This is a genomic window from Amycolatopsis nivea (assembly GCF_004522235.1).
GTDB classification, from domain to species: domain Bacteria; phylum Actinomycetota; class Actinomycetes; order Mycobacteriales; family Pseudonocardiaceae; genus Amycolatopsis; species Amycolatopsis nivea.
On record NZ_SDLT01000032.1, the window covers coordinates 56,012 to 110,322 of the forward strand.

The 54,311-nt window shown below is 69.1% G+C and carries 64 protein-coding genes (2 of these 64 running past the window's edge); 40 read left to right on the plus strand and 24 right to left on the minus strand.

What is annotated here, in order from left to right:
* Both EIZ44_RS31045 and EIZ44_RS31050 read left to right on the plus strand, forming a co-directional pair.
* On the plus strand, positions 1-14 hold the final stretch of the coding sequence (locus tag EIZ44_RS31045) for a TetR/AcrR family transcriptional regulator (RefSeq protein ID WP_134732766.1). The gene continues 622 nt to the left of window position 1, outside the view; the window shows 14 of its 636 coding nt (coding positions 623-636); its start codon lies beyond the left edge, outside the window; the stop codon is at positions 12-14.
* A gap of 1 nt (position 15) precedes the next feature.
* Positions 16-315: a DUF6204 family protein gene (locus tag EIZ44_RS31050; RefSeq protein ID WP_037818390.1), complete on the plus strand. Its 300-nt coding sequence runs from the start codon at positions 16-18 to the stop codon at positions 313-315.
* Here the strand turns inward: EIZ44_RS31050 and kynU are convergent.
* Positions 287-1,585 (minus strand): kynureninase, encoded by a 1,299-nt coding sequence (gene kynU, locus EIZ44_RS31055; protein WP_134732767.1) that lies wholly within the window; start codon positions 1,583-1,585, stop codon positions 287-289. The genes EIZ44_RS31050 and kynU overlap by 29 nt on opposite strands.
* Positions 1,586-1,761: 176 nt before the next feature.
* Between kynU and EIZ44_RS31060 the strand changes: the two genes are divergently transcribed.
* The 4 genes from EIZ44_RS31060 to EIZ44_RS31075 all read left to right on the plus strand — a co-directional run bounded on the left by EIZ44_RS31060 (position 1,762) and on the right by EIZ44_RS31075 (position 5,578).
* Entirely contained in the window at positions 1,762-3,129 is a 1,368-nt protein-coding gene (locus EIZ44_RS31060; RefSeq protein ID WP_158714557.1) for an APC family permease, read from the plus strand.
* A complete protein-coding gene (locus EIZ44_RS31065; protein ID WP_134732768.1) occupies positions 3,126-3,965 on the plus strand; it encodes an MBL fold metallo-hydrolase in 840 nt (279 codons plus the stop codon). Before EIZ44_RS31060 ends, EIZ44_RS31065 begins: the two co-directional genes overlap by 4 nt.
* Positions 3,966-4,028: 63 nt before the next feature.
* On the plus strand, positions 4,029-4,592 hold the full coding sequence (locus EIZ44_RS31070) for a hypothetical protein (protein WP_134732769.1): 564 nt from the start codon (positions 4,029-4,031) through the stop codon (positions 4,590-4,592).
* The gene (locus EIZ44_RS31075; RefSeq protein ID WP_134732770.1) at positions 4,589-5,578 is read left to right on the plus strand and encodes a hypothetical protein; all 990 of its coding nucleotides are present in this window, start codon (positions 4,589-4,591) and stop codon (positions 5,576-5,578) included. Before EIZ44_RS31070 ends, EIZ44_RS31075 begins: the two co-directional genes overlap by 4 nt.
* Here the strand turns inward: EIZ44_RS31075 and EIZ44_RS31080 are convergent.
* Positions 5,575-6,096 (minus strand): arsinothricin resistance N-acetyltransferase ArsN1 family B, encoded by a 522-nt coding sequence (locus EIZ44_RS31080; protein WP_037818394.1) that lies wholly within the window; start codon positions 6,094-6,096, stop codon positions 5,575-5,577. The two genes, EIZ44_RS31075 and EIZ44_RS31080, sit on opposite strands and share 4 nt — an antisense overlap.
* Positions 6,097-6,138: 42 nt before the next feature.
* Between EIZ44_RS31080 and EIZ44_RS31085 the strand changes: the two genes are divergently transcribed.
* On the plus strand, positions 6,139-6,699 hold the full coding sequence (locus EIZ44_RS31085) for a helix-turn-helix domain-containing protein (RefSeq protein ID WP_134732771.1): 561 nt from the start codon (positions 6,139-6,141) through the stop codon (positions 6,697-6,699).
* Positions 6,700-6,783: 84 nt separating this feature from the next.
* Complete coding sequence (locus tag EIZ44_RS31090) at positions 6,784-8,181, plus strand: MFS transporter (protein ID WP_134732772.1); 1,398 nt, start codon at positions 6,784-6,786, stop codon at positions 8,179-8,181.
* On the opposite strand, the gene EIZ44_RS31095 is transcribed toward EIZ44_RS31090, so the two are convergent.
* Positions 8,072-9,661 carry a DNA polymerase domain-containing protein gene (locus EIZ44_RS31095; RefSeq protein WP_134732773.1) on the minus strand — a complete coding sequence of 530 codons (1,590 nt, stop codon included), beginning with the start codon at positions 9,659-9,661 and terminating at the stop codon, positions 8,072-8,074. The two genes, EIZ44_RS31090 and EIZ44_RS31095, sit on opposite strands and share 110 nt — an antisense overlap.
* A 15-nt stretch (positions 9,662-9,676) precedes the next feature.
* Positions 9,677-10,156 (minus strand): MarR family winged helix-turn-helix transcriptional regulator, encoded by a 480-nt coding sequence (locus EIZ44_RS31100; RefSeq protein ID WP_037818398.1) that lies wholly within the window; start codon positions 10,154-10,156, stop codon positions 9,677-9,679.
* 84 nt (positions 10,157-10,240) lie between these two features.
* Between EIZ44_RS31100 and EIZ44_RS31105 the strand changes: the two genes are divergently transcribed.
* A complete protein-coding gene (locus EIZ44_RS31105) occupies positions 10,241-10,873 on the plus strand; it encodes an FMN-dependent NADH-azoreductase (protein ID WP_134663326.1) in 633 nt (210 codons plus the stop codon).
* A 304-nt stretch (positions 10,874-11,177) separates the two neighbouring features.
* Here EIZ44_RS31105 and EIZ44_RS31110 read toward each other — a convergent pair whose 3' ends face one another.
* Entirely contained in the window at positions 11,178-11,711 is a 534-nt protein-coding gene (locus EIZ44_RS31110; RefSeq protein ID WP_134663325.1) for a GNAT family N-acetyltransferase, read from the minus strand.
* A 113-nt stretch (positions 11,712-11,824) separates the two neighbouring features.
* On the opposite strand from EIZ44_RS31110, the gene EIZ44_RS31115 reads away from it, so the two are divergent.
* Positions 11,825-12,181 (plus strand): ArsC/Spx/MgsR family protein, encoded by a 357-nt coding sequence (locus EIZ44_RS31115; protein ID WP_037818400.1) that lies wholly within the window; start codon positions 11,825-11,827, stop codon positions 12,179-12,181.
* Here the strand turns inward: EIZ44_RS31115 and EIZ44_RS31120 are convergent.
* Complete coding sequence (locus EIZ44_RS31120) at positions 12,174-12,938, minus strand: sulfite exporter TauE/SafE family protein (RefSeq protein WP_134663324.1); 765 nt, start codon at positions 12,936-12,938, stop codon at positions 12,174-12,176. The genes EIZ44_RS31115 and EIZ44_RS31120 overlap by 8 nt on opposite strands.
* A gap of 86 nt (positions 12,939-13,024) precedes the next feature.
* Between EIZ44_RS31120 and EIZ44_RS31125 the strand changes: the two genes are divergently transcribed.
* The 6 genes from EIZ44_RS31125 (at position 13,025) to EIZ44_RS31150 (ending at position 17,895) form a co-directional block, all read left to right on the plus strand.
* Positions 13,025-13,789, plus strand: coding sequence for an AraC family transcriptional regulator (locus tag EIZ44_RS31125; protein ID WP_134663323.1), 765 nt, complete (start codon positions 13,025-13,027; stop codon positions 13,787-13,789).
* Between the two features lie 84 nt (positions 13,790-13,873).
* The gene (locus tag EIZ44_RS31130) at positions 13,874-14,563 is read left to right on the plus strand and encodes an alpha/beta fold hydrolase (protein ID WP_134663322.1); all 690 of its coding nucleotides are present in this window, start codon (positions 13,874-13,876) and stop codon (positions 14,561-14,563) included.
* A gap of 222 nt (positions 14,564-14,785) precedes the next feature.
* Complete coding sequence (locus tag EIZ44_RS45225) at positions 14,786-15,673, plus strand: hypothetical protein (RefSeq protein ID WP_205673372.1); 888 nt, start codon at positions 14,786-14,788, stop codon at positions 15,671-15,673.
* A 143-nt stretch (positions 15,674-15,816) separates the two neighbouring features.
* On the plus strand, positions 15,817-16,224 hold the full coding sequence (locus EIZ44_RS31140) for a hypothetical protein (protein ID WP_134732774.1): 408 nt from the start codon (positions 15,817-15,819) through the stop codon (positions 16,222-16,224).
* A gap of 67 nt (positions 16,225-16,291) precedes the next feature.
* Positions 16,292-17,290 carry a sensor histidine kinase gene (locus EIZ44_RS46000; protein WP_276323761.1) on the plus strand — a complete coding sequence of 333 codons (999 nt, stop codon included), beginning with the start codon at positions 16,292-16,294 and terminating at the stop codon, positions 17,288-17,290.
* The gene (locus EIZ44_RS31150; protein WP_134732776.1) at positions 17,287-17,895 is read left to right on the plus strand and encodes a response regulator transcription factor; all 609 of its coding nucleotides are present in this window, start codon (positions 17,287-17,289) and stop codon (positions 17,893-17,895) included. Before EIZ44_RS46000 ends, EIZ44_RS31150 begins: the two co-directional genes overlap by 4 nt.
* Positions 17,896-19,138: 1,243 nt before the next feature.
* Here the strand turns inward: EIZ44_RS31150 and EIZ44_RS31155 are convergent.
* Complete coding sequence (locus EIZ44_RS31155) at positions 19,139-19,513, minus strand: DUF5997 family protein (protein WP_134663318.1); 375 nt, start codon at positions 19,511-19,513, stop codon at positions 19,139-19,141.
* Positions 19,514-19,557: 44 nt separating this feature from the next.
* On the opposite strand from EIZ44_RS31155, the gene EIZ44_RS31160 reads away from it, so the two are divergent.
* Complete coding sequence (locus tag EIZ44_RS31160; RefSeq protein WP_134663317.1) at positions 19,558-20,286, plus strand: LysR family substrate-binding domain-containing protein; 729 nt, start codon at positions 19,558-19,560, stop codon at positions 20,284-20,286.
* Positions 20,287-20,302: 16 nt separating this feature from the next.
* Entirely contained in the window at positions 20,303-21,097 is a 795-nt protein-coding gene (locus tag EIZ44_RS31165; protein WP_134663316.1) for an SDR family NAD(P)-dependent oxidoreductase, read from the plus strand.
* On the opposite strand, the gene EIZ44_RS31170 is transcribed toward EIZ44_RS31165, so the two are convergent.
* The gene (locus EIZ44_RS31170) at positions 21,091-21,954 is read right to left on the minus strand and encodes a CPBP family intramembrane glutamic endopeptidase (protein ID WP_134663315.1); all 864 of its coding nucleotides are present in this window, start codon (positions 21,952-21,954) and stop codon (positions 21,091-21,093) included. The two genes, EIZ44_RS31165 and EIZ44_RS31170, sit on opposite strands and share 7 nt — an antisense overlap.
* 20 nt (positions 21,955-21,974) lie before the next feature.
* Entirely contained in the window at positions 21,975-22,145 is a 171-nt protein-coding gene (locus tag EIZ44_RS44910; protein WP_158691536.1) for a hypothetical protein, read from the minus strand.
* 139 nt (positions 22,146-22,284) lie between these two features.
* Between EIZ44_RS44910 and EIZ44_RS31175 the strand changes: the two genes are divergently transcribed.
* From EIZ44_RS31175 to EIZ44_RS31190, 4 genes are read left to right on the plus strand one after another with little or no spacing between them, the layout of a single operon-like run.
* Entirely contained in the window at positions 22,285-23,532 is a 1,248-nt protein-coding gene (locus EIZ44_RS31175; RefSeq protein WP_134732777.1) for a sensor histidine kinase, read from the plus strand.
* Positions 23,520-23,771, plus strand: a complete 252-nt coding sequence (locus tag EIZ44_RS31180) for a sensor histidine kinase (protein ID WP_240691465.1) — start codon at positions 23,520-23,522, stop codon at positions 23,769-23,771. The genes EIZ44_RS31175 and EIZ44_RS31180 overlap by 13 nt, the downstream gene beginning before the upstream one ends.
* Positions 23,759-24,010, plus strand: a complete 252-nt coding sequence (locus EIZ44_RS31185; RefSeq protein ID WP_338081097.1) for a sensor histidine kinase — start codon at positions 23,759-23,761, stop codon at positions 24,008-24,010. Before EIZ44_RS31180 ends, EIZ44_RS31185 begins: the two co-directional genes overlap by 13 nt.
* Positions 23,998-24,651 carry a response regulator gene (locus EIZ44_RS31190; protein WP_043839448.1) on the plus strand — a complete coding sequence of 218 codons (654 nt, stop codon included), beginning with the start codon at positions 23,998-24,000 and terminating at the stop codon, positions 24,649-24,651. The genes EIZ44_RS31185 and EIZ44_RS31190 overlap by 13 nt, the downstream gene beginning before the upstream one ends.
* Before the next feature lie 238 nt (positions 24,652-24,889).
* Here EIZ44_RS31190 and EIZ44_RS46005 read toward each other — a convergent pair whose 3' ends face one another.
* Positions 24,890-25,015 carry a hypothetical protein gene (locus EIZ44_RS46005; protein WP_255443149.1) on the minus strand — a complete coding sequence of 42 codons (126 nt, stop codon included), beginning with the start codon at positions 25,013-25,015 and terminating at the stop codon, positions 24,890-24,892.
* Positions 25,012-25,248 (minus strand): hypothetical protein, encoded by a 237-nt coding sequence (locus tag EIZ44_RS31195; RefSeq protein WP_037820561.1) that lies wholly within the window; start codon positions 25,246-25,248, stop codon positions 25,012-25,014. The genes EIZ44_RS46005 and EIZ44_RS31195 overlap by 4 nt, the downstream gene beginning before the upstream one ends.
* A 235-nt stretch (positions 25,249-25,483) precedes the next feature.
* Here EIZ44_RS31195 and EIZ44_RS31200 point away from each other — a divergent pair, with 235 nt between their 5' ends.
* Positions 25,484-26,167: a TetR/AcrR family transcriptional regulator gene (locus tag EIZ44_RS31200; protein ID WP_037820558.1), complete on the plus strand. Its 684-nt coding sequence runs from the start codon at positions 25,484-25,486 to the stop codon at positions 26,165-26,167.
* A 58-nt stretch (positions 26,168-26,225) separates the two neighbouring features.
* Here EIZ44_RS31200 and EIZ44_RS31205 read toward each other — a convergent pair whose 3' ends face one another.
* Positions 26,226-27,056, minus strand: coding sequence for an SAM-dependent methyltransferase (locus EIZ44_RS31205; protein ID WP_037820552.1), 831 nt, complete (start codon positions 27,054-27,056; stop codon positions 26,226-26,228).
* A 147-nt stretch (positions 27,057-27,203) separates the two neighbouring features.
* On the opposite strand from EIZ44_RS31205, the gene EIZ44_RS31210 reads away from it, so the two are divergent.
* A complete protein-coding gene (locus EIZ44_RS31210; RefSeq protein ID WP_037820549.1) occupies positions 27,204-27,632 on the plus strand; it encodes a Fur family transcriptional regulator in 429 nt (142 codons plus the stop codon).
* Between the two features lie 23 nt (positions 27,633-27,655).
* Positions 27,656-29,899, plus strand: coding sequence for a catalase/peroxidase HPI (gene katG / locus EIZ44_RS31215; RefSeq protein WP_043839646.1), 2,244 nt, complete (start codon positions 27,656-27,658; stop codon positions 29,897-29,899).
* 90 nt (positions 29,900-29,989) lie between these two features.
* Here the strand turns inward: katG and EIZ44_RS31220 are convergent, their stop codons facing one another.
* The 3 genes from EIZ44_RS31220 to EIZ44_RS31230 all read right to left on the minus strand — a co-directional run bounded on the left by EIZ44_RS31220 (position 29,990) and on the right by EIZ44_RS31230 (position 32,737).
* Complete coding sequence (locus tag EIZ44_RS31220; RefSeq protein WP_037820547.1) at positions 29,990-30,886, minus strand: C1 family peptidase; 897 nt, start codon at positions 30,884-30,886, stop codon at positions 29,990-29,992.
* Between the two features lie 548 nt (positions 30,887-31,434).
* Positions 31,435-32,115, minus strand: coding sequence for a TetR/AcrR family transcriptional regulator (locus tag EIZ44_RS31225; RefSeq protein ID WP_043839441.1), 681 nt, complete (start codon positions 32,113-32,115; stop codon positions 31,435-31,437).
* 49 nt (positions 32,116-32,164) lie between these two features.
* Positions 32,165-32,737 (minus strand): TlpA family protein disulfide reductase, encoded by a 573-nt coding sequence (locus EIZ44_RS31230; RefSeq protein ID WP_134732778.1) that lies wholly within the window; start codon positions 32,735-32,737, stop codon positions 32,165-32,167.
* Positions 32,738-32,797: 60 nt separating this feature from the next.
* Here EIZ44_RS31230 and EIZ44_RS31235 point away from each other — a divergent pair, with 60 nt between their 5' ends.
* The 3 genes from EIZ44_RS31235 to EIZ44_RS31245 are packed head-to-tail and all read left to right on the plus strand — an operon-like array spanning position 32,798 to position 35,819.
* Positions 32,798-33,964, plus strand: coding sequence for a sensor histidine kinase (locus EIZ44_RS31235; protein ID WP_134732779.1), 1,167 nt, complete (start codon positions 32,798-32,800; stop codon positions 33,962-33,964).
* Positions 33,961-35,415 carry a BTAD domain-containing putative transcriptional regulator gene (locus EIZ44_RS31240; RefSeq protein ID WP_134732780.1) on the plus strand — a complete coding sequence of 485 codons (1,455 nt, stop codon included), beginning with the start codon at positions 33,961-33,963 and terminating at the stop codon, positions 35,413-35,415. Before EIZ44_RS31235 ends, EIZ44_RS31240 begins: the two co-directional genes overlap by 4 nt.
* Positions 35,412-35,819, plus strand: a complete 408-nt coding sequence (locus EIZ44_RS31245) for a VOC family protein (protein WP_134663307.1) — start codon at positions 35,412-35,414, stop codon at positions 35,817-35,819. Before EIZ44_RS31240 ends, EIZ44_RS31245 begins: the two co-directional genes overlap by 4 nt.
* On the opposite strand, the gene EIZ44_RS31250 is transcribed toward EIZ44_RS31245, so the two are convergent.
* From EIZ44_RS31250 to EIZ44_RS31280, 7 genes are all read right to left on the minus strand, one after another.
* Positions 35,797-36,702 (minus strand): hypothetical protein, encoded by a 906-nt coding sequence (locus EIZ44_RS31250; protein WP_134663306.1) that lies wholly within the window; start codon positions 36,700-36,702, stop codon positions 35,797-35,799. The two genes, EIZ44_RS31245 and EIZ44_RS31250, sit on opposite strands and share 23 nt — an antisense overlap.
* Positions 36,699-37,007: a type VII secretion target gene (locus EIZ44_RS31255; protein ID WP_134732781.1), complete on the minus strand. Its 309-nt coding sequence runs from the start codon at positions 37,005-37,007 to the stop codon at positions 36,699-36,701. Before EIZ44_RS31255 ends, EIZ44_RS31250 begins: the two co-directional genes overlap by 4 nt.
* Positions 37,004-37,408: a YbaB/EbfC family nucleoid-associated protein gene (locus tag EIZ44_RS31260; protein ID WP_338081099.1), complete on the minus strand. Its 405-nt coding sequence runs from the start codon at positions 37,406-37,408 to the stop codon at positions 37,004-37,006. Before EIZ44_RS31260 ends, EIZ44_RS31255 begins: the two co-directional genes overlap by 4 nt.
* 32 nt (positions 37,409-37,440) lie before the next feature.
* A complete protein-coding gene (locus tag EIZ44_RS31265; RefSeq protein ID WP_134732783.1) occupies positions 37,441-38,235 on the minus strand; it encodes an ESX secretion-associated protein EspG in 795 nt (264 codons plus the stop codon).
* Positions 38,232-38,558 (minus strand): hypothetical protein, encoded by a 327-nt coding sequence (locus tag EIZ44_RS31270; RefSeq protein WP_037820534.1) that lies wholly within the window; start codon positions 38,556-38,558, stop codon positions 38,232-38,234. Before EIZ44_RS31270 ends, EIZ44_RS31265 begins: the two co-directional genes overlap by 4 nt.
* Positions 38,559-38,574: 16 nt before the next feature.
* The gene (locus tag EIZ44_RS31275; protein ID WP_037820532.1) at positions 38,575-39,726 is read right to left on the minus strand and encodes a WXG100 family type VII secretion target; all 1,152 of its coding nucleotides are present in this window, start codon (positions 39,724-39,726) and stop codon (positions 38,575-38,577) included.
* Positions 39,727-39,814: 88 nt separating this feature from the next.
* Complete coding sequence (locus EIZ44_RS31280; protein ID WP_037820531.1) at positions 39,815-40,354, minus strand: PadR family transcriptional regulator; 540 nt, start codon at positions 40,352-40,354, stop codon at positions 39,815-39,817.
* Between the two features lie 70 nt (positions 40,355-40,424).
* Here EIZ44_RS31280 and EIZ44_RS31285 point away from each other — a divergent pair, with 70 nt between their 5' ends.
* From EIZ44_RS31285 to EIZ44_RS31315, 7 genes are all read left to right on the plus strand, one after another.
* Entirely contained in the window at positions 40,425-41,363 is a 939-nt protein-coding gene (locus EIZ44_RS31285; protein WP_134663303.1) for a hypothetical protein, read from the plus strand.
* Between the two features lie 133 nt (positions 41,364-41,496).
* Entirely contained in the window at positions 41,497-42,147 is a 651-nt protein-coding gene (locus EIZ44_RS31290; protein ID WP_134663302.1) for a superoxide dismutase family protein, read from the plus strand.
* A gap of 129 nt (positions 42,148-42,276) precedes the next feature.
* Complete coding sequence (mptB, locus tag EIZ44_RS31295; RefSeq protein ID WP_134663301.1) at positions 42,277-43,725, plus strand: polyprenol phosphomannose-dependent alpha 1,6 mannosyltransferase MptB; 1,449 nt, start codon at positions 42,277-42,279, stop codon at positions 43,723-43,725.
* Between the two features lie 28 nt (positions 43,726-43,753).
* The gene (locus EIZ44_RS31300) at positions 43,754-44,431 is read left to right on the plus strand and encodes a haloacid dehalogenase type II (protein ID WP_043839423.1); all 678 of its coding nucleotides are present in this window, start codon (positions 43,754-43,756) and stop codon (positions 44,429-44,431) included.
* Positions 44,432-44,456: 25 nt separating this feature from the next.
* Positions 44,457-45,992: a hypothetical protein gene (locus EIZ44_RS31305; RefSeq protein ID WP_134663300.1), complete on the plus strand. Its 1,536-nt coding sequence runs from the start codon at positions 44,457-44,459 to the stop codon at positions 45,990-45,992.
* Between the two features lie 79 nt (positions 45,993-46,071).
* Positions 46,072-46,686: a ClpP family protease gene (locus EIZ44_RS31310; protein WP_037820577.1), complete on the plus strand. Its 615-nt coding sequence runs from the start codon at positions 46,072-46,074 to the stop codon at positions 46,684-46,686.
* Entirely contained in the window at positions 46,683-47,273 is a 591-nt protein-coding gene (locus tag EIZ44_RS31315) for a ClpP family protease (protein WP_009073577.1), read from the plus strand. Before EIZ44_RS31310 ends, EIZ44_RS31315 begins: the two co-directional genes overlap by 4 nt.
* 188 nt (positions 47,274-47,461) lie before the next feature.
* On the opposite strand, the gene EIZ44_RS31320 is transcribed toward EIZ44_RS31315, so the two are convergent.
* Together EIZ44_RS31320 and EIZ44_RS31325 are read right to left on the minus strand one after the other, a co-directional pair.
* Entirely contained in the window at positions 47,462-47,809 is a 348-nt protein-coding gene (locus tag EIZ44_RS31320) for a helix-turn-helix domain-containing protein (protein WP_043839420.1), read from the minus strand.
* A 59-nt stretch (positions 47,810-47,868) separates the two neighbouring features.
* Entirely contained in the window at positions 47,869-48,240 is a 372-nt protein-coding gene (locus tag EIZ44_RS31325; protein ID WP_134663299.1) for a hypothetical protein, read from the minus strand.
* Between the two features lie 103 nt (positions 48,241-48,343).
* On the opposite strand from EIZ44_RS31325, the gene EIZ44_RS31330 reads away from it, so the two are divergent.
* The 5 genes from EIZ44_RS31330 to EIZ44_RS31350 all read left to right on the plus strand — a co-directional run.
* Positions 48,344-49,678, plus strand: coding sequence for a pyridoxal phosphate-dependent decarboxylase family protein (locus EIZ44_RS31330; RefSeq protein WP_134732784.1), 1,335 nt, complete (start codon positions 48,344-48,346; stop codon positions 49,676-49,678).
* A gap of 60 nt (positions 49,679-49,738) precedes the next feature.
* A complete protein-coding gene (locus EIZ44_RS31335; protein ID WP_134663297.1) occupies positions 49,739-51,217 on the plus strand; it encodes an MFS transporter in 1,479 nt (492 codons plus the stop codon).
* A gap of 41 nt (positions 51,218-51,258) precedes the next feature.
* A complete protein-coding gene (locus tag EIZ44_RS31340; RefSeq protein WP_199818199.1) occupies positions 51,259-52,395 on the plus strand; it encodes an alpha/beta hydrolase in 1,137 nt (378 codons plus the stop codon).
* 50 nt (positions 52,396-52,445) lie between these two features.
* A complete protein-coding gene (locus EIZ44_RS31345; RefSeq protein WP_037820575.1) occupies positions 52,446-53,132 on the plus strand; it encodes a TetR/AcrR family transcriptional regulator in 687 nt (228 codons plus the stop codon).
* Positions 53,133-53,685: 553 nt separating this feature from the next.
* A protein-coding gene (locus tag EIZ44_RS31350) for a (2,3-dihydroxybenzoyl)adenylate synthase (RefSeq protein WP_240691467.1) crosses the window boundary here: on the plus strand, positions 53,686-54,311 show its beginning. 1,045 nt of this gene lie beyond the right edge of the window; the window shows 626 of its 1,671 coding nt (coding positions 1-626); its start codon is at positions 53,686-53,688; its stop codon lies beyond the right edge, outside the window.

A 54,311-nucleotide genomic window follows, 5' to 3' on the forward strand; every position in this document is an offset into this window, starting at 1 on the left:
GGAAGGACGCCTGACATGGACGCGTTCCGCGTAATCATCCGCGGCAAATTCGACGCTCTCGACGAGGCCGCCCGTGCTTCGCTCGAGGACAAAACCGACGTCGCCTTCACCGAGGAAGGCACCTTCACGCACGACGTCAACGCGACGGCGTTCACCTTCCGCTGCCAGGTCCCGGCCGGTCCGGACGACGACGAACGCGCCGCCAAAGACGGCGCGACCGCCGCGTTGGCCGCGCACGGCCTGCCGTACCGGGACCTGAACTACGCGGTCACCGACCTGCGGACGATCAAGATCCGGCGCAAGAACCGCCAGTGACCTCCGCCAGCGCGGTCGCCGCGCGCCAGCAGTCGTGGAAGGTGGAGTACATCGGCACCGGCGCGAGGCGGATGACGTCCGGACGGCGTGCGTCCGCGATAACGCCGTGCTGGGTCCGCAACGCGGCGCTGACGTCGTCGGCGTCCAACCCGTGCAGGCGGACGGAAAGCTGCGCACCCCGACGGTCCGGGTCGCGGGGTGTGAGCACCTCCAGCGGACGTCCCGCGCAGACCTCGTCGAGCAGCGTTTCGAGGTAACCGGTCAGCCGGATGCTCTTGGCGCGCAACGCAGTCATGCCCACCGCGTCGAACATCTCCAGCGAGGCGCGCACCGGGGCCATCGCGAGGATCGGCGGGTTCGACAGCTGCCACGAGTCGGCGGTGTCGACCGGCGTGACGGTCGGCTGCATCCGGAACCGCACGTCCGGGTCGGTGCTCCACCAGCCGGCCAGCTTCGGCAGCGAACGGTCCGCGAGATGCCGTTCGTGCACGAAGGCTCCGGCGATCGCACCCGGTCCGCTGTTGAGGTATTTGTAGGTGCACCAAGCGGCCCAGTCGACGTCCCAGTCGTGCAGCCGCAGCGGCACATTGCCCGCCGCGTGCGCGAGATCCCAGCCGACGATCGCTCCGGCGGCGTGCCCGGCGCGGGTGATCGCCGGGATGTCGAGCAGTTCCCCGCTGTAGTAATTGACCCCGCCGAGCAGGACGAGCGCGACCCGATGTCCGTGCTCGGCGAGCCAGCCGGCGACGTCCTCGCTGCGCAACGTCGATTCCCCGGGACGCGGTGAAAGCCGGATGACGGCTTCGTCCGGGTCGTAGCCGTGGAACGCGACCTGGCTGCGCACCGCGTAGCTGTCGGAGGGAAAGGCGGTGTTCTCGATGACGATCGCGTGCCGCTCCGGAGTCGGCCGGTAGAAGCTGACCATCATCAGGTGCAGGTTGACCGTCAGCGAGTTCATCATCACGACCTCGGCCGGGCGCGCGCCGACGAGCCGCGCGGCTGGCTCGCGCAGCTGCTGGTGGTAGGAGACCCACGGACGCGCTGCCTCGACGTGGCCCTCGACGCCCAGCCGGGCCCAGTCGGCGAGTTCCGCGTCCAGTGCGGCGCGGGTCGCGGTCGGCTGCAGGCCGAGGGAATTCCCGGCGAAGTAGGCCGTCTCGGGGTAGCCGCCGCCGGTCGCGGGCGGAACGTGGAACTGCGCCCGCGACGTCGGCAACGGATCCTGGGCGTCGAGGTCGCGGGCGGCCGCTTCGGCGAGGGCCACGGTCATGGGAACTCCACAAAGTCGGCGAAGGAACGCTTCTCATCGTTCTTGCCGGACGCCATGCCCGTCCAATGCCTGATTTGCTCGTTCCCATGCCTGCCCGGCTATCCCGAGGTATTCCCGAACGGCTATGTCCGGGCGGGCATTCGGTATTTCCGAAGCGTCGCGGATTGGGTCACGCTGTGCCGACCGACAACGGCCAGCAGGAGGCAGTGATCACGATGCCGACCGAAGCAGAAGCGAACCTCAAGCGAAGCATCTCCCTCTTCCAAGCCGTCGGAGTCTCGTTCCACCAGGTAGTGGGCGGCGGGGTCGTCGCGTTGATGGGCACCGCCATCGCGCTGACCGGGGCCGGCGCGCCGATCGCCTTCGCCATCGCGGCGCTCGCGGTGATCGTCTATTCGCTGCCGATCGCGTCGCTCGGCAGCGCGATGCCGGTCACCGGCGGCCGCTACACCTACGCCGCGCGGCTGGTCTCGCCTGGTGCCGGATTCGCGTCGATGTGGCTGTCCGCCGTGTCGGTCATCCAGCTCAGCCTGATGGCGCTGGCCGGGGCGAACTACGTCAGCGCGCTCGTGCCGGGCGTTCCGGTGCGGCCGCTGGCGATCGCGCTGATCACGGTGTTCTTCCTGACCAACCTGGCGGGCGCGACGTTCTCCAGCCGGGTCGGCATCGTGCTCGCGGTCGTCATGCTCGCCGCCTTCCTGCTGTACGGGATCGCCGGAATCGGGCAGGTGCGCCTGAGCGAGTTCGCGAACCTGACCCCGCACGGCATCAGCGGCCTGCTCAACGCGGCGGCCATGCTCACCTTCGCCACCACCGGTGCGTTCCTGATCGCCGACATCGGCGGCGAGATGAAGCGGCCGGGACGCGACATCCCGCTGTCCGTCGTCGGCGGCACTCTCGTCGCGGCGGTGATCTACGTGGTCGTGGCGATCCCGTCGGTGGGCGTGCTCGGCGCGGCGGCGTCGGCGGGCAAGCCGATGTCGGACGTCGCCCGCCACATCCTTTCCCCGGGCGGTTTCGCGTTCTTCATCCTCGGCGGCGCGATGGCGTCGGTGATCGGACACATCAATTCGCTGCTGCTGGCCGCGACGAAACCCGTGCTGGCCGCGACCGGCGACGGCTGGCTGCCCGCCGGGCTCGGCGCGGTGAACCGCCGGTTCGGCACCCCGCACTGGCTGCTGGCGATCCTCTACCTGATCGGCGTGGTCCCGGTGCTCGCCGGCTTCAGCGTCGCGAACATCGCGGCCATGACGTCGATCGTCACCGGGCCGTTGCTCACCCTGCTGATCATCGCGTCGTGGCGGGTGCGCCGGCAGCGTCCGGAACTGCACGCGGCGGCCCCGTTCCGGATGCGCCGGACGTCGCACGCCGTGCTGTCCGTGCTCGGCGTCGCGATCCTCGGGGTGCAGACTTGGTTGCTGCTCAAGCAGATCACCCTGCCGGCGCTGCTCGCGCTGGCAGCCTGGAGCGTGCTGGGGCTCGTCGTGTGGCTGGCGCGCCGGTCGCGAACTGTTTCCTTCAACCTCGAAAGCGAGTACGCATGACCACGCAGCTCATCCTCCTGGGCACGGCGGGCGGTCCCGCTCCGAAACGCACCCGGAGCGCTCCCGCGCAGGCGATCGTCGTCAACGGAGCCGCTTACGTGATCGACTGTGGCAACGGCGTGGCCCGGCAGCTGGTGCACGCGGGCATCCCGCTCGACTCGCTGCGCGCGGTCGGCATCACGCACCACCACTCCGACCACAACGCCGATTACGGCAACCTCTACCTGCTGGCCTGGGCCGCCAACCTGGAACGGCGGGTCCCGGCGTTCGGCCCGCCGCCGCTCGCCGAGATGACCCGGCATTTCCTGGCACTGAACCGCTTCGACATCGACACGCGGGTCGGCGACGAGGGTCTGCGCCCGTTGGATGAACTGCTCGACCCGCACGAGGTCACCGGGGACGGCGTGGTCTTCGAGGACGAGAACGTCCGGATCACCGCGGCCCGCGTGGATCACCCGCCGATCGTGGACGCGTTCGCCTACCGCGTGGACACAGCGGACCGGTCAATCGTGATTTCCGGCGACACCGCACCGTGCGAGAACCTGGTGCGGTTGGCAGCTGGTGCGGATGTGCTGGTGCATGAGGTCATGTACGTGCCCGCGGTGGACGCCATGGTGAGCCGCTACAACGGCACGACGCTGCGGGATCACCTGCTGGCGAGCCACACGAGTGTCGAGCGAGTCGGTGCGTTGGCCAAGGAAGCGGGCGTCGGGACGCTCGTGCTGTCGCATTTCGTCCCGACCGACGCCGACATCGCCGACGAGGTGTGGCACGACCACGCCGCTGCCGGGTTCGACGGCGAGGTCGTCGTCGGGAAAGACCTGCTGCGCCTCTGACCGGATCGGGCCGAAGTCGCGTCGTTCCCCGGGTTCAGCACGCTTCGTACCTACAGTGGCCAGGTGACTACGCCTGCCGAGGACCAGCGCGACCACGTGATGGCGCGCGCGTCCGCGCTCCGCCGCGAGCTTCGTGCGGGTCTGGCGCAGCTGCCGGACCAGGCGGAAGACGAACGCACGCAGACGCTCGACGCCTTGGTCGAGCGGGCGGAGGCGCTGCTGAGCACCGAGAAGGAGGTCGACGCGGCCGTCGAGCAGGTGCGGCTCGCCCGGTTGGAGGCGAAGCGTGGGAAGGTGCAGCGGACGACGCTGTACCTGGCGGTCGCGCCGGTCGCGGTCGGGATGGTGAGCGGGGCGATGATGCTGTTCGGCGCGCTCAACGCGGTCTGGCTGCTGCTCGCGTTGCCGCTGCTGGGCGCCGGACTGCGGATCGCGTTCGGGCCGCTCGGGCCGACGCCGCTGATGGTCAACCGGCGGCAGCGGGCCGCGTACAGCGGGGCGCTGGCCGCGATCTTCACCGCGGCCGCGCTCATCGGGACTGGGCCGACGGCCCAGCCGATCGTGGTCGTTCTGGCCGCGCTCACCACGGTGGCGACCGTGGCGTTTCTGGTGCAGGAGGCGCGGTGACCTACTCCGAGTACTACCGCGACACCGAGTACTACCCCGCCGAGGAGGGGCCAGAAGCCGATCCGGAACTGGTCGCCCTCACCGACACTGTCGGCGGGATGCAGGAGACCGTCGACGATCTGGAAAACCGCACCGTCCGCGAGCTTTCCGAACTGCGCGAGACGGTCGAGTCGTTCACCGAAACCCATTCCCGGCACGAAACCCGGCTGGACCACACGGCCCGGCAGCTCGAACGGCTCCGGCAGCGGTTGCTGGTGCTCGAACGCGCGGTCCGGGTGTCGGAGAAGGTGCCGGTGGTCGACCTGGACGACGTCGGCCCGCGGCTGCGGCAGCTCGCCGCGGAGGCGGAGCGGCGGCACAGTCTGGCCGCGCAGCTGCTCACGCCGAGCCAGCGCCGGCCGTACGAAGAGGACGTCGCGCGGCTGCCGCAGGCACGGGAAGTGCTGGCGCAGAGCGAGGAAGCGCTGATCGCCGTGCTGGAGGTGCTGGCGAAAGCCGAGCGTGGCACGCCGGAACGGGACGACGCGGAGTCGCGACTGTCCGAAGTGGTCGCTCGACGGCGCGGTGTGCTGGATCGCCAGCTGCCCGCCGCGCAGCAGGATGCCGAAGCGGCGCACCAGGTTCTGGCCGCGGACGAGGTGACGCGGACCCGGGTGCTGCCGCAGATCGAGAAGTGCGAGCGGGATTGGGAAGAACTGCATTCCCGGCTGCGCGAGCGGATCACCGACGCGATCGGGTCGAGCGCGTTGCTGCCGGTGTGGTTCACGCACGCGTTCGGAGTCGCGCCGCCGTCCGGTGCGGCGGGGGACAAGTGGATCCGCGCGGCGACGTCCGCCCTGGCCTACCGGGTGACGCACGGCGTGGTCGATCCCGCGCTGCCGCTGGGCGAGCCGCCGCCGTCGGACACCGACTGGACGGAACCGAAGTGGTCCTGGCGCGCCCGGCTGGAGAACGACATCGAGGAACTCGACCTCGGCGTGGATTAACGCGGTTCTTCCGGTGTGTCGTCGGAGGCGGGGACGAGTTCTCGCTGCATCCAGGTGACATCGCGCCAGGCACCGTGTTTCCAGCCGATCCGCCGCCAAGTCCCGATGAGTTCGAAGCCCATCGCCTTGTGCAGTCCGACGCTGGGTTCGTTCGGCTGGGTCATGCCGGCCACCGCCATCCGGAAGCCGCGTTCGGCAAGCCGGGCGAAAAGGGCTTCGTACAAGGCTTTCCCGCCACCCGCGCGCCGCCGATCCTGCGCCAGGTAGACGCTGACCTCGCACGACCAACGGTAGGCGGCGCGCTCCTTGTACGGGCTGCCGTACGCGTACCCGACCACCTCGCCGTCGATTTCCAGCACCAGCCACGCGTACGACTTCGTCGCCTTCGCGATCCGGGCGGCCATCTCCGTCGGTGTCGGCGGTTCGGTCTCGAAGCTGATCGTGGTGTCCCGGACGTACGGCGCGTAGATCGCCGCGCACGCCTCGGCGTCCCGTTCTTCGGCAGGTCGGATCAACATGTCCCCGATAGTAGACACGATCCGCTGCTATAGTCGACCACTGTGACCGATCCCCTCTCCGCCTCGCTCGCCGCGGCGGTGCGCGAAGCCCGGCAGGACCGTGCCCTGTCCGCGGGCGTGCTCGCCGAACGTTCCGGAGTTTCCCGTGCCATGATCGGGAAAATCGAACGCGGCGAAGCGCAGCCGACGGCGGTGCTGCTGAGCCGGCTCGCCACCGCGCTCGGGCTCACGCTGTCCGAGCTCATCGCCCGCGCGGAGGGCGACGACGACCGCCGCCTCGCGCGTCGTGAGGACCAGCCGACCTGGCAGGACCCGGTCACCGGCTACGTGCGCCGCGCGGTCTCGCCGCCCGGGCACGGGGCTGCCGAGCTGGTGGAAATCGAGCTGCCGCCCGGCGCGAAAGCCGGATTTCCGGCCAGCTCCTACGCCTTCGCCGAGCACCAGGTCTGGGTGCTGTCCGGCCAGCTGCGGTTCCACGAAGGCGACGTCGTGCACGAACTCGCCGCGGGCGACTGCCTCCAGCTCGGCCGACCGGTCGACTGCGCGTACGAGAACCCCGGCGCTGAGCCGTGCCGCTACCTGGTGGTGCTCACCAAAGTGTGACCCAGTTCACGCCTTGTTTGTCTGATTACCGGGGTCTCCCGCCCGGACATGATGCGACCGCACAGCATCCGGGAGGAGAAGCAAGTGGGTTCGTGGCGCGAATTGGGAGCGCATTCCAGCACCGCGGTCGTGCTGGCCGGCGGCGTACTGGTCGGCGCGGTCAACATCTATGTGGCAGCAAGCCTTTTGCCGACCGCGGTCGCCGACATCGGCGGGGAGCGGCTTTACGCGTGGAACATGACGGCGTTCCTGGTCGCGCAGGTCGTCGCGACGATGTTCGTCAGCCGTGCGCTCGCGCGACTCGGCAACGCGACGGCGTACTACCTCGGGTTCGGCGTTTTCGCGGCGGGCTCGGTGGTGTGCGCGGTGAGCCCGGCGATGCCGGTGCTGCTGGCCGGACGCGGAGTGCAGGGTTTGGGCGCTGGATTGCTGACCGGACTGGGGTTCGCGGTGATTCACTCGGCGCTGCCGCGGCATTTGTGGGCGCGGGGGAGTGCGTTGATCTCGGCGATGTTCGGCGTCGGCAACCTCGTCGGCCCGGCGCTCGGCGGGTTGTTCGCGCAATTCGGTTCGTGGCGGGCGGCGTTCGTCGTGCTGGCTGGCGCGGCGGTCGTGATCGCGGCCTTGGTGCCGCGGGCGCTCCCGCGCAGCGAACGAAGCGGCGAGTCGACCCCGGTGCCGACCTTCGCGCTGGTGGCCGTCGTGGGCGCGGTCGGAGCGGTGAGCATCGCCGGAATCTTGACCAACGTCGTCGCGATGGCCGCGTTCATCGTGCTGGGATTCGGTTTCGTGGTGGCGTTTCTGCTCGTCGAGAAGCGCGCCGCGGTACGGGTTCTGCCCGCTGAGACCTATTCCGGCTCGCCGCTGCGATGGATCTACCTGACCATCATGTGCCTCGCCGCCGGAGTTTCCGTCGAGTCGTTCCTGCCGCTGTTCGGCCAGCATCTCGGCGGATTGCCGCCTGCCGCAGCGGGTTTCTTCTCCGCCGCGCTGTCGTTCGGCTGGTCCGCCGGGCAGATCGTCAGCTCCTCGGCTCGTCGCGTCCGGCTGCTCTGCCTGGCCGGACCGACCCTGCTGGCGGCCGCGTTCGTCGTACTTGCCTTGCTGCAGCAGGAAAACGCGTCGGTGCTGGCTTGGCTGGTCGTCCTTCTCGCCGGTGGCATCGGGATCGGCATCGCGATGCCGCACCTGTCGGTCGCCGCGATGGCCAGCGGTCAGCAAGCGGCAGCGGCGATCGCGACCGTGCTCACGATGGCGACCGCGTTCGGTGCGTCGATCGCGGGTCTGCTGGTGAACCTGGGCGCGCCGTCGATGGTGACGTCCGCGCGCTACCTGCTGATCGGCTTCGCCGTCGTCGCTGCGGCTGGGATTTTCACGACAGCTGCGGCAGGCGTTGGTGCACGTCAAGCAGCTGCGCGAACGGATCTCCCGCCTTCGCCACGCGATCGAGCACGGTCCGGATCGTCCACCGATCCGGAGTGAGGTCGGGGTCGTCGAGTTCGTCCCACTCCAGCGGGACGGACACCGGCGCCCCCGGCTTCGGCCGCACGCTGTAAGGCGCGACGAGGGTTTTGTTCAGCACGTTCTGCGTGTAGTCGAGCCGCGCCAGCCCGCCGCGGCGGTCCTTGTGCCACGCCCAGCTCACCAGGTCCGGCACGATCTTGCCGATCGACTTCGACACGGTTTCCGCCCACGACCGGGTCTCGGCGTACGTATATCGCGGCTCGATCGGCACCCAAATCTGGATCCCGCGCTGCCCGGTCGTCTTCGGCCGCCCGATCAGCCCGAAGTGATCGAGCGCGGTGCGGTGCAGCCGGGCGAGCGCGAGCACGTCGTCGAACGAGGTTTCCGAACCGGGGTCGATGTCGAACAGCAGCCAGCTCGGATGCTCGACGTCCGACGTGCGCGACGTCCAGGCGTGCAGTTCCAGCGCGGCGAAATTGGCCAGCCAGGCCAGATCCGCGACGCCGGAGGGGACGAGGTACTGCTGCACGTCGCCGGGGTCGGCTGCCTCGTAATGCCAGCGGTGCAGCCACTCCGGCGCGTGGTCGGGGACTTCCTTGTGCCAGAACCCGGGTTTGCCGACGCCGCCGGGGAACCGGTTGGTGTTGAGCGCGCGGCCGGCGAGGTAGGGGAGCATCGTCGGCGCGATCCGGGTGTAGTACTCGATCAGTTCCCGTTTGGTGATCGGCGCTTCGCCGTCGCGGCCGGGGATCAACGTCTTGTCGAGATTGGTGACCTTCAACTGCCGCCCGGCGACCGTCCACGTGCCCTGCTTGCCCAGCTCGCTCAGTGCTTCGAGTTCGTCCTCGGACGCTGGCTCGAACACCGCGTGCAACGGCACTTCCGCCTCGGTCGCGGGCAGATCGCTCCGCCACAACGCGGGCGGAGCGGCCGCGATCTCGTCGTTGGTGAGCCCGCTTTTCACCGACTTCGGATGGTCCTCGGCGTCCCAGCCCGCGGTAGCGTGGTCGTCCTGCTTGTGCAGCAGGAACCACTGTTTCCCGTCGTCGTCCTTCTTCGGACGGATCAGCACGAAGCGCCCGGCCAGCTTCTCGCCGTACAGGTCGAAGTGCAGGTTCCCGTCCGCGAGCGCCTGCTCGGGATCGTCGGTGTCGACCGGTTCCCAGCGTCCGCGATCCCACACGATCACGTCGCCGCCGCCGTACTCGCCGCGCGGGATGACGCCCTCGAAATCGGCGTACTCCAGCGGATGGTCCTCGACGTGCACGGCCATCCGCCGCGCCTTCGGATCGAGCGTCGGCCCCTTCGGCACCGCCCAGCTGACCAGCACGCCACCGAGCTCGAGCCGGAAATCGTAATGCTTCCGCCGCGCCCGATGCCGCTGCACGACGAATCGGTAGCCGGGTTCCCTCGGGGCATTCGCACCAGCCGGCTCGTCGGTCTTCGCGAAGTTGCGCATGGCGCGGTACTTCGCCAGCCGCTCGGCGGCACCGTCCATTCGCTGCCCCTCCCGTCAGCAGGTCGGCGGAGGCTCCTCGGTGCAGGAGCTGCTGTCGACCGTTCCGGAAGCCGCTTGCAACAGCAAGTTGTAGAGCTGCTCGCGCTGATCCGGATCGAGCGCCGCGAAGACCTCGTCCTCGACCGCCGCGAGCGCCGCCTCGGCCCGGGCCAGCTCCTTCGCGCCCCGGTCGGTCAGCACCACGACGTGCCGCCTGCGGTCCTCCGGCGAACGACGCCGCTCGATCAGCTGGTCGGCCTCGAGGTCGTTGAGCAGGCCGACGACGTTGGTGCTGTCCATCTCGAGGATCTGCGCGAGGGACTGCTGGGTGCTGGAACCGCGGGTCTGCAGGACGGTCAGGGCGATCAAATGCCGAGGCCGCAGCCCGAACGGAGCGAGCACGCTCTCCGCGCGCAGCCGGATCCGGCGCGCGAAGTGCTCGAGCAACGCACCAGACCTGCGCGGAGCCTGGGCGACGAGCGGCAGCGGAGCCATGTGTCCAGTCTACGAGACAGTCGGGGTAGCTGCCGTGCTATAAATGGTTTGTCTTACACAAACTATCTACGGACGGTCATCGACATGGCACACCTGCTGCACCTCGACTCCAGCATCAACGGCGACCGCTCGGTGAGCCGCAAACTCAGCGCACGCGCGGCTCAGGCCTGGCAAGCCGCCCATCCAGACGGAACGGTGACCTACCGAGATCTGGGCGCGAACCCAGTCCCGCACCTGGACCCGCTGGCCTGGGAAGCCCGCATCACCCCCGCGTCGGAGCACACCGCAGCCCACCGCGAAGCCGCCCGAATCGGCGAAGAACTGGCCGCGGAAGTACTGGCCGCAGACACCGTGCTGCTGGGCCTCCCGCTCTACAACTACGGCGTCCCCAGCTCGGTGAAAGCGTGGGTAGACCGCATGATCGCCGCCGCCGGCGAGGACCCGTCAGTCCTGGGCGGCCGAGAACTCCTGGTCCTGGCCAGCCGTGGCGGAGGCTACGGCGAAGGCACCCCAAGGCACGGCTGGGACCACGCAGAAGGCTGGCTACCGCACGGCCTTTCCCTGACCGGCCTGGAACCGCGCTTCATCACAGCAGAATTCACCATGGCAGACGTCAACCCCGCTTTGGCGGAATTCCGCCCGCACGCAGAAGAAAGCCTCTCCGCAGCAGAACGAGAGATCGACGCCCTCTGGACCCCCGCCACCGCAACCCGCTGACAAGCCACGCCCTCGACGCAGCACACCAGTCGTGAGGGGAACCCTCACAGCCCCAGATTCCCCCAGGGTCCCCCTCACGACCGACCCAACCCACGCGCCCTAAACCGCACCGGTGCACCCAACAATCGAGGCACCCAGCCCTCCCCCGCACCCCGATACGAAGCTCTCCTGCGGTCTGGGGTGGCTTGTCAAGGCATCTTTCCCGCCTTGACAAGCCACCCCAGACCGTCAGCACAATCAAGCTTCGGGGTGCCCCACCGCACCCTCAAAAAAGCAATGTCGCCGCCAGGCGACGAGCCGAACGTCAAACAACATCCCCCCGCCGAACCCGATAAACCTGCAACCTCAACTCGTAATACTTAGTAGTCTCCCCAACCCAAGACATCCCGATCCGCTCCGCAGTAGCAATGGCCCGGGAATTACTAGGCCGCGCCACCGCGAACAACTCATCAGTCCCGTCCTGGGAAAACGCCCACTCCACCAACGCCCGCCCGGCCTCGGTCGCGTACCCGTGCCCCCACTCCTCGGGCCGCAACTGCCAGCTCAGCTCCAAATCCTCCCGATAGGGCGGCAGCAACCGGATCCCCAGCCCCCCGATCACCCGGCCGTCAGACCGCAGCTCCACCGCCCACCGCCCCCGCGGCGGGGTCAGATTCGGCTGCGCCTCCTGCCAGGCCTGCAACACCGACCGCATCGCAGCGGCGTCCGCGACCCGGTCCATCGCGGGAGTGAGCCAATGCGTCACGTCGGAGGAGCCGTAGATCTGATACGCGGCTTCGGCGTCGTCAGCCGTCCAGTCCCGGATCACGAGACGGTCGGTGGTAATCGGCAGGGTCATGCAAGAACGGTACGCCCGTTCCACCCGATCGGGGCAAGTGATCCAGGACGCACCGCAGAAGTCTTGCCCGCCAAGGACTCCGCCCGCGACAACGCGCGGGTTAGACTGCGCGGGTGGAGATCTGGGTGAACCCGCGTTGTTCCAAGTGCCGCTCGGCGGTGTCGCTGCTCGACGAGGCCGGCGCGGAGTACACCGTGCGCCGCTACCTGGAGGATCCGCCGACCGAGGCGGAGCTCGTCGCGGTGCTCGACCGGCTCGGCCTCGACCCGTGGGACATCACCCGCACCGGCGAGAAAATCGCCGGTGAACTCGAGCTGAAATCCTGGTCCCGTACCCCGGAAGACCGTCCACGGTGGATCGCCGCGCTCGCCGAGCACCCGGAGCTGATCCAGCGTCCGATCATCACCGCCGACGACGGCACCACGGTCGTCGCGCGCGACGAGGACACCGTCCGGTCGGTGCTCAGCTGACCGCGACCGCGATCAGTGCGGCCGCCAGCAGCACCACATACGCGACGGCGTGCACCTTGTCCGGCAACCGGTCGGCGACCCGCCGGACGAGTGCGATCGTCGGCAGTGAACCGGCCAGCAGCGCCGCGCCCGCGATCGGGTCGAGATACCCCGACGGCCCGCCGCCCGCTGTCGCGTAGACCGCCGTCGCCACCACCGCGACGGGCACGCTGAGCGGGTTCGCCATCGCCGCCGCGTCCGCCATCGGCAGTCCTTTGCGGCGCAGCAACGGCACCGTCATGACGCTGCCGCCCACCCCGAGAAAACTCGCCACCGCACCGATTCCGACGCCGCCCGCGGTGGTCGTGAACGTGCTCAGCGGTTTGGCTTCGCCTTGCGGCTTCAGGAATCCGCCGCGCACCAGGCTGTCCACAATGGTCACTGCCAGGTAGACGATGAACAGGACGCGCAACAGTCCGTCCCCCGCGTAGGTCGCGGCCACCGAACCGATGACGGCACCGATCGCGACGAACGCGGCGAGCGGCCAGATGTAGTCGCGACGGAGGCGTCCGGCCTTGGCTTGCACGACGGTCGCGCTGACCGCGTTCACCACCATTACCGCGGTGGACGTCGCGACCGCGACATGCATCGCGTCGCCGCGGCTCGTGACCGCCGCGACCACCGGCACGGTGACGAATCCGCCGCCGAAGCCGAACAGCACGGTCGTGACGCCGCTGAGGCAGCCGAAGAGCAGAAGAATCAGGATCGAGGTCAACACTGGCTTCAAGGTAGGTCGTGCCGGGTGCGGCGCGCATCCGAAGATTCGCCAGCTTCTTTCGAGGATCGGACACCTACTCTGGAGGCATGCGCAACGTTCCGTTGTCCGAGGTCGACGCCCTGCCGCGGGCCGTGCTCGCGATCAGCACGGACTACCCGCCGGACCACTTCCTGCCGCCGCATCGCCATCGCCGCGCGCAGTTCCTTTACGGGGCCACCGGCGCGATGCGGGTCGGAACGGCAGACGGGACCTGGACCGTCCCGACGCGGCGCGCGGTGCTGATCCCGCCGGAAACCGATCACAGCGTCGTGATGATGAACGTGACCACGCGCAGTCTGTATCTGGAACCGCCCGCCGTGCCGTGGTTCCCGCGCCGCTGCCAGACCGTCGACGTCTCGCCGCTGCTGCGGGAATTGCTCCGGGAAGCCGTGGACGTCGCCCCGGAATACCCTCGCCGCGGGCGCGATGCCACGCTGATTTCCCTTCTGTTGCACGAAATCTCTCGCTGCGTACCGCTGCCGCTCGAACTTCCGTGGCCGCGGCACGAGGGTTTGCGTGCTCTGTGTCAGTCCTTTTCGGACGCTCCCGATGTGCACGATCCGCCGTCTCGCTGGGCGGCGGAGCTGCACGTCAGCGAACGGACGCTGCACCGGCTGTTCCGCGCCGAAACGGGCCTGAGCTTCGCCCGCTGGCGGGAGCGGGCGTGTGTGCTGCACGCACTCCCGCTGCTGGCCGCGGACCTTCCGGTGGCCGACGTCGCGGTCACCCTCGGATACGAAAGCCCCGCCGCCTTCACGACGATGTTCAGCCGCCTGCTCGGCGCCCCGCCGACGGCTTACCGCGAGCCGTGACCAGATCTCATTGAGTACAACTTGATTGCGCACAACTTAGTTGTACTGTGGGTCCCGTTCGGAACTTTCTCTGAGGAGGACCTCATGACTGCCACTGTCGTTCTGGTGCACGGCGCGTTCGCGGATTCGTCCAGCTGGAACGGGGAGATCGAGCGGTTGCAAGCAGCCGGGCACCGGGTGATCGCGGCGGCGAACCCGCTGCGCGGAGTCGCCGAAGACGCCGCCGCCGTGCGGTCTTTGCTCGACAGCATCGAGGGCCCGATCGTCCTGGTCGGCCACTCCTACGGCGGCTCGGTGATCTCGGCCGCCGCGGCGGGCCACCCCGGGGTGCGGGCGCTGGTCTACATCGCCGGCTTCCTCCCCGCCGAGGGCGAAAGCGCAGGCGAACTGGCCGGCAAGTTCCCCGGCGGGACCCTGGGTGAGACGTTGGAGCAGGTCGCCCTGGCGAACGGCGTCGACCTTTACGTCCGGCAAGACCTGTTCCACCAGCAGTTCGCGGCGGACGTCCCGGCCGCGCAGGCCAGCCTGATGGCAGCGGGCCAACGCCCGATCGCGGCAGCGGCCCTGGACGAAGCGTCGCCCGCACCGGCGTGGAAGGACTTGCCGGTGTACAGCCTGATCCCGACCGCGGACAAGAACATCCCCGCCGAGGCGCAGCGCTTCATGGCGGAACGCGCGGAGGCGGAGGTAGTCGAGGTGGAGGGCGCTTCGCACGCGGTGCTGGTTTCGCAGCCGGAAGCGGTGGCGGACCTGATCCTGCGCGCTGCCCGGTGACTTCGCCGAGGTGAGACCGGTCCCGCGCTGCGCGCTTGGGTGTGCAGCGTGGGTCCGGCTCGGCGGTCCCGGCTCTCCGGGCTCGGTTTCGGTGGTTGGCCTGGTCAACAGGCCGGTTGTGCGGTGTTCGGGGAACCGATCGGTCCCGTTGTGCGGACTCGTCATAGCCGAGCCGGAATTTCACCGTTCGCCGCGTCGGTGCGGCAGTTACCATCGGCGGCCATGAGCACCTCAGGGGGTCCACAGGAGCAGCCGGGAACGCCGCAGGAACCGGGCGCGGTCCCGCCGGGATGGCAGGCGCCACCGCCGGGCGCCGGTTATCCGCAGCAACCCGGAACTCAGCCGGGTTATCCGCAGCAGGCCGGGCAGTCTCCGCAGTACGGACAGCAGTACCCGGGCCAGGCCGGACAGCCTGGGCAGTACCCCGGACAGCCCGGGCAGGCGCAGTACCCGGGGCAACCGGGTCAGTTCCAGCCGGGCCAGCCATACCCCGGTCAAGCGGCTTACCCTGGCCAGCCGGGTTATCCAGCACAACAGCCGGGCTACCCGCCCCAGCAGCCGGGAGCCGGTTACGCCGCACCCGGCCAGGGCTTCCTGCCCCAGAACCAGCCGCTCACCACCCCGGGGCTCGGCGCGATCCCGGTGGTTCTCGGCGCGATCCTCGAGGTCGTCGCCCTGTTCGTCCCCTGGGTCACGTTCACCCTGGGCTCCCAAACCGCCTCGGTCACCTTCATCGACGCGTTCAGCAAGATGACGTCCGGCATGGACAGCTTCGCCGCGATGTACGTGCGGTTCCTCGCCTTCCTCCTGATCGCCGCGACGTTGCTGTCCACTCTCCCGTGGACGCTCGGCGCGCTGCGCACGAAGAGGTCGGCGTACTGGCTCAGCGGGATTCGCCGCCGGGAGCTCACTCCGCCGAACTTCTGGTGGTACCGCACCGTCTTCGCGGGCCGGGCGACCGTCATGCTGGCCTTCCACATCGCGGGGATCGTCGCGATGTTCTCCGAGGACCTGTCGAAAATCGGCCTCGGCGCGTATCTGCTCATCCTCGGCGGGGTGCTCGTGATCGCCGGCGCGGCGATCGGGCCGAAGCTCACGGCTGCCCGCTGACGGCGCGGATGACCGGGTTCTGACAAATGTCATCGCGCACCGGTGCGCGGTGACACTACGGCTCGCTTGCCCGTCCGCCCACCATGGGACGGGCAAGCGGCGCCGGCTCCTCCGGACCGCCCAACGGTCCGGAAAGGACAGTCATGAACTCCCGTCCCGCAACGGTTTCCGAACAACCCCGGATCAGGGCGGTCCGCGTCCTCACCGGGGCTTACCTGGCGCTGAGCGTGCTCACCCTCGGCGCGATCTTCCTCTTGCGCGACGACCCGTCGATGGTCACCGACGTCGTCTGGGTCCGGGCCACGATCGTGGCGGCCAGCGCGCTGCTCACGTTCCTGTTCGCGAGAAGCGCGGCTCGCGGGTCGAAACGAGGGTTGCTGCGGCTCCGGATCGTGTCGGCGGTGATGACGGTCGCGATCGTCGTCATCGTGTCGATTCCGGGCTTTCTGCCGCTGTGGGTCCGGCTTGAGCAGGGCGTCTGCGGGGCGCTGTTGCTGGCGGTGGTCGTCCTGGTCAACGGACGGCACGTGCGTTCGCTTTTCTCCGAGTAGCGTGCCGGACGTGGACCGCGGCCCCGATTCCGACGCGCAACGCTGGGTACTGGGCTGGCGCCGGCTCGTGCTGGACGCCGGCCTCCTGGTGTATCCGCTGATCGTCCTCGCCCAAACGGGCGGCCAGCCCGCGGCGGTGGTGGCGCTGCTGGCTTTCTGCGCCTGCTACATCGGGGCGGCCATCGCTGCTTACCAGTTCCGAAGCCGGCTTTTCTGGGTCCTGACCGGGGCGTTGACGGTGCTGTTCGCCGTCGTGCTGCCGATCGCTCGGGCGAACGCGTTTTACCTGCTCGCCGTGGTGGTTTCGCTAGCGGTTCCGCGGTTGCCGCGCTGGGGTGCGGTCATCGTGCCGATCGCCGCGGCGGCGACTGTGGTGGTGCCGTGGGCGGTTTGGCAGGCCGACCCGGGGTGGGCGCAGGCGGCGGCGTTGGTGTTCACCGTGCTGGTGGTGGTCGCGTTCGCGGAGGCGCTGCGGGCGAACCGGGCGTTAGTGCAGGCGCGGGCGGAGGTGCAGCGACTGGCCGCCGATGCCGAGCGCTCGCGGATTTCGCGGGATTTGCATGATCTCCTGGGGCATTCGCTCACCGCGATCACGGTGAAGAGCAATCTTGCCCGGCGGCTCGCGGTGAAGGGGGATGAGCGGGCGGTCGAGGAGATCGGTGAGGTTGAGCAGTTGTCCCGGCAGGCGTTGGCGGATGTGCGGGCCGCGGTTTCTGGGTATCGGGAGGTGACGCTGGCCGGGGAGCTCGCTCGGGGGCGCGAATTGTTGCGGGCGGCGGGGATTAGTGCGGATTTTCCTTCTGCGGTCGATGGGCCTCATCAGGAATTGTTCGGCTGGGTGGTGCGGGAGGGGTTGACTAATGTGGTTCGGCATTCTCGGGCTGCCGCTTGTGCGGTGATTGTTTCGGGTTCTTCCGTGGAAATTCGTGACGACGGTGTTGGTTCTGCTGCGGATGCCGGGAATGGGTTATCCGGGTTGCGGGATCGGGTGGTCGCTGCTGGCGGGCGGATGGAGGCGGGGCCGGTGCGGCCTCGGGGGTGGCGGTTGCGGGTGACGGTGGCGTGACTATTCGGTTGTTGCTCGCGGATGATCAGGCGTTGGTGCGGCAGGCGTTGGGGACCTTGCTTGATCTTGAGGACGATTTTGTGGTGGTTGCGCAGGTCGGGCGGGGGGATGAGGCGGTGGGGGCGGCGCTTGAGCATCGGCCGGATGTTGCGTTGCTGGATATCGAGATGCCTGGGCTGGACGGGTTGGCCGCGGCTGCGGTTTTGGCGGAGCAGGTGCCTTCGTGTCGGGTGGTGGTTTTGACTACGTTCGGGCGGGCCGGGTATTTGCGGCGGGCCATGGAGGCTGGGGCGGTTGGGTTTGTGGTTAAGGACGCGCCTGCTGAGGCGTTGGGGGACGCTATTCGGCGGGTGATGATGGGGGAGAGGGTGGTGGATCCGGCGTTGGCGGTGGCTACTTTGGCTGCTGGGGAATCGCCGTTGACTGCTCGGGAGAGGGATGTGCTGATCGCGGCCCGGGGTGGGGGGTCGGTGGCGGAGATCGCGGGGAGTTTGTATTTGTCTGAGGGGACTGTGCGGAATTATTTGTCTGGGGCTATTGCCAAGACGGGGGCCCGGAACCGGATGGGGGCGGTTCGGGTTGCTGAGGAGCGGGGGTGGTTGTGAGTGCTCGTCGCCTGGCGGCGACATCGCGTCCTGGTTGCGTGGGGCACCCCGAAGGTTGATTGTGCTGACGGTCTGGGGGTGCTTGTCAAGGCGGGAAAGATGCCTTGACAAGCACCCCCAGACCGCAGGAGAGCTTCGTATCGGGGTGTGGGGGAGGGGCTGGGTGCCTCGATGGGTGGGTGCATCGGCTGTGGTTTAGGGCGCGTGGGTTGGGTGCCTGGTCGCGGTGGGTGAGCGGGCTGCGGCGGGTCCGCGTGGGTTGGGTGTCTGGTCTTGTTGGGTGAGCGGGCTGCGGCTGGTGCGTGTGGTTTGGGTGGCTGGTCGCGGGTGGGGCTGCGGTCGCGGGATAGCGCCCCAATGTGGCGTTGGGTGCATGTGACGCACCGAATGTGGCATTGGGTGCATCCAGCGCACCCAATGTGGCGTTGGGTGCGTGGGGGCGCACCGAACGCGGCGTTGCAGCGGTGGGGAGGTCGTGAGGGGAACCCTCACGGAATCACGGTCTGTGAGGGGTCCCCTCACGCACTTCGCGCGCCGCGACGAAGGCCGTGAAGGGCTCCTTGAGGGAATCTGGGTCCGTGAAGGGGTCCTTCACGCGCGCGAGGAACAGTCGTGAGGGGAACCCTCACGGAATCAGGGTCTGTGAGGGGTCCCCTCACGCACTTCGCGCGCCGCGACGAAGGCCGTGAAGGGCTCCTTGAGGGAATCTGGGTCCGTGAAGGGGTCCTTCACGCGCGCGAGGAACAGTCGTGAGGGGAACCCTCACGGAATCAGGGTCTGTGAGGGGTCCCCTCACGCACTTCGCGCGCCGCGACGAAGGCCGTGAAGGGCTCCTTGAGGGAATCTGGGTCCGTGAAGGGGTCCTTCACGCGCGCGAGGAACAGTCGTGAGGGGAACCCTCACGGAATCAGGGTCTGTGAGGGGTCCCCTCACGCACTTCGCGCGCCGCGACGAAGGCCGTGAAGGGCTCCTTGAGGGAATCTGGGTCCGTGAAGGGGTCCTTCACGCGCGCCAGAAAGCAGTCGTGAGGGGAACCCTCACGGAAGCAGGGTCTGTGAGGGGTCCCCTCACGGACTTCGCGCGCCGCGACGAAGGCCGTGAAGGGCTCCTTGAGGGAACCTGCGTCCGTGAAGGGGCCCCTCACGCGCGCCAGAAAACAATCGTGAGTGGAACCCTGAAGGAATCAAGGTTCCCCCACGTAACGCACCAACACGGGCGCGCAAGAAGGTCCGAAGTGGACGGGCTAGTCGTTCTTCTCCGCGTTCAGCCTCGCGGCTTCGCGGCGGACTTCGGCTTGGGTGTCGCGTTCGCGTTGCAGCCAGGTGGGGTTTTCGGCTTTCAGGGCCTCGATCTGGTCCGTCGTCAGGGCTTCGGTGACGCCGCCCCTGGCCAGGCCGCCGATGGAGACTCCCAGTTTCGCGGCTACCACCGGGCGCGGGTGCGGGCCGTTGCGGCGCAGGTCGCGGAGCCATTCCGGCGGGTCGTTCTGAAGTGCATTCAGTTCGTCGCGCGAGACGGCGCCCGCGCGGAACTCTGCGGGGGTCGCTTCGAGGTAGACGCCCAGCTTCTTCGCTGCCGTCGCCGGCTTCATGGTCTGGGGGGTCTTCTGCGCCGTCATGCCCACCAGCGTAACCGGCGACCCCGCGCCGGTAGCCTTGCCACGTGACAGGAGCCGACCAGGCCTCGGCGTTCCGGCTCGCCTACGTTCCGGGTGCGACCCCCGCGAAGTGGGTCCGGATCTGGGGCGAACGCAATCCCGAAGTGCCGCTCGACCTGGTCGCGGTCGCTGCTGCCGAGGCCGCGGGCGTCGTGCGCGACGGTGGGGTGGACGCGGCGCTGCTGCGGCTGTCCGCCGACCGTGACGGGCTGCATGCGATCCCGCTCTACACCGAGACCACGGTGGTCGTCGTTCCCAAGGATCACCTGGTCGCGGCGGCCGACGAGGTGTCCATTGCGGACCTCGCGGACGAGCTCGTGCTGCATCCGCTCGACGACTCGCTCGAGTGGGACCAGCTGCCTGGCAAGCCCGCCCTGGAGCGGCCCGAGACGACGGGCGACGCGATCGAGCTGGTGGCGGCGGGCGTCGGCGTGCTGATGGTGCCGCAGTCGCTTGCCCGGTTGCACCATCGGCGTGATCTCACGTACCGGCCGGTCGAGGACGCGCCGCAGTCGCGCGTCGCGTTGTCCTGGCCGGATGGCGAGACCAGCGACCTCGTGGAGCAGTTCATCGGCATCGTTCGCGGGCGCACGGTGAACAGCACTCGCGGGCAGCAGGAAACGCAAGCCAAGACCGGCAAGGCGGCGCCGGCCAAGAAGAAGCAGCGCGAACCGGACCGTCGCCGGAGCGTGCCCAAGTCCGGCGGGCGCGGCAAGCCTCGCCGTCGTCGTTGACGTTCAGGGAGCAACCGTGGATCTGGGGTTGAAGGGCAAGTGCGCGGTCGTCACGGGGGCCAACCGCGGGATCGGGCTGGCGGTTGCCGAGGTGCTCGCGGCGGAGGGCGCTGACCTCGCGCTCGTCGCCCGGGACACCGAAGCCCTTGCCACTGCGAAGGAAAGCCTCGGCAGGCACGGCACGAAGGTGGTCGCGGTTCCGACGGACACCACCGACGACGCTGCCGTCGCGGCGATGGCGGAGCGGGTCAAGGCGGAGTTCGGGGCGGCGGACGTCCTGGTCAACTGCGCGGCGCCGGCGTCCAGCGGGGCCCGCACGCCGCTTGAAGACTTGCGGGACGAAGACCTGCGCCTCGAGATCGAGACCAAGGTGCTCGGTTACCTGCGGTGCGCCCGTGCGCTCGCGCCGGGGATGCGGGAGCGCGGCTGGGGCCGGATCGTGAACGTCAGCGGGCTCAACGCGCGGCTGGCCGGTTCGACGTTCGGGTCGATCCGCAACGTCGCGGTCGCGGCGATGACCAAGAATCTCGCCGACGAACTGGGGCCGCAGGGAATCGCCGTGACGGTCGTGCATCCGGGCTACACGGTGACTGAACGGACGCCGGAGAAGCTCGCCGAGATCGCCGCTGCGCGGGGGATTTCCGTGGCGGAGCTGGAAAAAGGCCTCACGGCCGGGGTGAGCATTGGTCGGCTGGTGACGGCGGCCGAGGTGGCGGACGTGGTGGCGTTCCTGGCGTCCCCGCGCAGCGTGGCGATCAACGGAGACGCCATCGCGGTCGGCGGCGGCGTCCCCGGGCAGATTTACTACTGAACGGCCTGGAGTTCGCGCGCTGGACTGAGGTAGCCGAGACGGCCCTTGGTCGCGGCGAGCACGATCAGCGCGGCGGCGGCGAACGCGGCGAACAGCAGGTGCTCGGCGATTTTCGGATCCGCGTTGGGGAACAGTTCGGACCAGGCGACGGACAGGTAGTTGTTGATCCCAGCGTGCAGCAGCAGCGCGATCGGCAGGCTTTCGCCGCTGCGGTTGAACACCCAGGTCATCACGAAGCTGATCGCGATCGCGGTGCCGACGAACTCCAGCACGGACCAGACCGTCACGTTCGGCCAGTGGCCCCATTCGGTGAAGAACAACGGCAGATGCCAGACGCCCCACAGCGGCCCGAGGATCAGCGTGCCGCGCAGCGGGCCGTACTTCGGCTGCAAATGCGGGAGGGCGAAATCGCGCCAGCCGGGTTCTTCGGCGAGGCCGGTGGTGAGCACCTGGAGCACGAAACCCAAGACCCACACCAGGATCAGCGACGCGGCAGGGGCCCGGAACGCGCCGGCGAACGGCAGGCTGGCGAGCGTCAGCACGACGGGAACAGCGAAGAGCGCGAGTGCGTACCATCGCCAGTTCACCCGCCATCGCAGCAATCGACCCGCCCACGCGCGCAGCCCGGGACGGCCTTCGGCGAGCGCGGTGACGATGAACGCGGAGAAGATCGGGCCGAGGTACGCGCCGGGGAGCATGCCCAGGATTTGCGTCGTGCCGAGTAACGGCGGGAATCCGAAGTGGACGATGCCTAGACCATTGTCCGAGAGTACATAAGGGAGCCACGCGAGCCAGCTCAGTGCGATGGCGAGCGTGAAGAAAGCCGTGATCGGGCGTCGGGCGACGAGGGCGGTCATTATAGTCCTTTGTGGACGAGTCAGCGATGGGTGCGGTAGTTCGCGACGAGCGCGATGCCCGAGGCGAGGGTGACGACGCCGAAAACGGTGCTCAGCACCAGGTTGACGCCGAGGGCCGAGGTGATCGCGTTGGCTGCGGCGCTGAGCACCAGCACGCCCCACAACAGCGCTCGAGGAGGTGATTTCGTCATGCCGGGAACGCTACGAACCGGGGCCCGCCAGAACGATCCCGTGCGCGGGAGGATCTAGGTACAGCAGGCTGTACTCCTTCGCTCCGAGGCGGTGCCGGGGCGGATTTCTGGGCTAGGGTTCGGCGGGGTGGGAGGTGCGATGGCAACCGCAGGCGAACCGACGCCGCGTCCGTGGACCGCGCGCGTCCGGGCTGCTCTCGACGCGCTGGAACACCTCGTCGGCGGGATCGGCACCTCGGTGCTGGCGCTGTTGGTGCTGCTCGGCGTGGCCGTGGTCGCGGTGCTGAGCCTCGTGGGCGTTGGTCTGCTGCTGGCCCGGCCGATGCTGCGCGTCGTGCACGCGGTCGCCGACCGGGAACGGATCCGGCTCACCGCGATGAAACCGGACGTCATCAGCCCCGGCCAGGGCCCCGAACGGCTCGGTGCGGCGCTGCGCGAGCGGACGGTGCAACGCGAACTGCTGTGGGTCGCGATCCACGGTGCGGCGGGCTTTCTGCTCGGCTTCATCGCGCTGACGATCGTGCTCAACACCGCGCGCGACGGGCTTTTCCCGCTCTACTGGTACCTGCTCCCGCCGGACGAGGCGACGGCGTCACTCGGCTGGCCGGTGCACAGCCTGGCGGAAGCGCTCCCGGTGTCCCTGCTCGGCGTCGCGTGGGCGTTCCTCTCGGTCGCGCTGCTGCCCGCGATGGCTCGGCTGCAGGCGTTGCCCGGCCGACGCCTGCTGCCCGCGGGCTCGGACGCTGACGTCACGCTCCGGATCGCCCACCTCACCGCCACCCGCGCCGCCGCACTCGACGCGCATTCCGCCGAACTGCGCCGCATCGAGCGCGCGCTGCACGACGGCACGCAAAACCGCCTGGTCGCGGTCAATGTCCTGGTCGGCGCGGCCCGCCGGGCAGCCGCCCGAGGTTCGGCCGACGTCGACGAAATCCTTGGCCGCGCGCAGGACGCCACCGAGACCGCGCTCGCCGAACTGCGCGCGGTGGTGCGCAGTATCCTGCCGCCCGTGCTGGCCGACCGAAGCCTCGCCGACGCGTTGACCGCGCTCGCCGCGGGCTGTCCAGTGCCGTGCACCATCGACGCCGACCTGCCTGGGCGGTATGCCGTTTCGGTGGAGGCGTCGGTGTATTTCGTGGTTGCTGAGGCGCTTACGAACGTCGCGAAGCACAGCGGTGCCAGCCGTGTTGAGGTGGTCTTGCGGCGAGAGGATGACGTGCTGCACCTGCGCATCACCGACGATGGCCGTGGTGGTGCGGCGGAGTCCGGTGGTTCGGGGCTTGGTGGGATGCGTCGTCGGATTGAGGCGCTTGATGGAACTTTTGCGCTGGCGAGTCCCGCTGGCGGACCGACGACTGTGGTGGTGAGTTTGCCATGCGGATTGTGATCGTCGAGGCGCTTACGAACGTTGCCAAACACAGCGGTGCGGAGGTGGTTTTGCGCCGGGAGGACGATGTGCTCCACCTGCGTATCACCGACGACGGCCGTGGTGGTGCGGCGGAGTCCGGTGGTTCGGGGCTTGGTGGGATGCGACGTCGGATTGAGGCGCTGGATGGAACGTTTGCGCTGGCGAGTCCCGCTGGCGGACCGACGACTGTGACGGTGAGTTTGCCATGCGGATTGTGATCGCCGAGGCGCTTACGAACATTGCCAAACACAGCGGTGCGGAGGTGGTTTTGCGCCGGGAGGACGATGTGCTCCACCTGCGTATCACCGACGACGGCCGTGGTGGTGCGGCGGAGTCCGGTGGTTCGGGGCTTGGTGGGATGCGTCGTCGGGTCGAGGCGCTGGATGGAACGTTTGCGCTGGCGAGTCCCGTCGGCGGACCGACGACTGTGACGGTGAGTTTGCCATGCGGATTGTGATCGCCGAGGACGACCCGTTGCTGCGCGAAGGGCTCGCGCTGCTGCTGCGGGCCGAGGGCCTCGACGTCGTCGCGACCACCGACAACCCGACCGATTTCCTTGCTGCCGTGGACAAACACGAGCCGGACACCGCGGTCGTGGATGTGCGGATGCCGCCGACGCACACCGACGAGGGGATCGTCGCGGCGGTCGAGGCTCGGCGGCGGCGGCCGGGGCTGGCGGTGCTGGTGCTGTCGGCGTATGTCGAGCAGGCCTTCGCGACCGACCTGCTCGGCAGCGGCAGCGCGCGGCTCGGGTATCTGCTCAAGGAACGCGTCGGGCGGGTCACCGAGTTCATGGAAGCGCTGAACCGGGTGGCCGACGGCGGGACGGCGATCGATCCGGAAGTGGTCGCGCAATTGCTGACCCGGACGCGTGCGGATTCCGGGCTGGAACGGCTCAGCCCGCGTGAACGAGATGTGCTGGCACTGATGGCCGAGGGATTAGGGAATGGTGCCATCGCCGAACGGCTCGTGGTGACGGACGGCGCGGTCCACAAACATATTCGCAGCATTTTCGCGAAACTGGATTTGGCACCGGACGATAGCGCGGATCGGCGGGTTACTGCGGTCCTGCGTTATTTGGAAGAAGCGCGCCGTTGATCTTTCGCGTGCTTCTGAGTGAAGCGGTGAAGGCTTGACGGCATGCGGCCCGGGAGGGGCTGACGGGCGTCCGGCGAGGGCGAAATGGGCAGCGTTCACCGGCATTCGGCCGCGCGCAGTTCACCCGGACGAGTGCAGTATCGGACGCGCCCCGAACGGGCCTAAGCCCACCCGGGCGCGTGAAGACCGCACCGGAGCTGTCCGGTGCGATCTCCGGCTGGGACGAGCCCGCCGATGTCTATTTGCCCGAGCCGGGCTTCTCGTCCGCCGCGCCCTGGGCAACGTCCTCTTCGGACCAGTCGAGCCCGGCCTCGGCGACCACGCCGTCGAAGATCGGGGTGGCCACGGCCTGTTCCGCGCTCACGACGCGCTCACCACGTCGATGATCGCGTCGGCCGCGATCCACTGCGGATCCGCGTCTCTTGCCTGGCCGTCGACCTGGACCGGGACCCAGGTGACCGCGGTCGCGTCGTCGGTGACCGGGGCTCCGGTGACCACCCCGCGCCGGCACAGCTGGCGCCTGCCGGTGCGCTGGCCGACCAGGTAGGTGACCCGGTGGCCGGTGGACAGTTCGGACCGGTGCTGTTCGCCGTCCATGTGTTCCTCCCTGCACGCCACCCTTGTGGGCGACGCTCGCTTCATCGACGCGACTCGCTCCCCTCGTGTCGATGACGCACTCCCGGTCCGTGATCTGGGCCACAGCGACGCAACGGCCGCGGTGAACGCGACACCTACATCGAGGCAACCCGACCACAGACAGTCATCCCTCTATACCCAAAGTAACAGGTACAGTGGCGTATCCGGTATGTGACCCGGCGATACACTCGCGCGGATGACGTCCTCAGGTACTCCGCCCGACGGGCGGGCCACCCGGTGGGCAGGGCAGCGCGAACGCCGGCGCCGGGAGTTCGTGGAAGCCGGTATGCGCGCGATCGCCCGGTTCGGGCCGGAGGTGTCCACCGAGCAGATCGCCGACGAGGCCGGCGTCGCTCGCACGCGCATTTACAAGCATTTCGCCGACACCGCGGACCTGCAGCGCGCTATCGCGTTGCGCGCGGCGGAAATGATCGGCGCGCAATTCTCTCCGTTGTGGGGAGTTTCCGGCACTCCGCGCGAAATGGTGCACGCGACGATCGGCGCGCATATCGAATGGCTTTCCGAACACCGCGCGCTGTATCAATATCTGATGCGGCAGTCGGTGACCGGGCCGCGCGACGTCGTGGCGGACGTGAAAACCGCGATCGCCCGGCAGCTGACTGTGTTGTTCGAGTACTACCTCGGCCTGTTCGGCGCGGACCAGCGAGTCGGCGAAACCATTGCGTACGGGCTGGTCGGGCTCGTCGAGTCCAGCACCGCGCACTGGCTCGACGCCCCGCGCGGCATCGACCGCGAGGATCTGCGCCAGCTGCTCGCCCGCTGGGTCTGGTCGATCCTCGACGACACCTTGCGCACGGTCGGCGTCGCGCTCAACCCGGACTCGCCGCTGTCCGATCTGGACTACCGCATCCTCGACTGACCGCGCGAAAGGGCCCCTCGCGGGAATCCCCGCAAGGGGCCCTTCTCGGACCAGCGCGTCAGGCCTTCCGGCCGACCCCGCCCGCGATGCACTCCTGGACCTGGTTCAGCGGCTGGTACCGCGGGCCGTCCGGCCACCAGTCCTCGCACAGCACGAGGCCCGGGTCGACCAGTTCGGTGCCGCCGAACATCCGGCCGATCTCGTCCCAGGTGCGGAAAAGGCCGCTGCCCATCGGGCTGTGCGTGAACTTGTCCTCCATCCGCCGGGCGATCTCGCTGTGCTCGGGCGTCTGCGGGTCGAGGAAGTGCGCGACCACCACGAACGACCCGGACGGCAGCGCGTCGACGTAGGTCCGCATCATCTCCTCGTAGTCGTCGCCGAGGTAGTGGTGCAGGGTTCCGTTGTGCAGCAACGCGATCGGCTTCGTCCAGTCGAGGAACTCGCGCGCGGTCTCGTTCTGCAGGATCTGGTCGGGCTTGAAGATGTCCGCTTCGATGAACCGGGTGTTCTCGTTCTCCTCCAGCAGCGCGCGCCCGTGCGCGAGGACCACCGGGTCGTTGTCCACGTACAGCACGCGGGCTTCGGGGATGATCCGCTGCACGACCTGGTGCGTGTTCTCCGCCGTGGGCAGGCCGGAACCGCAGTCGAGGTACTGGGTGACCCTGCCCTGGGTGGCGAGGAAGCGGCAGGCGCGGATGAGGAAGTTGCGGTTGGCCCAGGCGAGGTCGTTGACCTCCGGGGCCACGGTCCGCACCTGGTCGAGCACCCTGCGGTCGATCTCGTAGTTGTTCGTGCCGTTCAGCGCGGCGTCGTACACCCGGGCAATGCTCGCTCGCGTGATATCGACCCCGACCGGGTGCGAACTGGGCGATTCGACGGCCTCGGTCATTTCTGGCGTCACCTCGGATGTGTCGGACGTCTCTTTGGTCTACTCACCGTAGACCTTCCGGGCTGTCAAGCGACCGCCAGGAGGAGGACAACCGGAGTGGGTGACAGATTCTTGATTCATTCCAGAAAATCGGGCAGACTCCGGGGCATGCCGACGACCACGGACTTCGAGCAGCTGCTGCGCGGAGTGCAGTTGCGGATCACGCGCCCCCGGGTGGCCGTGCTCTCCGCCGTGCACGCCAACGCGCACGCGGACACCGAATCCGTCATCGGCATGGTGCGCGCGGATCTCGGCGAGGTGTCCCACCAGGCCGTTTACGACGTGCTGCGCGCTCTGACCGACGCAGGGCTGCTGCGGCGCATCCAGCCGCCCGGTTCGGTCGCGCGGTACGAGGCCCGGGTAGGGGACAACCACCACCACGTCGTGTGCCGCTCGTGCGGTGCCATCGAGGACGTCGACTGCGCGGTCGGGGAAGCGCCTTGCCTCACCGCTTCCGACGCGCACGGTTACGTCATCGACGAGGCCGAGGTCGTCTACTGGGGCCGATGCCCCGCCTGTTCGACGGCAGCAAACTGATTCTGATTTCCGGAAGGATTCCCGTGTCTGACACCCCGAACGCCGAAGTCGGCGAGATGAATGAGGAGACCGCTGGCGGGTGCCCGGTCCACACGGGCCGCTTCGCGCACCCGACCGAGGGCGGCAGCAGCCGTGACTGGTGGCCGAACCAGCTCAACCTGAAGATCCTCCGGAAGCATCCCGCCGTGGCGGACCCGATGGACGACGGCTTCGACTACGCGAAGGAATTCCAGAGCCTCGACCTCGACGAGCTCGCCCGCGACGTCGACGCGGTGCTCACCGACTCCCAGGAATGGTGGCCCGCCGACTTCGGCAACTACGGCCCGCTGTTCATCCGGATGGCCTGGCACAGCGCCGGCACCTACCGGATCGACGACGGCCGCGGCGGAGCCGGCGCCGGGCAGCAGCGGTTCGCGCCGCTGAACAGCTGGCCGGACAACGGGAACCTCGACAAGGCGCGCCGCCTGCTGTGGCCGGTCAAGAAGAAGTACGGCAAGAAGATCTCGTGGGCCGACCTGATGATCTTCACCGGCAACCGCGCGCTCGAGACGATGGGCTTCAAGACCTTCGGCTTCGCCGGCGGCCGCGCCGACGTGTGGGAGCCGGACGAGGACGTGTACTGGGGCCCGGAGCGCACCTGGCTCGGCGACGAGCGGTACAAGGGCGACCGCGAGCTGGAGAACCCGCTGGCCGCGGTCCAGATGGGGCTCATCTACGTGAACCCGGAAGGCCCGAACGGCAACCCGGACCCGATCGCCGCGGCGCGCGACATCCGCGAAACGTTCGGCCGGATGGCGATGAACGACGAGGAGACCGTCGCGCTGATCGCGGGCGGGCACACCTTCGGCAAGACGCACGGCGCGGCCGACGCGGACGTGCACGTGGGCGCCGAGCCGGAAGGCGCCTCGATCGAGCAGATGGGCCTCGGCTGGAAGAACAGCTTCGGCAGCGGCAAGGGCCGGGACGCGATCACGAGCGGGCTGGAGGTCACCTGGACCCCCACTCCGACGAAGTGGAGCAACTGGTTCTTCCACAACCTCTTCACTTACGAGTGGGAGCTGACCAAGAGCCCGGCGGGCGCGCACCAGTGGAAGCCGAAGAACAACGCCGCCGCGAACACCGTGCCGGACCCGGAGACCGGTGACCTCAACCGGGCGCCGAGCATGCTGACCACCGACCTGGCGCTGCGCTTCGACCCGATCTACGAGCCGATCTCGCGCCGGTTCTACGAGAACCCGGACCAGTTCGCGGACGCCTTCGCCCGCGCCTGGTTCAAGCTCACCCACCGCGACATGGGCCCGGTCCAGCGCTACCTCGGCCCGCTGGTGCCGCAGGAAGAGCTGATCTGGCAGGACCCGGTCCCGGCCGTCGACCACGAGCTGGTCGACGACGCGGATGTCGCCGACCTCAAGGCGAAGGTCCTCGAGTCCGGCCTTTCGGTCGCGCAGCTGGTGTCCACCGCGTGGGCGTCGGCCTCGACCTACCGGCACAGCGACAAGCGCGGCGGCGCGAACGGCGCCCGCATCCGCCTCGAGCCGCAGCGCGGCTGGGAGGTCAACGAGCCGGACGAGCTGGCGCAGGTGCTGCGCACGCTCGAGGGCGTCCAGGAGGCGTTCAACAGCGCGCAGACCGGCGGCAAGAAGATCTCGCTCGCCGACCTGATCGTGCTGGCCGGCGCGGCGGGCGTGGAGAAGGCGGCGAAGGACGGCGGCGTCGAGCTCACCGTTCCGTTCACGCCGGGCCGCACCGACGCGACGCAGGAGCAGACCGACGCGGACTCGTTCGCGCCGCTCGAGCCGAAGGCCGACGGGTTCCGCAACTACCGCGGCAAGGCCAACGCGCTGCCGTCGGAGTACCTGCTGGTGGACAAGGCGAACCTGCTCAACCTGAGCGCGCCGGAGATGACCGTGCTGGTCGGCGGCCTGCGCGTGCTGGGCGCGAACTACCAGAACTCGGCGGCTGGCGTGCTGACCGACCGGCCGGGCACGCTGACGAACGACTTCTTCGTCAACCTGCTCGACATGGGCACCGAGTGGAAGCCCGCCGACGGCGAGGGCCCGAACGCGGAGTCCTTCGAGGGCCGCGATCTCGCCACCGGCGAGGTCAAGTGGACCGGCACCCGCAACGACCTGGTGTTCGGCTCGAACTCCGAACTGCGCGCCGTCGCCGAGGTCTACGGCAGCGACGACGCCAAGGAGAAGTTCGTCCGCGACTTCGTCGCCGCGTGGCACAAGGTCATGAACAACGACCGGTACGACCTGGTCTGAGTTTCCTGATCAGCTGATCGGAAAAGGGCTCCTTGCGGGAATTCCCGCAAGGAGCCCTTTTTTCGCATCACCCGGGTCGCGCGCGGCGGGTCAGCTCTGGACGAGCTTGCCCATCGCGTTGACCTCGTCGACGTCGCCGGTGTTGAAGAACGACCACGGCACGGTCACGAAACCGCTGTCGCCCCAGCCGGAGCCCCAGCTGTTCTCGATCTTCACGCCCTGGTCGTTGTAGGCCACGATGGTCACCTCGTGCCCGCCGACGACCGGGTCGCTGTTCGAGTCGCCGGGCAGGTACGAATAGTCGCTCGCGGTCGAGGAGTTCAGGTCCATGAAGCTCTGGTGCACGGTGAACCCGATCGCGACCGGCTCGCCCTGGGAAATGGCGTTCTCGATGTCGGACCGCGCCGCGTCGCCGCTCGTGGACAATTGCGTGTAGCCGGACAGCTTGTAGTGCGCGGCATTCGCTTTTTCGTTCTGGTCGGGCTGAGTCGTGTAGTCGAAATCGCCCTGCCAGTAGTCGGATTTGGTGTCGATGCCCTGCTGCTGTTCCATCGGCAGCGCGACGCTCGCCCAGGTGCCCTGGTCGTTGCCCTTGGCGATCTGGGAGTAAATGAACATCGGGGCCATCGGGCCGCCGCTGATGCCCTGCTCGTTCATCAGCACGCCGTAGCCGGTGTAGCCGGTGGCCCAGGTGACGCACGAGCCGACCTGGCCCTGGTCGCCGGGTGCGTTGGCGTACTGCGTGAGGTCGCCGCTGGAGGGCAGTTCGGCGGTGGTGCGCTGGTGCACGGGGAGCGCGGAGTTCGCGTGGGCGTGCATCCTGGACTGCGCGGCCTTGAGCCCGGCGACGTTCAGCCCGAGGCCGTGCTTCTGGTGCTGCGGGTGGTGCTGGGCGGCGGCCGCGGAGGCCGGGGTCGCGCCCATCGCCGCGGCCATGCCGGCGGCGGCGAGCAGGGAAACGAGTGCGGACGTTTTTCTGATCTGCATTCTCATACTCCTTGTGGGCATGCAGAAAAAGAAATCGGAAAGGGTGGGGAGGTGGATCCGACCACAGCAAAGGTAGATCGGCGGAAATTTTCCGGGAACCTACGAAAGGAGGGAACGTATCAACTGCGGTATTTGCGGGGGATCGATCAAGCGGACATTCCGCCCGTTACCGCCGCTATTCCGGCGTACGGGTCCATTATGGACTCGTGGGAAATCCTTGCCCCGGCAGTGGTTTGAACCATTCGGCGAGGGTTTCTCGTAGCGCGGGGAGACTCTGCCGCGATGGGCGCGGCGCGGGATGCCGAGGTCCGTGAAGGGCTCCTTGAGGGAATCGGATTCCCTCAAGGAGCCCTTCACGGACCATTGCCGGGGAGAGAAGCACGCTGCGCGTCGCGTGCGAAAGCCCGGCGCAGCGAACCGCCGGGCGCTGCGGGTGCGCTGGTGCGGCGGGCTCCCGCGAAGTACGTGAGGGGAACCCTGAGGGAATCAGATTCCCTCAGGGTTCCCCTCACGTACCGTCGCGCCGCGCAACCCGCTACGGAGAAACCTCAGTCCGGCAGCGGAGTCGTGCGCGCGCCGTTGAGGAGGGCGTCGATCGCCCATCGGGAACGCGTGTCCGCGTTGCCGGAGAACAGATTCCCGCTCGCCGCGGCGATGTTCGGATGCGTTTCCGGCGAGAGTCCGCGGACGGTTTCGGCGAGCATGTCGTGCTGCCGTTCCGCGTCCGGGCGGTCCTTGCGGGTGCTGTGTTCGACCGCGCTGGCGGTGGCGACGAGCAGCAGGAGGTCGACCGTCCACGCGGCGGGGCCGGACGGCACCCCGGCTTCGGCGAGCAGGCCGAGCACGGTGTCGACGACGGCGAGGTAGTTCGGTCCGTTCAGCGGCGTCACGAGTGCGACGCGGGCGAGCCCGGGGTGCGCGTACAGGACGTCGCGGTAGGTGGACATGACTGTCCACAAGCGACTCCGCCAGTCTCCTTCGGCGGCGCCGGCGGTGGTGGGGACTTCGCCGAGGAGTTCGTCGAGCACCGCGGCGTGGAGTTCGTCGGTGTCGCGGACGTAGACGTAGAGCGAGGCCGGGCCGGTGTCCAGGTCCTTCGCGAGCCGCCGCATGGTGACGCGTTCGGCGCCTTCGCGGCGCACGACGTCGAGAGCGGCGGCGACGATGCCTTCGCGGCTCAGCGCGGGCTTGGCGGGACGTTCCCGGCGGTTGTAGCCACTCGCGGTCATCCGCCCATGGTAGGCGCACGCTGCCCGAACGGTCTGGACCTTGGCCGGTCTACTCGGCGAGCACGCGGTCCAGGGTGGGCTGGACGTCGGTCCGCAGGATCGCGCCGAGGTAGACGGCCGCGACCCGCTGCTGCTTGTCCACGATCAGCGAGATCGGCATCGCGCTCAGCGGGAGGCCGCGCAGCCGCAGGGCGACCCGGCCGGACGGGTCGAAGATCGACTCGTAGCTGAGCCCGAGGTCCTTGACGAAGTCGGCGGCGTACTTCGGGTTGTCGCGGACGTTGATGCCGAGCACCCGGATCCCGCGGGCGCGGCCGGAGTCGGCGATCGTCTGCAGAGTGCGCGCTTCGGCACGGCACGGCCCGCACCAGGCGCCCCAGAGGTTGAGCAGGACGACTTTGCCGGAGTAATCCGCCAGCGACAGGTCCTTGCCGGGTTCGCGCAGGCTCTGGCCCTTGAGGTCCGCTACCTTTTTGCGCTGCTCCACGGGATAGTGGATGGTCGTCTGCCCGCCCGGCGAGACGAATTCGAAGGTGTCCGACTGGCTGACCGCGTCCTTCCCGGTCGCGCACGCGGTGAGGGGCAGCAGTGCCAGCAGAAACAGGCAACGGGCGAGGCGCACACGGCATGGTATCGCTGATACCGCGGGCGGCCTCCGCCCCGGTTTCCTAGGCTGGACCTCGTGTGGGAGAGAGCGCGGGACCGGTTGCGGAGCAGGCTGGCCGACGGCTTGGCCCGGTCCGGGCTCACGCTGCCCTGGTGGGTGCCGATGGGGACGACCGCCTTCACGGTGATCGGCCTGATCGTCGCGGTCGGGCAGCGGGCCGGGTCCGCGCTTCCGGTCGCGATCGGCGGGTTTCTGCTGGCCACGGCGTCGACGCTGCTGTGGGTGTGCACCGGGCGGCTCGCGCCGTCGTGGGTGAAGGCGCTCGGGATGCTCGCCGGGATCGGGCTGCTGCTGACGCATCCGGTGGTGCCGGACTTCGCGCCGATGCCGTTGATCGTGCTCACCGGCGAACTGGGGTCCATCGCTTCGGCGCGGGTCGCGTTCGCGGCGACCGGCGGGGCGATCGCGGTGCTCGGGGCGGCCGCGCTGACCGTCGGGCTGGTCGGGTTCCCGGTGTACATGCTCGCGGTGGTGGTCGGGATGGCTGCCGGGTTCATGCTGCGTTGGTACGTGCGTGCGCTGGACGCCGAGCGAGGCAAGCAGGAAGCCGTGCGCGAACAGGCGATGCTCGGCGAGCGGCAGCGGATCGCGCGCGAGGTGCACGACGTGGTCGCGCATTCGCTGAGCATCACGTTGCTGCACGTCACGGGCGCGCGGCACGGGCTGCGCACGGATCGCGACATCGACGAAGCCGTCGCGGCGCTCACCGAGGCGGAGCGGATCGGACGGGCGGCGATGGCCGATATCCGGCGCACGGTTGGATTGCTCGCGCAGGAGTCGGCGGGGACGCGGCCGTTGCCCGGTGCGGGCGACATCGCGGACCTGGTGGCCGAAACGTGCGCGGCCGGGCTGGTCGCGGACTACGAACTGAGGGGCGACGTGACCGCGGTCGACAGCACGGTGGGGCTGGGGCTCTACCGGATCGTCCAGGAGTCGCTGGCGAACGTGGTCAAACACGCACCGGGGGAGAAGGCGTTGGTACGACTGGAGATTGACGCGGCGGACGCGCGGCTGACGGTCCGCAATGGACACAACGGCGCGACGCGCAACGAGGGTGGTTCGGGGTTGGCGGGCATGACGGCGCGAACGGATCAGCTCGGTGCGCGGCTGGCAGCCGGACCCGAGGGCGGAGAGTGGGTAGTCGACGTGGCGGTGCCGTTGGCGCGCGGGGCCGCGTCGTGACCGCTGCCGCCGGGGAAACGCGGGTCTTGCTCGTCGACGATCAGGAGCTGGTGCGGTCCGGATTGCGGTTGATCCTCCGTCGCCGCGACGGGTTCGTGGTGGTGGGCGAATGCTCGGACGGCGACGAGGTCCCGGCCGCGCTCGAAGCGGCCGGCGGGGTCGATGTCGTGGTGATGGACCTGCGGATGAAGCACGTCGACGGCATCGAGGCGACGCGACAGTTGCGTGCGTCCGGCCCGCGCCCGCCGGTGCTCGCGTTGACCACGTTCGATGACGATGAGCTGCTCGCCGGGGTGCTGCGCGCGGGCGCGGTCGGATACGTGCTGAAGGATTCCTCCGCGGAGGACCTGATCCGCGCGGTGCGAGCGGTCGCGATGGGCGAGGCGTGGCTCGATCCGGCAGTCACCGGACGCGTGCTCACGACCTACCGCGAGGCGGCGGTGGATCGCCCGGCGATGCCGTCCGGGTTGTTGACGCCGCGCGAACTGGATGTCCTGACCGCGGTGGCGCGGGGTTTGACGGACGCGGAAATCGCCGGAACGCTGGGGATTTCCGCGAGCACGGTCGAAGCGCATTTCGAGCGGCTGTGCGCGAAACTCCGCCTCCGCGACCGGGCGGCGGCCATCGTCTACGCCTTCGACCACGGCCTGGTCACCCCCGGCGCCGCCCCCGCCCCGGTCGATCCGGATTCGTTGCGGTTCAGCGTGCTCGGCCCGTTGCAGGCTTGGCGGGGGCCGAACCTGCTGGACCTGGGCCCGGTGCGGCAGCAAGCCCTGCTCGCGGCGCTGGTCCTGCGCCCGGGCGAGACGGTCAGCCCTGGGGAGTTGCTCGACGGCGTCTGGGGTTTGGAGCCGCCCGGCACCGGTGGCCGAGTGGTTCCGGTTTACGTGCACCGCCTGCGGAAATGCCTGCGCGGGGCTGGCGAGCGGACGGAAGACTCGGTCATCGGCAGCGATCGCGGCGGATACCGCTTCGCCGGGGAGCGAGCGCAGCTGGACGTCGCCGAGCTGACCGACCGGATCGCGGAAGCCGCGACCGCCACTCGCGGCGGCGACCCGGCAGCTGCGGTCGACGCGTACGACGGTGCGCTGGCTCTGTTCCACGGCGAGCCCTTGGCGGGATTGCCCGGCCCGTTCGTCGAGGGGGAACGGGTGCGCCTGACCGAGCGGCGGCTGACGTTGGTGCAGGAGAAAGCCGTGCTGCAGCTGAAGCTCGGGCGAACCGACGACGTGGTGCACGAGCTGTCGGCGTTGCTGGCGGTGCATCCGCACCGGGAACCGCTTGCGGTGTTGCTGATGCGGGCGCTCCACGGCGGCGGCCGCCGGGCGGATGCGCTGGCGGTGCACCGGCGGATGCGGGAACGGCTGCGGGCGGACCTGGATGTCGAACCGGGGGCGGAGCTGGACCGGGAGTTGCGGGTGGTGCTCAGCTCGGATCGAGGTCCCTCGTGAGTGCGCACGGCACCCTGCACCATGTCGAGTTGTGGGTGCCGGACCTGGCCCGCGCGGTCGCGTCGCTGGGATGGCTGCTGGAAGAGCTGGGATATCAGCGGTTCCAGGACTGGGATGCCGGACGCAGCTGGCGGCTCGGGCCGACGTACCTCGTGGTCGAGCAATCCCCGGCGCTGACCGCGGACCGGCACGACCGTTGCCGGCCGGGACTGAACCACCTGGCTTTTCACGTCAAGGACGCGGCGACGGTCGAGCGGTTGGCCGCCGACGCCGCCCGGCACGGGTGGCAGCTGATGTTTCCGGAGAAACATCCCTATGCGGGCGGCGCGGAGCACTACGCCGCGTACCTGCAGAACGACGACGGCTTCGAGGTCGAGCTCGTCAGCTCTGCTGCGCGGTGCTGACCGGAGTGCGCGGGCGGCTTTGGCTCGGGTACTGCGAATCCGCCGAGTCCGAGTCCGAGTCCGAAGAATCCGCGTACTGCGAAGAAGCCGGATAACGCGACGAAGCCTGCGAAGAAGAATCCGAAGAGCTGGAATCCTCCCCGGAGCTGCTCTTCGATGCCTCGCTGAGCTTCGTCATCAGCTGCGTCGCTGCTTCCAGCCCCTGCGTCACCGAAGTGATCAGCTGCAGCAGATTGTCCGAGTCCGACAGCAAAACCCCGAGCTTCTGCGCGATCTGCCCGCCGTACTGCGTCGCGATCGCCACCGCCTGCGGGATCGCCGCCGCGATGCTCGCGCCGAAGGTCGCCTGCGCGGCGGCGAACGCCTGCGTCATCAGCTGGATGATCTGCCCGACAGCCTCCGAAATGAGCCCGCCGACCTCCTGCTGCGCCTTCGCGACGACCTTCCCGGCTCCGGTGGCCGCCTTGGCCATCGCGATGCCGGCCTGGCCGACAGCCTCGACGCAATCCGCGTGCTGGGAGCTGTTGTCGCGGTAGCTCGAAGCAGAAGAACCGCTCCACTCCGACGTTTCCGGGCCCGTCGACTGCCGGTAGTCGTCCGCGACGGACGACACCTGCTGGCCGCCGCCCTCCATGCCCTGCGAGTGCGACGACACCGAATCCGGGTTGCCCTGCAACTGTTTCAGCGGTTCTTCCAGGAACCGCACCAGTTCGGTGATCATCCCGAACCCGGCGGAGGTCAACGCGGCGAGCGGGTCCTGCGACGCGCCGAGCAGGTCGAGCGCGGTGGTCGCGCCGCCGAGTCCGGCGGACACCCAGTCGTGGTTCTCGACCGCCTTCGTGGTGGTCTTCAGGTCTGCCAGCAGCTGGCCGGAGTCGGTCACGGCAGGTCCTTCCCGGGCAGCGAGGCCGCGTTGCCCTGGTCGCGACGCTCGTAGCTTTCCGCGGCCTGCGTGAGATTCGCGCTCACTTTGTCCACAGTGGACGATGCGTGCGAGACGGCGTCGTTGGTTTTGCCGACCGCTGCTTGCAGGCCGACGGTAAGGAACTGTACGAAGACGCCGAGCGCCTGGTCGCCGAGTCCGGACGGGGCGCTGCGGGCGACATTGCCGAGCCGGTCGGCCAGGTCTCCGACGGTGGCCGCGTGCCGGCGCAGTTGCACGGGGTCGACCTCGAAGCCGGCGGTCACGAGATGATCCCCGGGTTCGCGAAGTAGTCGTCCTCGCGCGGCGCGGCGGGAGCGGCCTCGACCGGCAGGTTGTCGCGGACGAGCTGGAGTGCCGGGCCGTCGCCGACGTAGTCGGTCATGATGTCCACGACCTGCGCGCCGGCCTGGCGGTGCGCGTCGTGCACGGTGGCGAGGATGAGCCGGGCGAGCGCGTCGGCTTCCAGCGCGCGGGCGGCGGGGCTCAGCCGCAGGCCGGTCAGTGCGCCGCTCGGGCCCACCTCGACCTCGACCTCGCCGCGCGGGGACGCGGCCCGGCCGCCGACGCGGCTGAGGCTCGCGCTCGCGGCCTCGGCGTTCGCCTGCATCCGGGACAGGTTTTTCTGGTAGTCGGCGAGCCAGGCCGCCGAGTCTTGGATCGGCACGGAAGGTCCTCCGGTCGTTTTCGGTGCGGTCATCACGGCCGCCGGGCGGCGGTGGCCATCTCGCCGAGGGCGAAGCGCAGGTCGGCCGGGCGCAGCGAGTTCACGCTGAGCCAGCCGCCCCGCGCGGGATTGATCCGGACGCGGCCGCGCGGTCCGTCCATCCAGGACAGTTCGCGGCCTGCCCTGGTGCGCCCGTCGCGGGTCGCGCCGAGCTGGCCGCGGCCGGTCAGCGGTACGACCAGGCCGACGAGGCTGTCCAGCGCCGCCGGGTCTCCGCCGCTGTCGTGGACGAGGTCGCGCAGCCGGCGCGCGCGCGAGGCGTCGTCCTCGTCGTCGGTGAGCGCCATCGCCTCCTTGACCGCGTGCGCGGGCAGCGTGACCGGCATCGTGCGGGCCGCCTCGACCTGCGGAATCTCCGCGAGCATGGCGTCCACCAGCGCGGTCTCGTCCACCCGGCGCACCGACAGCGTGTCGGCCTCGAGCCGTTGCCGGCAGATCAGCGCGGAGGACCGGTAGACGAGTGCGGTGACGGCGGTCGCCCCCTCGGCGTCCGCCACCACCAAATCGACGATGCCGCGGCGTTCGCGCAGTGCGGTCACGGCTTCCGCGGCGAGGCCGTCCGGTCCGGATTCGTCCGCGAGACCGCGCGCTTGCAGCGCTTGTCCGGCGGTGGCGAACAGGATCTCGCGTTCGCCCTCGATCCGGCCGTAAGACGGCACCTGCAACGGAAACGGCCAGCTCGCCCCGGCGTGCACGGCCAGCAGGTCGGCCTCGATAAGTCCGATGTGGACGGTCTCGTCGCCGGCGCGCGGCAGCACGGCGGTCATTCGGCTTGCCGTTCGAGTCGCTGGAAGGCTTCCTGCACCCCGGATTCGTGCTCTTGATAGCGCCGGATACCCGCCTGCAGCGCCTCGTGGAATCCGGTCAGCTCGGTGTCCGCCGCGCCCAGTTCGCCGGTGAGCCCGGCGTGCCCGGCGGCCTCGCGCAGCCGCTGCGCCAGGTGCAGGGCGGGCGGCGCGGTGCCGAGCTGCGGGAGCCGGTCGGCGAGCCGTCCCGCCGAACCGACGAGTTCCCCGGTCTGCTCGCCGAGCCTGCCCAGCGCGGCGACCTGCCGGTCCAGCGCGTTCGGGGCGACCTCGTGGCCGGTCATCGGAAACTCCTGTCGTTCACAGCCCGATCACCGGGCTGATGGTCTTGTCTTCGGGGTGCAGGAGCGGCTGGTCGAGGACCGGCATCTTGTTCTTGTGCTCCTCTTCCTCCTCCTGCGCGGCTCCCGCGCCGCGGCCGGGCATCATCCCGTTGCCGCTGGCCGCGCGGGCGGCGGCCATCTCCGCCATCGCCGCGTTGCGGGCGAGCAGAGCGCCCTCCATGCCGAGCGCGGAGCGGATCCCGGCGGCCATGCCCGATTCGACCGGGGCCGCGGTGGTCAGCGCGCCCCACGGCATGCCGCTGCCCGCGCCGGTCCCGGCCCCGCCGAGCGGACCGGCGTAGCTCGACGCACTGGTCGACTCGTCCGCGCCGTAGGAATCCGCGGTCGTCGCCCCGGCGGGCGGCGGATTGATCGCGTGCGAGCTCTTGTGCAGGCTGGCTTCGTAGCGCTGCATCACGTGCACCGCTTCGGCTTTCTGTTCGGCGGCCGCGACATTCGCGGCGAACATGCTGGCCCCGCCGCCCGCGACCGCGCCGATCGCCGCGCCCATCAACGCACCCGGACCGGCCCCGATCCCGCCCGCTCCGGCGCCGAGGATCCCGCCGATGACCGCGCCCGCACCCGCTCCGGCCGCCGCGGCGGCGACCACGCCCCCGGTCGGGTCGCCCGGCGGTTTCGGCATGGTGTTGCGCGCGACGGCGAGCGAATCGCCCGCGTTCTGGGCCGCGCCGCCGACGGTCCCGGCGCGGTCGCCGATCCCGGACGCGCGTTCGCCGAGCGAACCCAGCCGTCCGGAAGCGCGTTCGGCGGCCTGTCCGCTCCAGTTCTCGTGCAGCGTCCCCTGCTGCGACTTGAGCGAATCGGCGTGCGACCGCATTTCCGAACCGTGCCGCTGCCATTCGGCCGCGACCGTGCTGACGTCGCCGACGTCGGCCTTGTCCCACAGCATCTGGTACAGCTGCTGGTGCGTGTAGGCGTTCCAGTTGGTGCTGCCGGGCGGGATCGGGGCCCCGAAGTAGCCCTCCCACACGTTGCGCAGCGCGGACACGACCGGTTTGGCCAGGTCGCCGACCGGTCCTGCCTTGTCGAGTCCCGCGAGCGCCGAGTCCGCCAGGTTCTCCACCCCTGCCGACGCGGCGTCGACCACTGATCCGGATTCGCCGGTCATACCCCCACCTTCGCCTCTGCCCGGCAGGCTGTCGCCAGGCACTCGCGCACGGTAAGGGGCGGCGATGAAATCACGATGAAAGCTGTGATCACCGGGGCGGGACGAGGTCTCCGCTCTCGATCCTGGCGGCGGTGCGGGCGAGCCACGCGGCGTCGTGCCGGAGCCGCGAAACCAGGAAATGCGCCTCGATCATCTGCATTTCCGGCAAATCGGCGTTGTCGAGTGTCGCGGACAGCTCGTGCTGCTGGTCGCGGACCCGTTCCGCCCGGTCGCGCAGCAGGGTCACCGCGCGGGCGGGCGGCAGCGCGCCGAGGTAGGCCAGCGCGATCAGGAACCGGGAATCGAGGTTCGGATCGGCGTCGCGCAGCTGCCGTTCGATCCGCTCGCGGAAGTCGGCGAGGCCCGCCTCGGTCAGCCGCACCGGCTGCGGATCGCCGTCGCCGTCCGGTTCGACGAGCCCGTTCCGGGTCAGCGTGCCGACCAGCGTGTACACGGTCGACGTCTTCGGGTTCAGGAACGGATAGCGGGTGCGCAGCTCGCGCAGGAGCGCGTACTGGTGGCGCGGGGTTTCCACGAGCAAGCCCAGCATCGGCAGCACGAGCGGGTTGTCGAGAGCGTTCGTCGGCACCGGACCAGGGTAGCGCACGGTAGTCGTATACGAGTACATTGCTCGTATACGACTACTGGAGGAGATGCTCGTGATCGTCTTTGGCGTGTGGCCCGGCGTGGTCAGCACGGATCTGGTGCGGCTGGAAACCTTCATCGACGCGCCGCCGGAGGACGTCGAACGGACCGCGGAAGCGTTGCGGGACCTCGCGAAGGGCACGGAGCGGTTCTACGTGCGGTGCTACCGCAGTTACCGGGGCCCGCACGCGCCGACGCCGCCGAACCCGGTGCCGTATCTCGGCGACGGGCGAGTGGTCGACTACGTGCTCGGCTACAGCAGCCCGGAGGCCGATCCGGACGGGTTCGCCGACGCGGTGCGCGCCGCGGTTCGCGAGGTCGCCGAGTTGGGCGGCGGGAAACTGCAGGTCTGCGAGGAGGTCAACGTGGCCGCGCCGCTGGACGGCGGCAGTCCTGGTTGCTACGAAGCGCTCGGCGCCGGGCTCGCGGCGGCGCTGGACGAGCGGACGCGGCTCGGGGTCGACGTGGCGATCGGGTTCAACGCCGCGGTCGCGCTGCCCGGCGATCCGTTCTGGGCCGCGGTGCAGTCGGCAGTGGCTCCGGAGGTGCTGGCTCGGGTTGATTTCCTTGGCCTGGACTTCTTCCCGGACGTTTTCCGTCCCGTGCCAGCCGACGCGTTGGCCGGTGCGGTGACCCACGTCGTGCGGTCGTTTCGCGAATCCGCATCGGCGATCGGGATCCCGGCGAGCGTGCCGATTCATATCACCGAAACCGGATGGCCGACCGGGCCGGAGAATTCGGAGGAACAACAGGTTCGGGTGATGGAATCCGTGGCGCGCACGGTGCTCGGGTTGGCTGCCGAGATCGGGGTGGATACCTACGAGATTTTCGGGCTGCGGGACGGATTGTCGAGCGGCCCGCGGGAAAACCGGTTCGGGCTGCTGCGCGACGACTATTCCGCGAAACCGGTGTACGAGACGGTGAAGCGGCTGATTGCCGAGCATTCTTCCTGACTCGAGGATTTGCGAAAGATGGACATTCCGCCGCGCGCAGGACCCGGTTAGTGCCATCTGGCCCCTGGTCACGGGGAAGGCGAGGCCCGATTCTGGATCGGTCAGAGATCACCAGTGCCTTCAGGGAGATACCGTGCGCAGAAAGAAGTTGGTGGCAGGCGCGTTGGGTGCCTGCGCACTGGTCATGGGCGTGGCGCCAGCGGCCAGCGGCTACGTCGGCGAGCAGTTGCCGGACACCGCCCGGCAGCCGGCCGGTGCGGCTTATCGCGACGGCGATTCCGCCTCCGCCACGCTGAAGGACGCCGACGGCAACGAGGTCGGTTCCGCGTGGTTCACCGCCGACAACCGTTCGCACGCCGTCTGGGTCGAGGTGTACCTCACCGGTCATTTCACGCCCGGTTTCCACGGTATGCACGTGCACGAAAAGGGAAACTGCACTGTCGGCGACCCGAAGAACCCGTTCACCGCCGCCGGCGGCCACCTGATGCCGATGGATCACCACACCGGACTGCCGATCGGGCAGCTGCCGTCGGTCCAGGTGCGGTCGAACGGCCGCGGGTACCTCAAGTTCGTGCTGGACACCTTTACTTTGGACCAGCTGTTCGGTCCAAACGGGACCTCGATCATCGTCCACTCGAAGTCCGACAATTTCGCGAACATTCCCGCCGACCGCTACAGCGTCCGGGGCGACCCGAACGCACCCGTGCCGGACGAGAAAACCAAGGCGACCGGCGATGCGGGCACTCGGTTCGCCTGCGGGGTGATCACCCGGGACCAGAACTGACTCCGTCCTTTGTGGACTCAAGTTCAGCGTGCTCCGTGAAGGGCTCCTTGCGGGAATCTGATTCCGGCAAGGAGCCCTTCACGGACCGGCAGCCGGGGTCGCGGAGGCGGCGGCTACTACGATCGGGGTATGTCTAGTCAGCCGGTCACGCTCTCGCGGCCCGTGCGGTTCTTCAGTTTCGCGTCCGCGGCGAGTCTGCGCTGGACCGGCTTCGGCGGGGTGCTGCTGCTGGCCGTCGCGGTGTACGCCGGGGCCGCCGGGATGTCCGGGGTCCTGCCGTTCGCGGGCGGGATCGCCGGTGTCGGGCTGGTGGTGCTCGCGTGGGCGCTGCTGGGCGGGCGCGTCCTTGCCTCGGACCTTCCCGACGCGGGCTGGCTGAAGCGGACGCTCGCGTTGTGGTGCGGGCCGTTGCTCGTCGTGCCGCCGCTGTTCAGCGGGGACGTCTTCAGCTATCTCGCGCAGGGTGCGGTGGCCGCGCACGGGTTCGACCTCAACGCCGTCGGGCCGCAGCAAGCACTGGGCTCGGCGTCGGACATCGTCGGGCGGGTCAGCGTTTACTGGCGCGAGACGCCGTCGCCGTACGGGCCGTTGTTCGGCGCGGTCGAGCGGGTCGTCGCGCAGGTGTCCGGCGGGAATCCGATCGTCGGGGTCGCGCTGCACCGGCTGATCGAGGTGGCCGGGCTGGTCCTGATCGCGTGGGCGGTGCCGCGGCTGGCGGCCGCGGCGGGGGCGTCGCCGCGGGTCGCGTTGTGGCTGGGCGTGCTGAACCCGCTGGTTCTGTGGCACGTGGTCGCCGGGACGCACAACGACTCGCTGATGCTCGGCCTGATGGTCGCGGGCGTGGCGATCGCGCTGAACGCGCAGGGCGACCGGATTCGCTGGTGGCCGCTCGCGGGCGGGGTGCTGCTCATCGCGCTCGGCGCGGAGGTGAAGGTGCCCGCGCTGGTCGCGCTGGCCGCGGTCGGCACGGCGATTGCCCGGCGGCGCGGGCGGATCGGCGAGTTCCTGCTCGCCGGCGCGGCGATGGTCGTCGTCTTCGCGGCGGTGTCCGCGGCGGTTTCGCTGGCGTCGGGGATCGGGTTCAGCTGGGTGTCCGCGCTGACGACGTCGGGGGAGGTCAACAGCTGGATGGCGCCGACGAACTGGTTCGGCTTCCTCGTCGGCGGCATCGGTTCGCTGTTCGGCGCGCACATCACGCAGACGATGATCGGGGTCGGCAAGATCATCGGGTACGTGCTCACCGCGGCCGCGATCGTCGTGGTGCTGCAGCGGCAGTGGACCGGCCGGATCGACGCGGTCCGCTCGCTGGGGCTGATGCTGAGCGCGGTCGTGGTCTTCGGGCCGGTGGTCCAGCCGTGGTATCTGCTGTGGGCGGTGATTCCGCTGGCCGCGTCGCTGCCTGCCGGACGCGTGCGGTCGGTGGTGATCACGCTCGTCGCGGTGTTTTCGGTCGTGCTTCCGCCGGTGGGCGGCAACTTCAGCGGACGCGTCGGGTTGCTGGTGCTCGCGTACGTGATCGGGCTCGCGGTGGTGGTCGCGGCGTTCTTCGCGCTGCGGAAAGCCTCCACAGTGGACTAACGCTGGCGCGGCCGGATAGGTTGCGCTCATGGACATCGAGGTGCTCGTGTTCGACGTGCTCGGCACGCTCGTCGACGAACCGGCCGGAATCCGCGCAGGGATCCGGAAATTCGCGCCGTCGCTCGCCGCCGCGGAAGTCGAAGAGCTGCTTGCGGTGTGGCAGAAGCACGTCGAGCAGGAGCAGGGCCGCATTGTCGCCGGGGAACGGCCGTACGTCGCGAGCGATGTCATCGACCGGGAAGCCGCGCAGGCCGTCGCCGATGCGGTCGGTACCGGCGAGGTCGCCGAGTTGGCGCTCGCGGCCCGCCGACTGCCGCCGTGGCCGGACACGGTGGACGGCCTCGCCCGCCTTGCGGAACGATTCCCGCTGGTCGGCCTGTCCAACGCGAGCCGGACCGTCTTGCTCGACCTGTGCGCGAACGCCGGATTGCGGTGGCACACCGTGCTGTCCGCCGAGAACGCCCGCACCTACAAGCCCGCTCCGGACGTCTACCGCCTGGCCATCGACGTCGCCGGTCGCGCACCCGAGCGGCTGCTGATGGTCGCGGCGCACGCCTGGGATCTGCGCGGGGCGCAGGAAGCCGGGTTCCGCACCGCGTACGTCGGCCGTCCGGTCGGTGACCCGCCGGGTCCCGCCGATCGGTTCGACTTCCACGCCGACGGACTCGCCGACCTCGCCGAGCAGCTCGAACACGGTCGCGACTGAGCCTCGGACCAGGCATGATCTCGGCGTGACCGATCTCAGCGACTTCGAACAACGGCTCGTCGAAGCGGCCCGCGAAGGCGAACTGCTCGGCGCCGCCCAGATCGACGTCGCGGACCTCGCCGAAACCGAAAGCCCGGACCATGTCGTACGCGCGCAGGTCCTTCGCGACCTGCTGCTTGGCAGGCACGGCGACCTCGACCCGCGCGGCATCATGCTGGCCAGGGCCCGGATCACCGGTCTCCTCAACCTCGACGGCGTCTCCGCAGCCGCCGGGCTGATGCTGCTGACCTGTGTTTTCGACCAGCCGGTGCTCGCACGCCAGGCAAGGCTGCCGCACCTGTACCTGATCGGCGGGCGGATGCCGGGCCTGCACGCGTCCCGGGTACGGATCGAGGGAGACCTGCACCTGTCCGACGGCGTGCGGATCGCCGGGGACAGCCCGGAAGGGGCCATCCGGTTGATCGGCGCGCACCTCGGCGGGAGCCTGCTGTGCCGGGACGCGGAAATCACGAACCCGGCCGGGCTCGCGCTGGAGGCGAGTTCGGCGGAGCTGGGCAGCGGGCTGTACCTGCACCGGGGAACGCGGATCACCGGCTCCTCGGCCGACGGCGCGATCCACCTCAACGGCGCGTGCATCGGCGGTCCGCTGGAGTGTCAGAGCACCAAGGTTTCCAACGACCTCGGACCGGCGATCGAGGCGGACACCCTGACGGTCGGCCGCAGCATGCTGATCCGCGATTCGGAGCTGAGCGGCAAGGGCGAGATCGGCGCGGTGCGGTTGCAGGGCGCGCAGATCGGCGGGCAGCTCGAGTTTTCCGCGACCACGCGCGTCACGTCGCCGGAAGGACGGCTGCTCGGGCTTTCCGACGCGAAGGCGACCACGGTGTTCATGCCGGACAAACTCGTGTGCCCCGACGGCAACACGAGCGCCGAGTGCGACCACCCCGAACTGGCGTGGCTGGACGGGTTCACCTACGCCGCGATCGATCCGTCGTTCGGCTGGCAGCGATGGCTGCACCTGCTTCGCTGCCACACCGAGTACTACGACGCCACCGGTTACCAGAAGCTGGCGGCTGTCGAGCGGACCGCGGGCCATGACGGCAACGCGCGCACCATCCTGATCGCGCAGCAGGACGACCTGCGCCGCCGTTCGCCGGAAGCGCTCGGCGGACGGATGTCGCGGCTGTTCCACTGGATCTGGGGCACGCTGGCCGGATACGGCTACCGCGCTCGGCGTACCGCGGCGGCGTTGCTGCTCGCGCTCGTCGCTGCCGGAGCGCTCGGATTGTGGGCCGGCGCAACGGAAACCCAGCCCGGACAGCACGCGGCACAACGAGTCGCGACCGGTGCGGCGTGCTCCCCGGTCGAGCTGATCGGTCTGGGGCTCGACCGAGGTTTGCCGATCGCGCCGACCGGGTTGCGGAGCCGCTGCGACCTCGACACGGCGAGTGTCGCCGGGCAGGTGTTCACCGCGGCGATCTGGGGGGTGCAGATCGCGGTGTGGGGACTCGCGACGCTGGCGCTGGCCGGATACACGAACCTGGTGCGCAAAACCGCCTGACCTGCCGCGCTGCTCACAGCAGATCTGCCGTCGGCAGAGAAGGCGGACGCGACGGGTTCCGCGGCGGCAAGGTCGGGGCATGACCAACGAATCGACTCCGCCGATGTTCGACCAGCGGCTCCGGGAACGGTTCCTGAGCCAGCGGGTCCTCGTACTGGACGGCGTGCTCGACGACGACAACGGGACGGTCCTCGCGACCCAGATGCTGTCGCTGGCCGGCGAGGACCCGGTCAAGGACATCGCGCTGTGGATCCACTCGCCCGGCGGTTCGGTCCCGTCGATGCTCGCGATCCGTGACGTGATGCGGCTGGTGCCGTGCGACGTTTCGACGCTCGCCCTCGGATTGGCGTGCAGCGCCGGGCAGTTCCTGCTGTCCGCGGGCACTCCCGGGAAGCGATTCGCCCTGCCGCACGCGCGCATCCTGATGCACCAGGGCTCGGCGGGAATCGGCGGCTCGGCCGTGGAGGTCGAGGTACAGGCCGACGACCTGCGCTACACCCGGGACACCGTGCTGGGCCTCACCGCGCAGGACACCGGTCAGCCGTTCGACCGCATTTTCGCCGATTCCCTGCACGACCGGTGGTACACCGCCGCGGAGGCGCAGGACTACGGCTTCATCGACCAGATCGTCGACCGCCTGGAGCAGGTCGTGCCGGTGCGCACGCACGCGATGGGCCTGGGGGTACGCGCATGAGCACCTACACCATCCCGAACGTCGTGACCCGCAGTCCGGGCGGCGAGCGGATCATGGACGTCTACTCGCACCTGCTGTCCGAACGGATCGTGTACCTGGGCACGGCGATCGACTCGGGCGTCGCGAACGCGCTGATCGCGCAGCTGCTGTTCCTGGAGTCGGACAACCCGGAGCAGGAGATCAACCTGTACATCAACTCCGAGGGCGGCGACCCGGCCGCGATGCTGGCGCTGTACGACACGATGCGCTTCATCAAGGCCCCGGTGGCGACGACCTGCGTCGGCCAAGCGGTGGCGACGGGAGCGGTGCTGCTGGCCGCCGGAGCCGCCGGCCGCCGATCGGTGCTGCCGCACGCGCGGGTGGTGCTGCATCAGCCCGCCGCACAGGGCCGCGGGACGATCCCGGACCTGATCCTGCAAGCCGACGAGGTGATCCGGGTCCGGACCCAGCTGGAGGAGATCACGTCCCGGCACACCGGCCACGACGTCGCGGAACTCCGGCACGACACCGACCGCGACCGGGTGTTCGACGCGGCCGGGGCGGTGGAGTACGGGCTCGCGGACCAGGTGATCGAAGCGCGCCCGTGAGGCGAGGACGCAGGCCGGTTCTGGGGCTCCGGCCTGCGGCTTCGCGCCCTGGCTCGGTGGGCTGCGGGTGGTTCCGCGGGCTGCCGTCAGCGCTGGTGCGAGCTGCGGCTCGACCGCATCGATCTGCCGGTTGTGCGCGGTGATTTCACAGCCTGGCGCCGGTGGTTCGAGAAATTCCGCCGCCCGGTTCAGGCCGCCATCAGCACCGGACCGGCCGGACGTCGCGCCGGGCGCGGTCCGACCACGCTGATCCGCCGCATGTCCCCGGCGATCCCGCTCAGCAGACCGGCCAGGTTGACCCCGAGCGCCCCGGTCACCGCGGCGATCATCTCGCTCGACGGTTCCTTCCGCCCGCGTTCGATCTCGGACAGGTACTGCGGCGAGATCCCGGCCCGCTCGGCGACGTCGACGAGCCGCTCGCCCTGGTTCTCCCGGGCGGCGCGGAGACTGCGGCCGAGCACCTCGCGCCACAGGGGTTCCGCCTCGTCGTCCCGGGCGGGGGCGCGGCGCTGGTGGAAAGGAAGGATGTCCGCCATAGGCCCAGCCTGGCATCCGCCGGGGCCTCGGCGACAGCGGTTCCGCTCAGGGCAGAACGTCACCCCGCGACTTGGTTGCCGAGCATGATCACACCGAGCACCAGCGCGATCGCCGACACGCCGATGCCCACCCCCGACACCGGCTTCCCCGTACGCCGTCCGACGACGCCCACGAGTCCGAAGGCCAGTCCGGCCAGCCCGAACGGAAGCGCGAGGTACGCTCGGATGCCGGTCAGGTCGATCGGCAGCAGCGGAACCACGCAGCCCAGCACGCCCAGTACCAGCGACAACACCCCCAGCCAGACACCGTTCGCCGGAGCGGGCGGCGGATAGGGGACGTAGCCCGGGTACTGCTGGGCATTCGGCTGAACCGGCCACGGCTGCCCGGGTCCGGCCGGCGGCATTCCCTGCGGACGGGGTTCGTCAGTCACCGGAAAGCTCCTCACCGTGCGAAAGAAACGTTGCCACACCTTAGAGCGCGGACGCGCTCGGTAGGGTGCCGGAGGAAGCACCCGGCGACCGACGAGGTGAGGCATGGACCGGCGCGAACTGATCGACCAGGCTCTCCGCGGCGTCGAGGCCTGGGAGCGCAAATGGGGTCCGTTCACCCCGTCCCCGGCCAGCGAGCCGGACGTCGATCTCCCCGCGCTGCTCGAGACCTACGCCGCCCGGATGGACGCGTCGTTCCCCTTCTTCCACCCCCGCTACGCGGGCCAGATGCTCAAACCGCCGCATCCGGTCGCGGTCGCCGCCTATCTCGCCGCGATGGTGGTCAACCCGAACAACCACGCGCTCGACGCCTCGCAGGCCACCTCGCCGATGGAGGTCGAGGTGATCGCGGACCTGGCGCGGATGTTCGGGTTCGCGCAGCCGTCGCTCGGCCACCTCACCTCCAGCGGGACGATCGCGAACCTCGAAGCCCTCTGGGTCGCCCGCGAACTGGCCCCAGGCAAAGCGGTCGTCCATTCGCAGGACGCGCACTACACGCACGGACGCATGTGCCAGGTGCTCGGTGTGGAATCCCGCGCGGTGCGGGCACTTCCCGACGGACGCGTCGATCTGTCCGCGGTCGAAGCCGAGGTCCGCGGCGGCGGGGTAGGCGCGGTGGTGCTGACTCCAGGAACGACCGGGCTCGGGGCGGTCGACGACATCCAGCAGGCCCTGGCGCTGAAGGAACGGTACGGGGTCCGCCTGCATGTCGACGGCGCGTACGGCGGGTTCTACACCTTGCTGGGCGAGTACGAGGCCTACCGCGCGATCGGCTCGTGCGACTCTGTCGTCGTCGACCCGCACAAACACGGACTCCAGCCGTACGGCTGCGGCGCGGTGTTGTTCGCGGACCCGTCGGTCGGCCGGTTCTACAAACACGATTCTCCCTATACCTACTTCACTTCCGACGAGTTGCACCTCGGCGAGATCTCCCTGGAATGCTCCCGCGCTGGTGCCGCCGCCGGGGCGCTTTGGCTTACCCTGCAAGCGTTCCCGCTGGAACGCGACCGAGGACTGGGTCGATTGCTGGCGGCGTGCCGTCGAGCGGCGAACGATTTCGCGGGACTGCTCAAGGAATCCGACCGTTTCGCCCTGCACCTCGAGCCCACTTTGGACATTGTCACCTACTGGCCGCGACGGACCCGGATGAGCGAGATCACCGAAGCCGCCAACGCCATCCTCCAGAACGGCATGGCGGACAAGGACAACCCGCTGTATCTGTCCACTTTGCGCGTCGACGCGGAGGCGTTCGCCGTGCTGCATCCGGACGTCGAACGGGACGCCGAGACCGTCACGATCCTTCGTTCGGTGTTGATGAAGCCCGAGCACGAGGCCTGGATACCGCAGCTCAAGCAAGCGCTCGACCGGTTGGCGGAGTGAGTCCCGGACAGCGGGACTGACCGGTTCGATCCGGACGGACCGCCGGTTACATCGGTGCGCATGGCTGAGCAACCGCGCACCGCAGAGCGGTCGACCTGGTATTACTTAGCGATCGTCGTGGCGATCGCGCTCCTGACCGAGAATGCCAACTTCGAGTTCACCCTCGTCGGGGTGGGCCTGCCCGACATCGCCGCCGCCTTCGGAACCGACCAGGTGGCGCTGGTGATGACCGTCGTCTTCGTCGCGTCGCTCGTCTTCCTCCCGATCGCCGGGAAACTCGCCGACACGCACGGCAAAAAGAAAGTCCTCCTGGCCGCGGCCATCATGTTCGGCGTCGGCTCGCTGATCTGCGCACTGGCCCCGGTGTACTGGCTTTTCCTCACCGGACGCGTGCTCCAGTCCGCTTTCGTCGTCGCGTACGTCGCCGGTTACGGCCTCATCCGCGACCTCTTCCCGCCGCGACTGGTGCCGCTCGGCGTCGGCGCGCTCGGGGTCGGCACCGGCGTCGCCGCGTTCGGCGGTCCGCTGCTCGGCGGGTATCTCGTTGATACCTACGGGTTCCGGAGCGCCTTCTGGTTCACCCTCGGCTACGACGTCGTCGTCTCGACAATCGTGCTGCTCGTCGTCCCCGAAACCCGAGTGCGGATCAAACGCCGCATCGACGTCGCCGGCGGCTTGCTGCTCGGTGGCGGGATGGCGGTGCTCGTGCTCGGCTTGGTCGAGAAGGAGTATCTCGCTTACGCAGTGGCGCTTTCGGTGATAATGCTGGCGCTTTTCGTGATTGTCGAGCGTCGCCGCGCCGAACCGTTGATCGATCTAGCGCTGGCGGCACAACCCAAGGTGTGGCTGACGCTGCTCGCGTCGGGAACCGCCATCTTCGTCACCACTGCCAACAGTTCCGTGCTCATCCCGCAGCTGCTTCGGACTCCGCACGTGCCCGGAGTGTCAGAACACGGTCTCGGCATGAACGCGTTGGAATACGGCGTGCGCTACGGTCTCCCGTTCGGTCTGGTCGGCGCGGCCGCGGGTTACGCCGCCGGATGGGTATGCCGGAGATTCGCGCCGAGAACTGCTTTGCTCACCTCGATCATCGGCACCCTCGGCGGGGTCGTGCTGATCCTTTTCGGACAGTTGAGCGGACCGGTCCTGATCGTGGTGATCGCCGCGCTCATGGGCATCGGGCTGGGATTTCTCTACGCCGGAGCCAACAATCTCGTCATCGAGGCCGTGCCCGCGGAGGCGCAGGGCGTCACGACTTCGTTGCTCTACACCGCACTCGGCGTGATGAACACCCTCGGCACGGCGATCGTCGGATCGATCACCGCTGCCCATCAGGTCCGGCTCAGCTCCGGTGTCTCGATCACCAACGACACCGGATACCAGGCGGCGTACTTCGTACTGCTCGGCGTGAGCGTCCTCGCGCTCTTGCTGACTGTCCTCATGCGACACGGCCGCACCCCGGCCACTGGCGGAACAGCTGCGGCGGAAAGGCCAGGTCTTGACATCAACACCAGTGTCGATAATATGACACAATCGTAAACATGGGTTGATGCCGTCCGGCCCCATGGAAGGAGACCACCGTGCGCAGCGTCAAACGACTTGCTACTCGGATGTTGGCGGTGATGTCGGCGGGGCTGCTCACGCTGACCGGCGTCGCGAACGCGGCCGACGCCTGGCCTGCGACCGAGGCGGTGCCCGGCCTGCCCGGCACGCCGGTGTCCGCCGACGTGCCAGGAACGGCTTCGGCCAGCGGCGCGCAGTGCCGCGACTACTTCTTCCCGGTCACCGAATCGCCGGAAAGTCCTGCTGTGCTCAAGGAATTCGGCCAACTGTGCACATCGGACCCGGCCTTGCTCGGCAAGCAGCCGGTGCAGATCCTCATCCACGGCGGCACCTACGACCACACCTACTACGACTGGCCGTACCAGCCGGACCGCTACAACTACGTCCGCTACATGACCCAGCGCGGCTTCACGACGCTGAACCTCGACCGGATCGGCTACGGCCACAGCGACCATCCGCCGGCCGCGAGCATGAACTTCGACGTCGCGGCCAATACGACCCACCAGATCGTGCAGTATCTGCGCCAGGGCGCGCTGGGCAAGCAGTTCGGCACCGTGACGGTCAACGGATACTCGATGGGCGGCCTCACCGCGCAGGTCGAGGCGGGCAAATTCCACGACGTCGACGCGTTGATGGTGCACGCCGTCGGCCACGGGCTGCTGACCCCGCGCTCCACGCTGCGGCTCGGGACGTTCGCCTATCCCGCGCTGCTGGACCCCAAGTTCGCGGACAAGCCGTGGGCGCTCGATCCGGCGTACCTCACCAGCATCCCCGGCAAACGCGACCTGTTCCACGGTCCACAAGGGACGTATGACCCGGAGCAGCTGCAGGTCGAAGACGCCACAAAGGACACTATGTCCGCGACCGAGCTGGCGGACATCACCTTGCGCACCTACACCGACCAGACGAAGAACATCGACGCTCCGATCCTGTGGTCGCCGGGCCAGTACGACAAAATCTGGTGCGGCACCACCGACGACTGCAACACCGATCCCATGGCGGCGAACGAAGCGAGCTACTACCGGCCGGGCGTGTTCACGAAATACCTCGTGCAGAACACCGGACACGCCACGCTGCTCGGCTACGGCGGCGTCGACTACCTGCGGGAAATCGTGAGCTGGCTCGGCGAACGAGGGATCCGCGGGGTCCAGTGAGCCGGGTGCGCCGCAGTTCGCCGGGGCAGCGGACCGGTAAACTGCGGCGCATGTCCACGGCAGAGCGAGGCAAGGGTTCGCGCAGCGGGTTGCGCCGGACGCTGATGACGTCCGAACTTCTGGACACCGCGACCAAGCTGTTCGCGGAAAAGGGCTACGAGGCCACGAGCCTGCTGGACATCGCGAACGCGCTGAACATTTCCCGGCCGGCGCTGTACCACTACGTCAGCAAGAAGGAAGACCTGCTGGCGATGCTCGTCGAGCAGGTCACCAACGGGTTCGCCGAGGTGCTGGCCCAGCTGAAGGCGCGCGACGACCTGACGCCGTCGGAGAAGATCGCCGACGTGGTCGCGCTGATCGTGCGGCAGCGGGCGGAGCACTCCGACCAGTTCCGGATCCTCGACCGGTCCGAGCCGATCCTGCCGGAGCCGCTGGCCGGCGAGCATCTGACGGCCAAGCGGAAGATCCTGCGGGAGTTCACGGCGCTGGTCGAGGCAGGGATCGAAGCTGGGGAATTCCGGCGGGTCGACGCGCGGACGGCGGCGTTGTCGTTGCTGGGGATGTGCAACTGGGTCGCTTGGTGGTTCCGGCCTGGGGGCGATGTGGATTCGCTCGTGGCTACCGTCACTGGGTTGGCGACGGGGATGTTGGCGGCTGGGGAGAATGCCGGGCGGGGGCGGCAGGACGCGCGGACTATTGCGGAGATTCGGGGGTTGTTGGATCGGTTGGAGGGGTGAGGTTTCTCCTCCTGCTGGGTCGGGGAAAGAGCGGCTGTGCCGGGGGGAAGAGCGGCTGTGGCGGGGGAAATAGAGCGGCGAAGCCGCGAAAAGAGAGCGGCGAAGCCGCGAAAAGAGAGTGGTCGCGTGGGGCACCCCGAAGTTTGATTGTCACTACGGCGCGGGGGTGCTTGTCAAGGCGGGAAAGATGCCTTGACAAGCACCCCCGCGCCGTGTTTCTGGCTTCGTATCGGGGGCGGGGGAGGTGTGGGTGCCTCGCTCGTTGGGTGCACCGGGTGCGGCTGGGTGGGGATGGGGGCTAGCGCCCCAATGTGGCATTGGGTGCATCTGATGCACCCAATGTGGCATTCGGTGCGTGGGACGCAACGAATGTGGCATTGGGGCGCATCGCGTAGGGCGGGCGAGCTGAGCTGGGGCTGGGCTGGTCGTGAGGGGGACCCTGAGGGAATCAGGGGCTGTGAGGGTGGCCCTCACGAACCTCGCGCTGTGACATGAGTGTCGAAAGTTCGACACAGATATTGAATTCTGCGCTCTGGCGGCTTACCTTGGCTGCATGACGTTGCCTCCAGCTGCACTACCAGTGGCCCCGTTCGACGAGGTCAGCGTGCTTGCTTATCGGCGTGCCGGGTTGTGGGCGGGGCAGTCCCTGCCTGCTGAACTCCTGGCCGCGGCTCGTCGGCACGGTGGCCGTACCGCGCTCGTTTCCGAGGGTGTGGCGTGGTCGTACGACGAGCTTTTCGACACTGCGTCGCGGTTCGCGGCGGGGCTGCTCGGGTCGGGTGTGGTCCGTCCGGGGGAGCCGGTGGTGTTCCAGATGGGGAACGTGGCGGAGACCGTCGTCGCGTACCTCGGGTGTTTGTTCGCTGCCGCGCCGCCGGTCTGTACTTTGCCGCAGCACGGGACTCGCGAGATCGGGTTGCTCGCGGCGCACGTCGGGGCTCGGACGCTGATCGCGCAGGCCGATTTCCGGGACGGGCGGTTGCGCAAGCAGGCTGAGCAGTTGCTGGCGGACGGGGCCGTCTCCGACGTCGTCGTGTGCCGGGGCGAGGCGCTCGGAGATACGCCGTCGTACTCGCGGCTCGTGGCTGAACAAGTGCGGGAACCGTTGCCCTACTTGGATGTTGACCTTGCCCGGCCCGCGGTGTTCCAGCTTTCCGGCGGGACGACGGGGCTGCCGAA

What these genes read in the sequence shown, in the direction of transcription:
- EIZ44_RS31300 (WP_043839423.1), top strand. Translation starts at nt 43,754, where the DNA reads ATGGACATCGAGGTGCTCGTGTTCGACGTGCTCGGCACGCTCGTCGAC.
- EIZ44_RS31100 (WP_037818398.1), bottom strand. Translation starts at nt 10,156, where the DNA reads ATGGCTCCGCTGCCGCTCGTCGCCCAGGCTCCGCGCAGGTCTGGTGCG.
- EIZ44_RS31195 (WP_037820561.1), bottom strand. Translation starts at nt 25,248, where the DNA reads ATGGACGGCGAACAGCACCGGTCCGAACTGTCCACCGGCCACCGGGTC.
- EIZ44_RS45225 (WP_205673372.1), top strand. Translation starts at nt 14,786, where the DNA reads ATGAGCACCTCAGGGGGTCCACAGGAGCAGCCGGGAACGCCGCAGGAA.
- EIZ44_RS31330 (WP_134732784.1), top strand. Translation starts at nt 48,344, where the DNA reads ATGGACCGGCGCGAACTGATCGACCAGGCTCTCCGCGGCGTCGAGGCC.
- EIZ44_RS31065 (WP_134732768.1), top strand. Translation starts at nt 3,126, where the DNA reads ATGACCACGCAGCTCATCCTCCTGGGCACGGCGGGCGGTCCCGCTCCG.
- EIZ44_RS31110 (WP_134663325.1), bottom strand. Translation starts at nt 11,711, where the DNA reads ATGACCCTGCCGATTACCACCGACCGTCTCGTGATCCGGGACTGGACG.
- EIZ44_RS31275 (WP_037820532.1), bottom strand. Translation starts at nt 39,726, where the DNA reads ATGACCGGCGAATCCGGATCAGTGGTCGACGCCGCGTCGGCAGGGGTG.
- EIZ44_RS31105 (WP_134663326.1), top strand. Translation starts at nt 10,241, where the DNA reads ATGGCACACCTGCTGCACCTCGACTCCAGCATCAACGGCGACCGCTCG.
- EIZ44_RS31155 (WP_134663318.1), bottom strand. Translation starts at nt 19,513, where the DNA reads ATGACGGCGCAGAAGACCCCCCAGACCATGAAGCCGGCGACGGCAGCG.
- EIZ44_RS31205 (WP_037820552.1), bottom strand. Translation starts at nt 27,056, where the DNA reads ATGACCGAGGCCGTCGAATCGCCCAGTTCGCACCCGGTCGGGGTCGAT.
- EIZ44_RS31265 (WP_134732783.1), bottom strand. Translation starts at nt 38,235, where the DNA reads ATGACCGCCGTGCTGCCGCGCGCCGGCGACGAGACCGTCCACATCGGA.
- EIZ44_RS31130 (WP_134663322.1), top strand. Translation starts at nt 13,874, where the DNA reads ATGACTGCCACTGTCGTTCTGGTGCACGGCGCGTTCGCGGATTCGTCC.
- EIZ44_RS31175 (WP_134732777.1), top strand. Translation starts at nt 22,285, where the DNA reads ATGGCAACCGCAGGCGAACCGACGCCGCGTCCGTGGACCGCGCGCGTC.
- EIZ44_RS31225 (WP_043839441.1), bottom strand. Translation starts at nt 32,115, where the DNA reads ATGACCGCGAGTGGCTACAACCGCCGGGAACGTCCCGCCAAGCCCGCG.
- EIZ44_RS31335 (WP_134663297.1), top strand. Translation starts at nt 49,739, where the DNA reads ATGGCTGAGCAACCGCGCACCGCAGAGCGGTCGACCTGGTATTACTTA.
- EIZ44_RS31140 (WP_134732774.1), top strand. Translation starts at nt 15,817, where the DNA reads ATGAACTCCCGTCCCGCAACGGTTTCCGAACAACCCCGGATCAGGGCG.
- EIZ44_RS31050 (WP_037818390.1), top strand. Translation starts at nt 16, where the DNA reads ATGGACGCGTTCCGCGTAATCATCCGCGGCAAATTCGACGCTCTCGAC.
- EIZ44_RS31320 (WP_043839420.1), bottom strand. Translation starts at nt 47,809, where the DNA reads ATGGCGGACATCCTTCCTTTCCACCAGCGCCGCGCCCCCGCCCGGGAC.
- EIZ44_RS31190 (WP_043839448.1), top strand. Translation starts at nt 23,998, where the DNA reads ATGCGGATTGTGATCGCCGAGGACGACCCGTTGCTGCGCGAAGGGCTC.
- EIZ44_RS31180 (WP_240691465.1), top strand. Translation starts at nt 23,520, where the DNA reads ATGCGGATTGTGATCGTCGAGGCGCTTACGAACGTTGCCAAACACAGC.
- EIZ44_RS31125 (WP_134663323.1), top strand. Translation starts at nt 13,025, where the DNA reads ATGCGCAACGTTCCGTTGTCCGAGGTCGACGCCCTGCCGCGGGCCGTG.
- EIZ44_RS31185 (WP_338081097.1), top strand. Translation starts at nt 23,759, where the DNA reads ATGCGGATTGTGATCGCCGAGGCGCTTACGAACATTGCCAAACACAGC.
- kynU (WP_134732767.1), bottom strand. Translation starts at nt 1,585, where the DNA reads ATGACCGTGGCCCTCGCCGAAGCGGCCGCCCGCGACCTCGACGCCCAG.
- mptB (WP_134663301.1), top strand. Translation starts at nt 42,277, where the DNA reads ATGTCTAGTCAGCCGGTCACGCTCTCGCGGCCCGTGCGGTTCTTCAGT.
- EIZ44_RS31095 (WP_134732773.1), bottom strand. Translation starts at nt 9,661, where the DNA reads ATGGACGGTGCCGCCGAGCGGCTGGCGAAGTACCGCGCCATGCGCAAC.
- EIZ44_RS31270 (WP_037820534.1), bottom strand. Translation starts at nt 38,558, where the DNA reads ATGACCGGCCACGAGGTCGCCCCGAACGCGCTGGACCGGCAGGTCGCC.
- EIZ44_RS31315 (WP_009073577.1), top strand. Translation starts at nt 46,683, where the DNA reads ATGAGCACCTACACCATCCCGAACGTCGTGACCCGCAGTCCGGGCGGC.
- EIZ44_RS31210 (WP_037820549.1), top strand. Translation starts at nt 27,204, where the DNA reads ATGCCGACGACCACGGACTTCGAGCAGCTGCTGCGCGGAGTGCAGTTG.
- EIZ44_RS31310 (WP_037820577.1), top strand. Translation starts at nt 46,072, where the DNA reads ATGACCAACGAATCGACTCCGCCGATGTTCGACCAGCGGCTCCGGGAA.
- EIZ44_RS31200 (WP_037820558.1), top strand. Translation starts at nt 25,484, where the DNA reads ATGACGTCCTCAGGTACTCCGCCCGACGGGCGGGCCACCCGGTGGGCA.
- EIZ44_RS31220 (WP_037820547.1), bottom strand. Translation starts at nt 30,886, where the DNA reads ATGCAGATCAGAAAAACGTCCGCACTCGTTTCCCTGCTCGCCGCCGCC.
- EIZ44_RS44910 (WP_158691536.1), bottom strand. Translation starts at nt 22,145, where the DNA reads ATGACGAAATCACCTCCTCGAGCGCTGTTGTGGGGCGTGCTGGTGCTC.
- EIZ44_RS31170 (WP_134663315.1), bottom strand. Translation starts at nt 21,954, where the DNA reads ATGACCGCCCTCGTCGCCCGACGCCCGATCACGGCTTTCTTCACGCTC.
- EIZ44_RS31345 (WP_037820575.1), top strand. Translation starts at nt 52,446, where the DNA reads ATGTCCACGGCAGAGCGAGGCAAGGGTTCGCGCAGCGGGTTGCGCCGG.
- EIZ44_RS31080 (WP_037818394.1), bottom strand. Translation starts at nt 6,096, where the DNA reads ATGTTGATCCGACCTGCCGAAGAACGGGACGCCGAGGCGTGCGCGGCG.